The 43,164-nt window shown below is 69.2% G+C and carries 44 protein-coding genes and 1 tRNA gene (1 of these 45 running past the window's edge); 22 read left to right on the top strand and 23 right to left on the bottom strand.

Annotated features, from left to right (window positions below; translation table 11 throughout):
* Window positions 1-366 precede the first annotated feature (366 nt).
* The gene (locus B378_RS0114695) at window positions 367-1,251 is read right to left on the bottom strand and encodes a hypothetical protein (protein ID WP_017344525.1); all 885 of its coding nucleotides are present in this window, start codon (window positions 1,249-1,251) and stop codon (window positions 367-369) included.
* A 171-nt stretch (window positions 1,252-1,422) separates the two neighbouring features.
* Here B378_RS0114695 and B378_RS0114690 point away from each other — a divergent pair, with 171 nt between their 5' ends.
* The 3 genes from B378_RS0114690 to B378_RS0114680 all read left to right on the top strand — a co-directional run bounded on the left by B378_RS0114690 (window position 1,423) and on the right by B378_RS0114680 (window position 4,076).
* Complete coding sequence (locus tag B378_RS0114690) at window positions 1,423-2,406, top strand: nucleoside recognition protein (protein WP_017344524.1); 984 nt, start codon at window positions 1,423-1,425, stop codon at window positions 2,404-2,406.
* Window positions 2,407-2,485: 79 nt separating this feature from the next.
* Window positions 2,486-2,650 carry a hypothetical protein gene (locus B378_RS17160; RefSeq protein ID WP_017344523.1) on the top strand — a complete coding sequence of 55 codons (165 nt, stop codon included), beginning with the start codon at window positions 2,486-2,488 and terminating at the stop codon, window positions 2,648-2,650.
* 118 nt (window positions 2,651-2,768) lie between these two features.
* Entirely contained in the window at window positions 2,769-4,076 is a 1,308-nt protein-coding gene (locus tag B378_RS0114680) for a CaiB/BaiF CoA-transferase family protein (protein WP_017344522.1), read from the top strand.
* Between the two features lie 105 nt (window positions 4,077-4,181).
* On the opposite strand, the gene B378_RS0114675 is transcribed toward B378_RS0114680, so the two are convergent.
* Genes B378_RS0114675 through B378_RS0114660 form a run of 4 tightly spaced genes read right to left on the bottom strand, consistent with a single transcriptional unit; the run spans window position 4,182 to window position 6,754 of the window.
* Window positions 4,182-5,102: a CoA ester lyase gene (locus B378_RS0114675; RefSeq protein WP_017344521.1), complete on the bottom strand. Its 921-nt coding sequence runs from the start codon at window positions 5,100-5,102 to the stop codon at window positions 4,182-4,184.
* A complete protein-coding gene (aceA, locus tag B378_RS0114670; RefSeq protein ID WP_017344520.1) occupies window positions 5,102-6,142 on the bottom strand; it encodes an isocitrate lyase in 1,041 nt (346 codons plus the stop codon). Before aceA ends, B378_RS0114675 begins: the two co-directional genes overlap by 1 nt.
* Window positions 6,143-6,146: 4 nt before the next feature.
* Complete coding sequence (locus B378_RS16890; RefSeq protein ID WP_026046311.1) at window positions 6,147-6,356, bottom strand: hypothetical protein; 210 nt, start codon at window positions 6,354-6,356, stop codon at window positions 6,147-6,149.
* Window positions 6,353-6,754: a hypothetical protein gene (locus B378_RS0114660; RefSeq protein WP_017344518.1), complete on the bottom strand. Its 402-nt coding sequence runs from the start codon at window positions 6,752-6,754 to the stop codon at window positions 6,353-6,355. Before B378_RS0114660 ends, B378_RS16890 begins: the two co-directional genes overlap by 4 nt.
* A 289-nt stretch (window positions 6,755-7,043) precedes the next feature.
* Here B378_RS0114660 and thiL point away from each other — a divergent pair, with 289 nt between their 5' ends.
* Window positions 7,044-7,955 (top strand): thiamine-phosphate kinase, encoded by a 912-nt coding sequence (thiL, locus tag B378_RS0114655; RefSeq protein ID WP_017344517.1) that lies wholly within the window; start codon window positions 7,044-7,046, stop codon window positions 7,953-7,955.
* A gap of 338 nt (window positions 7,956-8,293) precedes the next feature.
* Here thiL and B378_RS0114650 read toward each other — a convergent pair whose 3' ends face one another.
* The 3 genes from B378_RS0114650 to B378_RS0114640 form a co-directional block, all read right to left on the bottom strand.
* Window positions 8,294-9,436, bottom strand: coding sequence for a thiolase family protein (locus tag B378_RS0114650; protein ID WP_017344516.1), 1,143 nt, complete (start codon window positions 9,434-9,436; stop codon window positions 8,294-8,296).
* 63 nt (window positions 9,437-9,499) lie between these two features.
* Window positions 9,500-11,068: a 2,3-bisphosphoglycerate-independent phosphoglycerate mutase gene (gene gpmI / locus B378_RS0114645; RefSeq protein WP_017344515.1), complete on the bottom strand. Its 1,569-nt coding sequence runs from the start codon at window positions 11,066-11,068 to the stop codon at window positions 9,500-9,502.
* Between the two features lie 51 nt (window positions 11,069-11,119).
* On the bottom strand, window positions 11,120-12,481 hold the full coding sequence (locus tag B378_RS0114640) for an NAD-dependent succinate-semialdehyde dehydrogenase (protein ID WP_017344514.1): 1,362 nt from the start codon (window positions 12,479-12,481) through the stop codon (window positions 11,120-11,122).
* Window positions 12,482-12,676: 195 nt separating this feature from the next.
* Here B378_RS0114640 and B378_RS0114635 point away from each other — a divergent pair, with 195 nt between their 5' ends.
* From B378_RS0114635 to B378_RS0114605, 7 genes are read left to right on the top strand one after another with little or no spacing between them, the layout of a single operon-like run.
* Window positions 12,677-14,005 (top strand): ABC transporter substrate-binding protein, encoded by a 1,329-nt coding sequence (locus tag B378_RS0114635; protein ID WP_017344513.1) that lies wholly within the window; start codon window positions 12,677-12,679, stop codon window positions 14,003-14,005.
* Window positions 14,006-14,021: 16 nt separating this feature from the next.
* Entirely contained in the window at window positions 14,022-14,915 is an 894-nt protein-coding gene (locus tag B378_RS0114630; protein WP_017344512.1) for a branched-chain amino acid ABC transporter permease, read from the top strand.
* The gene (locus tag B378_RS0114625; protein WP_017344511.1) at window positions 14,912-16,090 is read left to right on the top strand and encodes a branched-chain amino acid ABC transporter permease; all 1,179 of its coding nucleotides are present in this window, start codon (window positions 14,912-14,914) and stop codon (window positions 16,088-16,090) included. Before B378_RS0114630 ends, B378_RS0114625 begins: the two co-directional genes overlap by 4 nt.
* Complete coding sequence (locus tag B378_RS0114620; RefSeq protein WP_017344510.1) at window positions 16,087-16,860, top strand: ABC transporter ATP-binding protein; 774 nt, start codon at window positions 16,087-16,089, stop codon at window positions 16,858-16,860. The genes B378_RS0114625 and B378_RS0114620 overlap by 4 nt, the downstream gene beginning before the upstream one ends.
* The gene (locus B378_RS0114615) at window positions 16,857-17,570 is read left to right on the top strand and encodes an ABC transporter ATP-binding protein (RefSeq protein WP_017344509.1); all 714 of its coding nucleotides are present in this window, start codon (window positions 16,857-16,859) and stop codon (window positions 17,568-17,570) included. Before B378_RS0114620 ends, B378_RS0114615 begins: the two co-directional genes overlap by 4 nt.
* On the top strand, window positions 17,563-19,212 hold the full coding sequence (locus B378_RS0114610) for a long-chain fatty acid--CoA ligase (RefSeq protein ID WP_017344508.1): 1,650 nt from the start codon (window positions 17,563-17,565) through the stop codon (window positions 19,210-19,212). Before B378_RS0114615 ends, B378_RS0114610 begins: the two co-directional genes overlap by 8 nt.
* A complete protein-coding gene (locus B378_RS0114605) occupies window positions 19,209-20,036 on the top strand; it encodes an SDR family NAD(P)-dependent oxidoreductase (protein WP_017344507.1) in 828 nt (275 codons plus the stop codon). Before B378_RS0114610 ends, B378_RS0114605 begins: the two co-directional genes overlap by 4 nt.
* Before the next feature lie 27 nt (window positions 20,037-20,063).
* Here B378_RS0114605 and B378_RS0114600 read toward each other — a convergent pair whose 3' ends face one another.
* Window positions 20,064-21,131: a phosphotransferase family protein gene (locus tag B378_RS0114600; protein WP_017344506.1), complete on the bottom strand. Its 1,068-nt coding sequence runs from the start codon at window positions 21,129-21,131 to the stop codon at window positions 20,064-20,066.
* A 199-nt stretch (window positions 21,132-21,330) separates the two neighbouring features.
* On the opposite strand from B378_RS0114600, the gene B378_RS0114595 reads away from it, so the two are divergent.
* On the top strand, window positions 21,331-22,551 hold the full coding sequence (locus tag B378_RS0114595; RefSeq protein ID WP_017344505.1) for an acyl-CoA dehydrogenase family protein: 1,221 nt from the start codon (window positions 21,331-21,333) through the stop codon (window positions 22,549-22,551).
* Window positions 22,552-22,572: 21 nt separating this feature from the next.
* Here the strand turns inward: B378_RS0114595 and B378_RS0114590 are convergent, their stop codons facing one another.
* Complete coding sequence (locus tag B378_RS0114590) at window positions 22,573-23,103, bottom strand: Lrp/AsnC family transcriptional regulator (RefSeq protein ID WP_017344504.1); 531 nt, start codon at window positions 23,101-23,103, stop codon at window positions 22,573-22,575.
* Window positions 23,104-23,346: 243 nt separating this feature from the next.
* On the opposite strand from B378_RS0114590, the gene B378_RS0114585 reads away from it, so the two are divergent.
* The 5 genes from B378_RS0114585 (at window position 23,347) to B378_RS0114565 (ending at window position 27,999) form a co-directional block, all read left to right on the top strand.
* A complete protein-coding gene (locus B378_RS0114585; RefSeq protein ID WP_017344503.1) occupies window positions 23,347-24,006 on the top strand; it encodes an ArsR family transcriptional regulator in 660 nt (219 codons plus the stop codon).
* Window positions 24,007-24,095: 89 nt separating this feature from the next.
* Window positions 24,096-25,016, top strand: coding sequence for a DMT family transporter (locus tag B378_RS0114580; RefSeq protein WP_017344502.1), 921 nt, complete (start codon window positions 24,096-24,098; stop codon window positions 25,014-25,016).
* A gap of 73 nt (window positions 25,017-25,089) precedes the next feature.
* Window positions 25,090-26,022, top strand: a complete 933-nt coding sequence (locus tag B378_RS0114575; protein WP_017344501.1) for an alpha/beta hydrolase — start codon at window positions 25,090-25,092, stop codon at window positions 26,020-26,022.
* Window positions 26,023-26,693: 671 nt separating this feature from the next.
* Entirely contained in the window at window positions 26,694-27,287 is a 594-nt protein-coding gene (locus B378_RS0114570) for a GNAT family N-acetyltransferase (protein WP_017344500.1), read from the top strand.
* A gap of 109 nt (window positions 27,288-27,396) precedes the next feature.
* Complete coding sequence (locus tag B378_RS0114565; protein ID WP_017344499.1) at window positions 27,397-27,999, top strand: hypothetical protein; 603 nt, start codon at window positions 27,397-27,399, stop codon at window positions 27,997-27,999.
* 35 nt (window positions 28,000-28,034) lie between these two features.
* Here the strand turns inward: B378_RS0114565 and B378_RS0114560 are convergent, their stop codons facing one another.
* Window positions 28,035-28,487, bottom strand: a complete 453-nt coding sequence (locus tag B378_RS0114560; protein ID WP_017344498.1) for an RNA-binding domain-containing protein — start codon at window positions 28,485-28,487, stop codon at window positions 28,035-28,037.
* Window positions 28,484-29,137: an AAA family ATPase gene (locus B378_RS0114555; protein WP_017344497.1), complete on the bottom strand. Its 654-nt coding sequence runs from the start codon at window positions 29,135-29,137 to the stop codon at window positions 28,484-28,486. The genes B378_RS0114560 and B378_RS0114555 overlap by 4 nt, the downstream gene beginning before the upstream one ends.
* A gap of 100 nt (window positions 29,138-29,237) precedes the next feature.
* Here B378_RS0114555 and B378_RS0114550 point away from each other — a divergent pair.
* Window positions 29,238-29,312: transfer RNA gene (locus B378_RS0114550), tRNA-Arg, on the top strand.
* A gap of 194 nt (window positions 29,313-29,506) precedes the next feature.
* The gene (locus B378_RS0114545) at window positions 29,507-29,830 is read left to right on the top strand and encodes a hypothetical protein (protein WP_017344496.1); all 324 of its coding nucleotides are present in this window, start codon (window positions 29,507-29,509) and stop codon (window positions 29,828-29,830) included.
* Here the strand turns inward: B378_RS0114545 and B378_RS16885 are convergent.
* The 8 genes from B378_RS16885 to B378_RS0114510 all read right to left on the bottom strand — a co-directional run bounded on the left by B378_RS16885 (window position 29,820) and on the right by B378_RS0114510 (window position 37,084).
* Window positions 29,820-30,233, bottom strand: coding sequence for a hypothetical protein (locus B378_RS16885; RefSeq protein WP_155118225.1), 414 nt, complete (start codon window positions 30,231-30,233; stop codon window positions 29,820-29,822). The two genes, B378_RS0114545 and B378_RS16885, sit on opposite strands and share 11 nt — an antisense overlap.
* Window positions 30,234-30,554: 321 nt before the next feature.
* Window positions 30,555-31,559 carry a GTP 3',8-cyclase MoaA gene (gene moaA / locus B378_RS0114540; RefSeq protein ID WP_017344495.1) on the bottom strand — a complete coding sequence of 335 codons (1,005 nt, stop codon included), beginning with the start codon at window positions 31,557-31,559 and terminating at the stop codon, window positions 30,555-30,557.
* 127 nt (window positions 31,560-31,686) lie between these two features.
* Complete coding sequence (locus tag B378_RS0114535; RefSeq protein WP_017344494.1) at window positions 31,687-32,454, bottom strand: MBL fold metallo-hydrolase; 768 nt, start codon at window positions 32,452-32,454, stop codon at window positions 31,687-31,689.
* 57 nt (window positions 32,455-32,511) lie between these two features.
* Complete coding sequence (locus tag B378_RS0114530; protein WP_017344493.1) at window positions 32,512-32,937, bottom strand: universal stress protein; 426 nt, start codon at window positions 32,935-32,937, stop codon at window positions 32,512-32,514.
* A gap of 102 nt (window positions 32,938-33,039) precedes the next feature.
* The gene (locus tag B378_RS0114525; protein ID WP_017344492.1) at window positions 33,040-33,597 is read right to left on the bottom strand and encodes a diadenylate cyclase; all 558 of its coding nucleotides are present in this window, start codon (window positions 33,595-33,597) and stop codon (window positions 33,040-33,042) included.
* A 102-nt stretch (window positions 33,598-33,699) separates the two neighbouring features.
* On the bottom strand, window positions 33,700-34,641 hold the full coding sequence (cruF, locus tag B378_RS0114520) for a bisanhydrobacterioruberin hydratase (RefSeq protein ID WP_017344491.1): 942 nt from the start codon (window positions 34,639-34,641) through the stop codon (window positions 33,700-33,702).
* Window positions 34,638-35,585 (bottom strand): prenyltransferase, encoded by a 948-nt coding sequence (locus B378_RS0114515; RefSeq protein WP_026046310.1) that lies wholly within the window; start codon window positions 35,583-35,585, stop codon window positions 34,638-34,640. Before B378_RS0114515 ends, cruF begins: the two co-directional genes overlap by 4 nt.
* Window positions 35,582-37,084 carry an NAD(P)/FAD-dependent oxidoreductase gene (locus tag B378_RS0114510; RefSeq protein WP_017344489.1) on the bottom strand — a complete coding sequence of 501 codons (1,503 nt, stop codon included), beginning with the start codon at window positions 37,082-37,084 and terminating at the stop codon, window positions 35,582-35,584. The genes B378_RS0114515 and B378_RS0114510 overlap by 4 nt, the downstream gene beginning before the upstream one ends.
* A gap of 157 nt (window positions 37,085-37,241) precedes the next feature.
* Between B378_RS0114510 and B378_RS0114505 the strand changes: the two genes are divergently transcribed.
* On the top strand, window positions 37,242-38,030 hold the full coding sequence (locus B378_RS0114505; protein WP_017344488.1) for an SDR family oxidoreductase: 789 nt from the start codon (window positions 37,242-37,244) through the stop codon (window positions 38,028-38,030).
* A gap of 603 nt (window positions 38,031-38,633) precedes the next feature.
* Window positions 38,634-39,485 carry an SDR family oxidoreductase gene (locus B378_RS0114500; RefSeq protein WP_017344487.1) on the top strand — a complete coding sequence of 284 codons (852 nt, stop codon included), beginning with the start codon at window positions 38,634-38,636 and terminating at the stop codon, window positions 39,483-39,485.
* Window positions 39,486-39,519: 34 nt separating this feature from the next.
* Here B378_RS0114500 and thiE read toward each other — a convergent pair whose 3' ends face one another.
* Window positions 39,520-40,152, bottom strand: coding sequence for a thiamine phosphate synthase (gene thiE / locus B378_RS0114495; RefSeq protein WP_017344486.1), 633 nt, complete (start codon window positions 40,150-40,152; stop codon window positions 39,520-39,522).
* Window positions 40,153-40,265: 113 nt separating this feature from the next.
* Between thiE and B378_RS0114490 the strand changes: the two genes are divergently transcribed.
* Window positions 40,266-41,717 carry an MATE family efflux transporter gene (locus B378_RS0114490; protein WP_017344485.1) on the top strand — a complete coding sequence of 484 codons (1,452 nt, stop codon included), beginning with the start codon at window positions 40,266-40,268 and terminating at the stop codon, window positions 41,715-41,717.
* A gap of 18 nt (window positions 41,718-41,735) precedes the next feature.
* Here B378_RS0114490 and B378_RS0114485 read toward each other — a convergent pair whose 3' ends face one another.
* Both B378_RS0114485 and cofG read right to left on the bottom strand, forming a co-directional pair.
* Complete coding sequence (locus B378_RS0114485) at window positions 41,736-42,596, bottom strand: mechanosensitive ion channel family protein (RefSeq protein ID WP_017344484.1); 861 nt, start codon at window positions 42,594-42,596, stop codon at window positions 41,736-41,738.
* Between the two features lie 98 nt (window positions 42,597-42,694).
* Window positions 42,695-43,164: the 3' end of a 7,8-didemethyl-8-hydroxy-5-deazariboflavin synthase subunit CofG gene (gene cofG / locus B378_RS0114480; RefSeq protein ID WP_017344483.1), read on the bottom strand. The gene runs 694 nt beyond the window's last position; 470 of the gene's 1,164 nt are visible here — the last part of the coding sequence; its start codon lies off the right edge, out of view — the gene reads right to left on this strand; its stop codon occupies window positions 42,695-42,697.

Below are 43,164 nucleotides of genomic sequence, written 5' to 3'. Positions count from 1 at the left end.
CCCGCGCAGCGAACGGAGTGAGCGAGCAGGACCGTCTTCCGGTGGTGCGGGGCGGGACTCAAAGGGGCGGCCGTGCGGCGGGCGCAGGCGACGCAAGCACCGCAGGGAGCGAACGGAGTGAGCGACTGAGGAGCGCAGCGAGCGTGCGCCCGCCTCACGGCCGGGGCTTTGGAGTTAGTCGCCGTCGATCCGCAGCCGACTACTTATAAACTATCAGCCGGGCTCCGGTGGTGTTCACCGCAGATCTGCTATCCGCGATTTATAAACCAGCAGCCGAGACATCAGAGGCGGTCGCCGCCGATCCGCTATCGATGATTTATAAGCGAACGATCGAGATTTCGGGGCGCTCCACACAGTATCTCCAACTCATTCCACGACCACGAGCGCCACGCCCGCCACGTCGCGGACGCCGACCACTTGGTGGCGCCAGCCGTCGCCGGCGTCGACGCAGAGCGTACCGGCGTCCGTGACTGCGACGGAGACGCCGGGCCCGTAACCGAGCGCCACCGCCGTCTCGTCCACGGGCAAATCAGCAACCGCCCACGTCTCATCATCCCACTCGCCCGCACCCGAGTGAACAAACAGATCACCGCCGACGACCGCCATCGCGTGGCCGTCGCCGTCGGCCGCGACCGCGTCCGCGGCGCCCTCGCGGGCCGTCATCCAGCCGTTCCCGAGCCAGTAGAGCCCCGCACCGGTCGCGGCGAGGGGCATCCCGGACCCGGCTACGTCGCGCGCATCGTCGAGGCCGACGTCGGTGAGTCTCCCCGCATCGACCCGAAAGACCCCGTCCGCACCCGCGACGAGCGCGCCGTCGACCGCGCGCGGGTCCGCGACCGAGCCGAGCCGCGCCGTCGACGCGACCGCTGTCCCGCTTTCTTCGAACTCGACGTGCTCGACCGCGCCGTCCTCTCGCGCGACGATCACGCCGTCGCGACCGCCCGCGACGCCGACCGCGACCGCCGGCTCGTCGTCGACCGGCTCGAAGTCGGGGTCGTCGCCGACCGCGGCGACCGAGAGCCCGTCTGGGGTCGCGGCGGCGACGAGATCAGCCGTCCCCTCGCCGCACGCGAGGACCGCGACGTCGCGGGCCGCGTCGCGCGCAACCATGTCGAACGCGCCGATCTTGTCGGCCGACAGCGAGACGCGGACGATCCCGGCCCCGGTCGCGACGTAGGCGTCGGTGCGGCCGGTGCTGCCCGCGTACACGCGCTTTTCGTCGATCGAGATGTCGTCCTCGGCGGGAGCCATCGGGAGGGCGTTCTCCGCGGCGGGACATAAGCCCCGCGCGCCGGCGCTCCCGCCCCGGGTTCGGGCACCGTCGCGTGTTCCGACCCCTCGGGCACCGTCGCGCGTTCCGACGCCCCGGGAACGCCCGCGCATTCCGACGGCCATTTGAGCGCCCCTCGCGTACGTCGATTCGTGCAATCGGTCGCCGCCGACCTCGCGACGGTGCTCGCGGACGTGGTCCCCCGGCTGGCCCGGATCACGGCGTTCATCGCGGGGGGTGTCTTCGCCGCCAACGTCGCCGTCGCGTTCGGCTTAGTCCGGTACGTCGCCGGGGTCGCGGGGTGGCTCACGCGGCCGGCGAACCTCCCGGACGAGGTCGGCACGGCGATCCTCACGACCGCGGCGTCGACGACCGCGGGCTACGCGACGCTGGCGGAGTACCGCGAGGCGGGCCTGCTCGACGACCGCGCGACGCTCGTCGCCGTGACGATGAACACGTTCTTCGGCTTCGTCCAGCACGTGTTCACCTACTACGTCCCGGTGTTGATCCCGATCCTCGGGGTCACGACGGGCGCAGTCTACGTCGGCGCACGCGCCGGCATCGCGCTTTTGATCACGGTCACGGGCGTCGTCGCTGGCGGACTCCTCCTCTCCGACGCGAACGTCGACCGCTCAGCGCTCGCCGACGTCGACGCGACCGGCCCCGAGGCCGACGACCGCACCGACCGCGAGCGCGTCCGCGACGCCGCCGAGAAGTCGTGGGGCACGCTCCGGCGGATCGTTCCGCGGCTCGCGGTCGTCTACACCCTGGTCATCTGGCTGGTCTCGACGTACGACGTGCGTGCTTTGACGAGCGTCGCCGAACCGATCACGAGCGTGCTGGGGCTGCCGGGCGCCGCGGTACCCGTCATCGCAGTGTTCACGCTCGACACGACCGCGGGCGCGGCGACGCTCGCCGGGACCGAAGCCGGCACCTTCACCACCCGGACCGCGGTCGCGTCGCTGCTCATCGGAAGTATCCTCTCCTTTGCCGTCTCGACGTTCCGGCGCTCGATCCCGTTCCAGTACGGGATCTGGGGCGCGTCGTTCGGCACGAAGGTGATCGTCGTCAACACCTCCCTGAAACTCGTCTTCATCTCCGCGACGGTCGCGCTGCTGCTCGCGCCGGTGTGGTGAGGCGCCCCCAGCGGCGACCGACCGCGCCGGCCACGCCCGAATCAGTAGGTTCAACACCGCCCCGGACCGATCGGCGCGCATGGCGCTCGAAAAGGACGCGGACTGTCCCGCGTGCGGCGAGACCCGCTCGTTCTACCGGACCGCGGCGATGACGCTCCACCTCGGCGAGAAGACGAAGTGGCGCTGCCCCGACTGCGGCTACGGCTACGTCGAGATCAACGGGATCGACACCCTCCCCGCCTGATCCGACCGCCCTGCCGCTGTTCTTCAGTCCCACCACCGCGCCGCAACACTCACTACCCCGGCGGCTGTGCCGGATCGCATGAACCGGATACGGCGACGGTCCGCGGAGGCGAGACCGCGTGGTCGGTGAGGCGCGAAATCCCGAGGGCGACGCGGGTCCGCTCGACGGACTCACCGTCTTGGACCTCTCGCGCGTGCTCGTCGGGCCGTTCTGTACGATGCAGCTCGGCGACCTCGGCGCGGAGGTGATCAAGGTCGAGCGGCCCGGCCCGGGCGACCAGACGCGGACGTGGGTACCTCCGGCGTTCAGCAAGGGCGACAGCGGTGAGGATGGTGAGAGGGACGGCGAAGATGGTGAGAGGGACAGCGAGGATGGTGAGACCGACAGCGGCGCCGAGAGCGCCTACTACGTCAGCGTCAACCGCAATAAGCGCTCGATCCAGCTGGATCTCACGACCGAGGCGGGCCGCGCGGTCGTCCGCGACATCGCGCGCGAGGCGGACGTCCTCGTCGAGAACTTCCGGGTCGGCAAGACGGAGGAGTGGGGGCTCGGCTACGGCGACCTCGTCGAGGAGAACCCCGGGCTCGTCTACTGCGGCATCTCCGGCTACGGCGAGTGGGGGCCCGACCGCGACAAGCCCGCGTACGACATCATGATGCAGGCCCGCGGGGGCTTCATGTCGTTCACGGGCGTCGAGGGCGGCCCGCCAGTCCGGATCGGGGTCGCGCTCGCCGACGTCGGCGCCGGGATGTACGCGACGCAGGCGATCCTCGCGGCGCTGCTCGAACGCGAACTCGGCGACGGGCGCGGACAGAAGATCGACGTGAGCCTGCTCGACGGCCAGGCCGCCTGGACCAGCTACATGGCGACGAACTACTTCGCCAGCGGCGAGCCGCCGGGTCGGATGGGGAGCAAACACCCGAACATCGTCCCCTACCGGGCGTACGAGACGGCGGACGACTACATCGTCGTCGCCTGCTCGTCCGACCGCTTCTGGCCGCCGCTGTGCGAGGCGATCGACCGCCCGGACCTGCTCGCCGACGAGCGGTACGAGACGAACGAGGGGCGCGTCCGGAACCGCGAGGAGCTCGACCGCGAGTTAGCGGAGACGTTCGCGGCGATGACGACCGACGAGGCGGTCGAGCGGCTGGACGACCACGACGTCCCCGCGAGCCGCGTCCGCGACGTGGGCGAGGTGTTCGCCGACCCCCAGATCGAGGCGCGCGGGATGCTCGAAGAGGCCGAGCACCCGACCGCGGGCACGGTGCGGTTCCCCGGCTCGCCGATGCACTTCTCGCGGACGCCCACGACGGTCCGCCGTCACCCGCCCGCGCTCGGCGAACACACGGAGTCGGTCCTCCGCGAGTACGGCTACGGCGACGGCGACATCGACGAGCTGCGGGACCGCGGCGCGATCTCGGAGTAGCGATTCCGGAGTGACGATTTCGGAGTGACGATACCGGCGGGCGACCGGCGAGCGCGCGTCGAAAAAAGATGCCCGAGTGCCGCGACGACCTCGGAGCGTCCCGGCTTACAGAATTCCCGCCTGCTCGGCGCGCGCGACGATCCCGCGGGCCATCTTGTCGGTCGCCTCGTCGACCATCTCGCCGTCGACGCTCACGGCGCCTTTGCCCTGCTCTTTCGCCTCCGCGTAGGCGTCGACGATCCGACGCGCCTTCTCGGCCTCCTCGGGCGAGGGGGCGAACGTCTCGTTGGCGGGCTCGATCTGGCTCGGGTGGATCGCCCACTTGCCGTCACAGCCCAGCTGGCTCGCCCAGCGACAGGAGTCGCGGAACCCCTCCGCGTCCTCGATCTCGGCGTACGGGCCGTCGATCACCTGGAGGCCCTGCGCCTTCGCCGCGTGGGCGATGCGCGCGAGCTGGTAGTGCCAGTAGTGGCCGGGGTAGCCGCCGCCGGAGCCGATCGTGAGGCCGGCGGCGCCGACGTTGGCGGTGTAGTCGCCGGGGCCGAACACGAGCGACTCCAGGCGGTCGCTGGCGCGGGCGATGTCGGCGACCTTCGTCATCGCCTCCGGCGACTCGATCTGCGCCTGGAGGCCGATGTCGCCGACCGGCAGGTCGTTGTTCTCCTCGACCTGCGTCAGGAGGTTGTCGACGGTGGCGACCGTCTCCGGGTTGTTCGCCATCGGCACCATGATCGTGTCGAGGTACTCGCCGGCGCGCCCGACGACCTCGATCACGTCGTCGTAGAACCACCTGGTGTCGACGCCGTTCATCCGGTAGCAGGGCCGGGTGTCCGACCAGTCGTACTCGATCAGCCCCTCGATGACGTTCTCGCGGGCGTCGACCTTCGCCGAGGGCGCGACGGAGTCCTCGAGGTCGAGGAACGCCTCGTCGGCGCCGGAGTCGGGCGCGCGCTCGATCATCTCCGGGTCGGAGCCCGGCGTGGCGAGCTGACTCCGCCGGAGCGTGACGTCTTCCGGCCCGGCCATCAGTCGTCGCCCTCCGAGGCCGTGATCGGGTCGTTCTCGTCTTCGGTGAAGCCGGCCGACTCCTCCTGGCGCTGTCGCGCCTCGGGGTCGAACTCGGCCTCAATGTCCTGGTACCGCGGGACGAAGGAGAGCTCGTGGTGGCTCTCGGTCTCGTGGCCGATGTAGCGCTCTTCGAGGTCGAACTGCGCCTCCTCGTCGTTCTCGGCGATGTTCGCGAAGTCCTCGTAGGCGGCGTGGGCGCCGGAGTGGAGCCCGTACAGCGTGATGAAGATGTACTGGTAGCCGAGGTCGCCGAGTTCCTCGAAGGTGAGCGGGTCCTCCTCGGCGCCCCACTCGAACGAGGAGGAGTAGTTGAACGCGAGGTCGAGGTCGGGGTGGGTCTCGTGGATCGTCTCGGCGTACTCGACCGCGTCCTCGCGCGAGGGGTCGGGCATCTCGGGCCAGACGAGGTCGACACCGGCGTCGGCGTAGATGCGGCCGCGTTCGAGGTGTTCCTCCCAGTCGCCATTCGCGGAGCCGTACGCGTCGGTGCGGGCGATGATGACCGTGTCCTCGCTCTGCTTCGCGTCGACGGCGGCCTCGAACCGCGAGCGGGCCTGCTCGCGGGAGACGATCTGCTTGCCCGCGATGTGGCCGCAGCGCTTCGGCGAGGTCTGGTCCTCGATGTGGATCGCCGCGACGCCGGCCTTCTCGTACTCGCGGACCGCGCGCCGGACGTTGTGGACGCCGCCGTAACCGGTGTCGCAGTCGGCGATGACGGGGAGGTTCGTTGCCTCGACCATGCGCTTGGCGTTCTCGACCATCTCGGACATGGTGACCATCTCTAGGTCGGGGAAGCCGAACTGGCCGAGGACGGTCGAGTAGCCGCTCATGTAGGCCGCGTCGAGCCCGGCCATCTCCGCGAGGCGGGCATCGAGCGCGTGGTAGATCCCGGGCGCGAACGTGTACTCCTGCTCGTCGAACAGCTGGCGGAGCTTTCGGCCGGCCGGGTTGTCGATATCTCTGTCGAAGACGTCGTCGTCGAGTTCGTTGGGATTCATCGGATTACAGCGTGGAGTCGTCGGCTGCGGTGCGGTTCGACGCGGCGCGGCGCTCGTCGGTGGAGCGTCGGTCGGGACGGCTGTCGGCGCGGCGCTCGTCGGCGCGGCGTCCGCCGTCCGTGCGCGCGGTGGGCGCGAACGACGTGGAGTCCGGTCGCGGGCCGTCGCCGGTCCCCGCCATGGGAACGGGGCGGCGCGTCGTGTTCGCCGTCATCGGGACCCCCCGTCCGTCCGCGTCCGCGAGGCGGGACGCAGGTCGGGGACGAGCGGCGCGTCACGCTCGCCGTCCGTCGGCGGGCGGGTCGGTCGGCGGGTGTCGGTCGCCGTCGGCTGCGGGGTGTCGGTCGGCTGCGGGGTGTCGGTTGGCTGCCGGGTGTCGGTCTGCGGCGGCGAGCCGGCCGTTCGCGTCCCCGTCGCTCGCCGGGTCGTGATCGTCGGGACCAGCGGCGCGCCGGCCTCCTCGGTGAGCGGGGTACGGCCGGGGATCGTCCGCGGAGAAGTAGTCGTTGAGCTCGAACCGGTCCGGCGGTCGGAGCGGGTCGTCGAGTCCGTGTCGGTCGTGCCGTCTGTGCGTCGGGTCGTGTCGTCGGGCGTGTCGTTAGGTGTCGTCATCGGGTCGTGTGGGCGGTTGCGGCGGTCGTCTGGTGATCGAGTCCGTGCGTCGGGTCGCTGCGTGTCCGTGTACGGGTACTGCCATTGCGAACGGAGGAAATCGGAGGAGGATAATAAACATAATGATTGATAATGATAATATTCGTTAATGTGTATTACCCGTTTAAATGTTTCATGGCAACATGGGACATGGACGGGGCGGCCGCCCCGGGTTCGTGGGCCACCGATGTCGACGTCATCCGTCGCCCGGACCGATCGCTTATTGGGTCCACGTGCGGAGTTTCGGGTAGTGAACGAGCGCGACGCCCTCCGAGCCATCGCCGCCGACCTCCCAGCCGCGGGCGACGACGCCGCCGTCGTCGACGGGACGGTCATCACAACGGACATGCTCCACGAGCGGACCGACTTCCCGCCCGGGACGACCCGGTACACTGCCGGCTGGCGCGCGGTGGGCGCGTCGCTCTCGGACGTGGCCGCGATGGGCGCGGCTGCCCGGGCCGCGGTCGCCGTCTACGCCGACGAGGTGTTCGACCCGGACGAGCTCGACGCGTTCGTCGCGGGCGCGGTCGACGTCTGCGAGGCCGTCGACGCCGAGTACGTCGGCGGCGACCTCGACGAGCACGTCGAGTTCACGACGGCGACCACCGCGATCGGGGACGTGACCGACGCAGGTCCCGTCACCAGAGGCGGGGCGCGGCCGGGCGACGCGCTCTGCGTCACCGGCGAGTGGGGGCGTTCGGCGGCGGCGCTCCGGCTATTTAAAAAGAACTCGGACGAGGCGGTCGAGCGCGCCAACGAGCTGTTCCGGTTCACGCCGCGGGTGGCCGACGGGCTGGCGCTCGTGGGCGCGGCGACCGCGATGATGGACTCCTCGGACGGGCTGGCGCGCTCGTGTCACCAGCTCGCGGAGGCGAGCGAGGTCGGGATCGAGGTGGAGCGGGACGCGGTTCCGGTCCATCCCGCGGTCGAGGAGCTCGCGGAGGGGTCGGCGGAGCGGTTCGAGCTCGCGGCGCACTTCGGCGAGGACTTCGAGCTGCTGTGTGCGGTGCCGGAAGCGGAGGTTGATGCGGTCGAAGCGGCGTGTCCGTCTGGCCTGACTCGGATCGGGACGGTAACCGAGGCGCCCGAAGAGGGAGCCCCGCGCGTCCTCGCCGACGGCGACCCCCTGCCCGACCGCGGATTCACGCACGGAGACAAGTAAGACGCTGAAGATCCGATTGCTCGCTTACTGATTGGTACTGACAGGACGACGACGAACACCGGCGAAGCCCCGGCCACGAGGCCCCCGTACGCTCGCTGCGCTCCTCGTCACTCGCTTCGCTCGTTCCTGTGGTGCTTACGTCGCCTACGGGGGCCTCGTGGCCGCCCCTTCGAGTCCCGCCCCCGCCCCCGCGCCGCAACCGCAGCCTCACGCCTCCCCAACCTCGTCAGTCGCCGTCGCTTCGCTCCGGCGACTGACTCCCTCGCGCGTGCTGCTCGGCCGCAGAGCGGCCTCGCAGGCACGCGCCACCGAAGGAAAAATCCCGGGTCCTACGTCGTCTACCGAAGGAACTCGATCGCGGCGCCCTGCCCGAAGCCGACGCAGAGCGTCGCGAGGCCGCGCTCGGCGTCCTGTTTCTGCATCTCGTGGAGCAGCGTGACGGGGAGCCGCGCGCCCGAGGCGCCGAGCGGGTGGCCGAGCGCGATGGCGCCGCCGTTGACGTTGTAGCTGTCCTCGTCGATACCGAGCTCGCGCCGCGAGTACTCGCACTGGGAGGCGAACGCCTCGTTGAGCTCGACGAGGTCGTAGTCGTCGATGTCGGTTCCGGCGCGCTCCAAGAGCCCGCGGGTGGCGGGTACCGGGCCGATCCCCATCACGGTCGGGTCGACGCCGGCGACGTTGTTCGTGCCGACCTCGGCGAGCACGTCGAGGCCGTGCTCCTCGGCGAACGCCTTACTGGTGACGACCGTGAGCGACGCGCCGTCGGAGATCTGCGAGGAGTTCCCCGCAGTGACGGTGCCGTCGCCCGTGAACGCGGGCGGGAGGTCGGCGAGCTTCTCGGCGGTCGTATCCGGGCGGATCCCCTCGTCTTCCTCGACCAGTCCCTCGTCGGTCTCGACGGGGACGATCTCGTCGTCGAATCGGCCGGACTCCGTCGCCTCCGCGGCGCGCTGGTGGCTGCGGGCCGCGTACTCGTCTTGCGCCTCGCGGCTCACGTCGTACTCCTCGGCCACCTTCTCGGCGGTCATCCCCATCTGCAGCTGGAAGATGTTGTACTGCTCGGAGAGCTCGGGGTGGAGGTGCTCGTAGGAGTCGCCGTCCATCGGGACGCGGCTCATGTTCTCGACGCCGCCCGCGATGATGCAGTCGCGGTTCCCCGCGGCGATCGCGTCGGACGCCGAGATGACCGCCTGCATCGAGGAGGCGCACCACCGGTTGATCGAGGTGGCGGGCACCGACTCGCCCAGGTCCGAGAGCAGCGCGATGACGCGCGCGACGTTGTTGTCCTGCTCGGTGCGCTGCTGGGCGACGCCCCACATCAGGTCGTCGACGTGGTCGCTAGTCAGCCCCGTCTCCGCGAGCGCGTGGTCGATGAGCGTCGTCGAGAGGTCCTCGCTGCGGACGTCTGCGTAGACGCCGCCCTCTTTCCCCTGCGGCGTTCGGTAGGCGGCCGCGATCACCGGCGTGGTCTCGTCTGTCATGAAAGATAACAGGTGAGTCGGTGTATTAAAACGCCGTGGAACGAGCGAGAATCGATCCGAAGTTTATCGTTTATTTTCGAGCAGGCTCTCGCCGGTCATCTCCGCCGGCCGGTCGCGGTCCATCAGGTCGAGCAGGGTCGGGGCGATGTCGCACAGCGACCCGCCCTCGCGGACCCTGCGTCCGCCGTCGTCGCCGTCGGGCGTCAGGTAGACAAACGGGACCGGGTTGTACGTGTGGGCGGTGTGGGGATCCTCGACGGTGCCCATGTCGTCGGCGTTGCCGTGGTCGGCGGTGACGACCGCGTGCGCGCCGGCGTCGGCGATCGCGTCGAGCAGGCGGTCCAGTTGGGCGTCGACGGCCTCGACGGCCTCGACGGCCGCGTCGAAGTCACCGGTGTGGCCCACCATGTCCGGGTTCGCGTAGTTCAACACGAGCAGGTCGGGGTCGTCCGAGGCGATCGTCTCGACGGCCTCGTCGGTCACCTCGGGCGCGGACATCTCCGGCTGGAGGTCGTAGGTCGGCACGTCCGGGCTCTCCACGATGGTCCGGATCTCGCCCGGGAACTCCACCTCGCGGCCGCCGTTGAGGAAGTAGGTGACGTGCGGGTACTTCTCGGACTCCGCGATCCGGAGCTGCGTGCCGCCGGCGTCCGCGACGACCTCGCCGATCGTGTTCGCGGGGATCTCCGGCGGGAACGCGACCGGGAACTCGAACGTCTCGTCGTACTCGGTCATCGTCGTCATGCGGATCTCGGGCTGATCGAGGTCGAACCCCCACTCCGGTCGGGTCCCGGTGAGCATCCGGACCAGCTGCCGGGCGCGGTCCGCGCGGAAATTGAAGAAGATCACGGCGTCGCCGTCATCGAGCTTGCCTCGGTGGCTCGATGAGCTCTGCTCATCGGCGTCATCGATCGCGGGCTCGTCCGCGACGAGCGTCGGCTCGACGAACTCGTCCGTCTCGCCGCGGGCGTGGGCCTCGCGGGCGGCCGCGACCGCGCTCTCGGCCTCGTGCGGGGCCTCGCGCTCGACGATCGCGTCGTACGCCTTCCGCGTCCGCTCCCAGTTCTCGTCCCGGTCCATCGCGTGGTAGCGGCCGGTCACGGTCGCGACGTGGCCGGTCCCGCGCTCGTCGGCCTTCGCGGTCACGTCGGCCAGGAACTCGTCGGCGATCTCCGGGGCCGTGTCGCGCCCGTCGGTGAACGCGTGACTCGTCGCGGGCACGCCCGCGTCGGCCGCGGCGTCGATCAGCGCGAGCAGGTGCTCGACGTCGGAGTGGACGCCGCCGTCCGAGACGAGCCCCATGAAGTGGACCCGGCCGCCGGTCGATTTCGCGTGGTCGAGCGCGTCCGCGATCGCGTCGTTGTCCGAGAGCGACCCCTCGGCGAGCGCGTCCGTGATCCGCGTGTACGCCTGCTTCACCACCCGCCCCGCGCCGATGTTGAGGTGGCCGACCTCGGAGTTGCCCATCTGTCCCTCGGGGAGCCCCACGCGCCGCCCGTGGACGACGAGGCGGCCGTCGGCCCCGCGCTCCGTCGCCGCGTCGAACGTCGGCGTGTCGGCCGCCTTCACGGCGTCGCGGCGGTCGTGGTCGCCGAGCCCCCAGCCGTCGAGGATGACGAGTGCCGTCTCCATACCCCAGCGTGCCGCCCGGAGGGTAACTACCCTTCGATGGGGTCACTCCCGTCACTCGACCCAGACGGTCTTGCGGTTGACGAACTCCTTGATCCCGGCCTCGGAGAGCTCCCGACCGTAGCCCGAGTCCCTGACGCCGCCGAACGGGACTCGCGGGTCGGACTTCACGAGCTGGTTCACGTACACGCAGCCCGCGTCGATGCGGCTCGCCACGCGCTCGCCGCGGTCGCGGTCCTCGGTCCAGACGCTCGCGCCGAGCCCGAACTCGGTGTCGTTGGCCGTCTCGATCGCCGCCTCCTCGTCGTCGACCTCGTACACCGTGGCCACCGGCCCGAACGTCTCCTCGGTGTCGACGGGGCAGCCCTCGGGGACGTCGGTCAGGACGGTCGGCGGGTAGAACGCCCCCTCCCTATCGAGGGGCTCGCCGCCGGTCACGAGCGTCGCGCCCGCGTCGACGCTCGCCGTCACCTGCTCGTGGAGCGACTCCATGAGGTCCGCCCGCGCCTGCGGCCCGACGTCGGTCGCCTCGTCGGTCGGGTCGCCGACGACGAGCCCGTCGATCTCGTCGACCAGCGCGCCGAGGAACGCGTCGTACACGTCCGTGTGAACGACGAAGCGCTTCGCGGCGATGCACGACTGCCCCCCGTTCAGGTTCCGCGCCCACGCGCCCGTCTCGGCCGCGGCCGCGACGTCGGCGTCGTCGAGGACGACGAACGGGTCGCTCCCGCCGAGTTCGAGGACCGTCTTCTTGAGCTGGTCGCCGGCGCTCGCAGCGACCGCGCGCCCGGCCGGTCCGCTCCCGGTCAGCGTCGCGGCCCGGACGCGGTCGTCCGTCAGGAGGTCGTCGACGAGGTCCGAGGGGATCAGAAGCGTCTGGAAGACGTCCTCGGGGTAGCCGGCCTCGCGGAACACCTCCTCGATCGCGAGCGCGCAGCCGGGCACGTTCGACGCGTGCTTGAGGAGCCCGACGTTCCCGGCCGTGAGGTACGGCGCGGCGAAGCGGAACACCTGCCAGAACGGGAAGTTCCACGGCATCACCGCGAGGACGGGGCCGAGCGGCTCGTGTTCGGTCTTGACCGTCGAGCCCGGCGGGCTCGGGTGGTGGTCGGCTTCGAGGTACGCGCCCGCGTGTTCCGCGTAGTGGTCGCAGACCCACGCGCACTTCTCGACCTCGCCGACCGCCTGCGAGATCGGCTTCCCCATCTCCCGCGTCATCGTCTCGGCGTACCGCCGCTTGTTCTCTCTGAGCACGTCCGCCGCGTTCGCGAGCAGCCGCTCGCGGTCCCGGAGCGGGCGCGTCCGCCAGTCCTCGAACGCTCGAACCGACCGGCCTAACGCCGCCTCGACGTCGTCCGCGTCGTGTTCGTTGTACGTTTCGATCTGCGCTCCGGTCGCCGGGTTTACCACGTTCATGAGAGGTGTGTGAACGTTGTACAGTCGTTGTAATAGTAGTCACGCCGGAAGACCGGCTGCCGACTCCCGCGTTCGACCCGGTCGATCCGGGTCCAGGCCGGGGATCTCGGGAGAATCATAAATTTCCCAATACGTCTGTATGTCATAGACCCGCATATTTATGTGGAGAGCGACACTCACGGACGATTGTTAACAATGGTAACCGAAGACAGCGATACCGAAAACAAGTATAAACAGGCCGACGCCGCTGAGACGAGTCCGGGAGGCCGGTCACCGGTCGGACGGCGGCGGTTCCTTCAGGCCGCCGGCGCGGGGGCGGCCGTCGGGCTCGCCGGCTGTTCCGGCGGGGGCGGCGGCGACGGCGGGCCCGTAACGCTCGGCGCCGCGAACATCCTCTCCGGGTTCGCGTCGCTGTACGGCGAGGAGGCCGAACGCGGAATCGACTTCGCGGTGTCAGAGATCAACGACAACGGCGGTATCGACGGGCGGGACGTCGAGGTGCTCGTCCGCGACACCGAGGCGAGTGCCGACACGGCGATCCAGCAGATCCGCAGCCTCGTCCAGGAGGACAACGTCGACGGGCTGTTCGGGCTCGACTCCAGCGGCGTCGCCCAGGCCGTCGCGCCGCAGATCTCGCAGCTCCAGATGCCGTTCATGATCACGCACGCGGCGACCCCGTTCGTCACCTCGCCGCAGGGCGAACACGAGGACTCCGTCGGGAACGAGTACGTGTTCCGCGACTCCAACAGCCTCGCACAGGACATCTACGGGGCCGCGCGGGTCGCCGAGAATCTCGACGCGACCGAGTGGGCCACCATCGGCCCGGACTACGCGTTCGGGTACGAGACGTGGGACTACTTCCAGGCGTACTGCGACGGGCTCGGCGTCGAGGCCGAGTTCACGGCCGAGCAGTTCCCGGCACTGGCGACCAGCGACTACACGCCCTTTATCAGCTCCATCCTCGACGCCGACCCGGACGCGGTGCTCACGCCGCTGTGGGGCGCCGACCTCACGACGTTCATCGGACAGGCCGAGAGCGCGGGCTGGTTCGACCAGATCGACCACACGCTGTTCAGCGTCGGGATGGGGACGGACCTCCCGAGCGACGGCAGCCCGCTTCCGGAGGGGGAGTACGCCTCCACGCGGTACGATCCGTTCGTCCCCGACACCGAGGCGAACAACTCGTTCCGCGAGGCGTACTACGAGGAGTACGAGTCGCTCCCGACGTACAACGCAGAGGGCGCGTATCGGGCGGTCCACCTGTACAAGGAGGCGATCGAGTCCGCCGGAGGGACGGACCCCAGTGCACTCGTCGACGAGTTCACCGGTATGGAGCACTCGGGCCCCGTCGGCGACTACCAGTTCAGCGAGACGAACCAGGCGACGGTCGCGTCCATCTGGGGCACCGTCACGTACGACGACGAGTGGGAGAGCAACGTGCTCGACCCCGTGAATCGGTACGAGGCGGGTCCCGACGTGCTGTCGGAGGCGCTCGGCGACTCTGACCTCCCGGCGGGTATCTAAGCCCGTCGCCGTTCTCATGAGTCTCACATCACTCGTTCCACTGATCGGTATCGCCGACGTCGTCATCGGGCTGAGCCTCGGGAGTCGGCTCTTCCTGATCGCCGTCGGTCTGAGCCTCATCTTCGGCGTGCTCGGCGTGCTCAACTTCGCGCACGGCGGGTTCTACATGCTCGGCGCGTACGTCACGCTCGCCGTCGTCTCGAACGTCGTCGACAACTTCTGGATCGCCGTCGTGGTCGGCGCGCTCGCCGTCGGCGTCGTCGGCGCCGCGATCGAGTTCTCGGCGATCCGCCGGCTGTACAACCGAGTCGACTCGGACCTCGACCAGCTCATCGTCACGTTCGGGTTCGTGCTCGTGATCCACGAGGCGGTCCGGTTCATCTGGGGGTCGGGGTCGTACTCGATCGACCCGCCGGACGTGTTCAACTTCTCCGTGACGCTCGGCGGGAGCACGTTCAACGCGTACCGGCTGGTCGTCATCGGTCTGGCCGTCGGGGTGCTCGTCGCGCTGTGGCTGTTCATCACGCGGACGTACTTCGGCTCGCTGGTCCGGGGGACCTCCTCTGACCGCGAGATGGCGGCCATGCTCGGCGTCGACGTGCCCCGGCTCTACACCGGGGTCTTCTTCCTCGGGAGCGTGTTGGCCGGGCTCGGCGGCGCGCTGTCGGCGCCGCTCCAGGCGACCAGCCCGGCGCTCGGCGACCAGGTGATCATCGACGCGTTCATCGTCGTGGTTATCGGCGGACTCGGCTCCATGAGCGGCGCCTTCGTCGGCGCGATGCTCATCGGCATGATGCAGAGCCTCGGCCCGCAGTTCATCAGCGCCGGCAGCATCGCGATCCCCTTCCTCGCGATGGTGATCGTGTTGCTGATCCGTCCCGAGGGCCTGTTCGGGGGGATCGGCGAATGAGCGCGACCGACACGGGCGGCCGGGTCAGCCGGTTCGGCTCGGCGGTCGCCGAGGGGTGGACCCGCGAGCGGTTCGGCCTTCTCGGGGCCGTCGCGCTGGTGCTTATCGCCCTCGCGCCGCCGTTCCAGGTGTACCTGTTCACCGACTTCCTCGTCGTCGCGCTGTTCGCGCTCGGCTTCAACCTGCTGTACGGCTACACGGGCCTGCTCTCGTTCGGTCACGGCCTGTTCTACGCGGGCGGCGCGTACGGGATCGCGATCGTGTTGCGAGACCTCGGCCCGGTGATCGCCGACATCGTCGGCGCCGGGATCTCGCCGCTCGTCACGTTCGTCCTCGGCGGCGTCGTCGGCCTCGTGCTCGTCGTTCTCGTGGCCGTGCCCGTCGGGTGGCTCAGCGTCCGGTTAGAGGAGATCTACTTCGCGCTGATCACCCTCGCGTTCGGGATGTTGGGCTACTCGCTCATCATTCAGGACCCGGCGGGGCTGACGAACGGGACCGACGGGGTAATCGTCCTGCTCGGGACCGTCGACCTCGGCGGCTTCAGCCTCCGGATCGGCGGCCGTCGGATCTACTACGCCATTTCGGCCGTCACCGTGGTCGCGGCGACGTACGGGGTGTGGCGCGTCGTCAATTCGCCGTTCGGGACTGTCTGTAAGGCGATCCGCGAGAGTCCCGACCGCGCGGCCGCGCTCGGGATCGACGTCGGCCACCACCGCTGGATGACGTTCATCGTCTCGGCGGCGGTCGTCGGAATCGCCGGCGTGTTGCGCGCGGGGCTCGCGAGCGTCGCGTCGCCCGGGCTCACGCACTGGTCGACGAGCGCGATCGCCGTCATCGCGACCGTGATCGGCGGCGCGACCTACTTCTACGGTCCGATCGTCGGAGCGTTCATCTTCCTGTACATCCGGTGGGCGATCAGCCGCTTCCCGGCGCTCGAAGCGTACTGGGAGCTGTTCTTCGGCGCGCTGCTCATCGCCGTCGTGCTGTTCTTCAAGCAGGGCGCCGTCGGCGGCCTCCTGCTGCTCCGCGACCGACTGTTCGGAGACGGCGACGGCGACGGCGGCGGCGGCGGGGGTGGCGGCGCCCTCAACGGCGGGCAGGCGTCGACTGCGGCGGACGACGGAGCCGAATCGGGCGACGACAACGCGCGCGCTGACAGAGGTGATAACTCGTGACGACCGTCCTCAAGACCGAAGACCTCCGCAAACAGTTCGGCCAACTGACCGCCGTCGACGACGTCTCCATCGAGATCGACGACGACAAGATCACCAGCATCATCGGCCCGAACGGGGCCGGAAAAACGACGTTCTACAACCTGCTGACGGGCGTGCTCGAACCCACGTCGGGGTCGATCTGGCTCCGGAGCGGGGACGGGGACGACCTCGCCGACGTCACCGACGCGGAGCCGCACGAGGTGGCGCAGGCTGGGCTCTCGCGCTCGTACCAGATAACGAATATCTTCGAGGGGCTCACCGTCCGCGAGAACGTGCGGGTCGCCCGGATCAGCCACGATGGCTCCCGGCTCGACTTCCGCTCGCGGGCGACCGGCGACGAGTCGGTTGAGGCCGACGTCGAAGAGCTGTTGGAGCTCACCGGGCTCACCGACATCGCGGACACGCCCTGCGACACGCTGAGCCACGGCGAGAAGCGGACCGTCGAGATCGCCTTAGCTCTCGCCATCGAGCCGAACGTGTTCCTGATGGACGAGCCGACCGCGGGGATGAACCCGACGGAGGTCACGGAGATCGTCTCGCTGATCCGCGAGCTCGACGAGGACTTAGACGCCACGTTCGTCGTGACGGAACACAACATGGACGTCGTCACCGATATCTCCGACCGGATCGTCGTGCTCGCCGAGGGGTCGATCCTCGCGGACGGGGCGCCGGAGGACGTACTCACGGACGAACGGGTGACCGAGGCGTACTTGGGGAGTGATAGCGTATGACGATACTCACGGTCGACGACATCGACACATACTACGGGAACAGCCACGTGCTCCACGGGGTCTCACTGGAGATCGACGAGGGCGAAGTGGTGACGCTGCTCGGGCGCAACGGCGCCGGGAAGACGACGACGATGCGCTCGATCGTCGGCGCGTCGCCGCCGCGCTCGGGGTCGATCACGTACCGCGGCGAGGAGATAGCGGGGTTGTCGTCGGACGAGATCAACGAGCGCGGGATCTCGCTCGTGCCGGAGGACCGCCGGGTGTTCCCCACGCTGACCGTTCAGGAGAACCTCCGGCTGGCGCACAACTTGGCGAGCGACCCGCGGCCGGTCGAGGAGATGTACGAGCTGTTCCCGGCGCTCGACGACCTCCGCGGCAGCAACGGGCGGAACCTCAGCGGCGGCGAACAGCAGATGGTGTCGGTCGCCCGCGCGCTCGTCCAAGCGCCAGACGTGCTGCTGCTCGACGAGCCGACCGAGGGGCTCGCGCCGGTGATCGTCGACGACCTGCGAGAGATCGTCCAGACGGTCGTCGACCAGAACGTCACCGTCCTGCTGACCGAACAGAACGTCGAGTTCGCGTTCGACCTCGCCGAGCGGGGGTACATCATGGACACCGGCGAGATCGTCTTCGACGGCACCGTCGCGGAGATCCGGGACCGCGAGGACCTCCTCGAGACGTACCTCTCCGTGGGCACCGCAGATGCCTGAGGAGCTCACCCTCCGGCCGTTCTTCTGGCGGGCGACGCGGCTGTTCCCGGAGACGGAGGTCGTCTCGCGCACCCACGACGGGGTCGACCGCTACACCTACGCCGACTTCGGCGACCGCGTCCGGCGGCTCGCGGCCGCGCTCGCCGACCTCGGCGTCGAGCCCGGCGACCGCGTCGGGACGCTCGGGTGGAACACGCACCGCCACTTGGAGGCATACTACGCCGTACCCCTCTCCGGCGCGCAGCTCCACACCGTGAACCTCCTGTTACAGGACGACAACGTCGAGTATATCATCAACGACGCCGCGGACGACGTGCTGATCGTCGACCGCGACGCCGTGGCGGTCCTCGACCGCCTGTGGGACCGGATCGACGGCGTCCGCGAGGTCGTCGTCATGGACGACACGGTCCCCGAGACGGAGGCGGACCTGCCGCTGTCGTCGTTCGAGGAGCTGATCGCGGACGCCGACCCGATGGAATCGTGGCCCTCGCTCTCCGAGGACGACCCCGCCGGAATGTGTTACACCTCCGGGACGACGGGGAAGCCGAAGGGGGTCGAGTACACCCACAAGATGATCTACGCCCACGCGATGATGGTGATGACGCCCGCCGCGCTCGACATCGCCGAGGACGACGTGGTGATGCCGGTCGTGCCGATGTTCCACGTGAACTCGTGGGAGTTCCCGTACGCCGTGACGATGGCGGGCGCGAAGCAGGTGTACCCGGGGCCGTCCCCGGACCCCGCCGACCTTGTCGAGCTGATCGAGGAGGAGGGCGTCACGCTCACCGCCGGCGTCCCGACGGTGTGGATCGACGTGCTCGACCACTTAGACGAGCACGGCGGCGACCTCTCCTCGCTCGAACGCATCGTCGTCGGCGGCAGTGCCGCGCCGCGGGAGGTGATGCGGCGGTACGAGGACGAACACGACGTGACGATCGAACACGCGTGGGGAATGACCGAGACGATGAGCATCGGGTCGGTCTCGCGGCCGACCTCGGGGACCGCCGACGGCGACCGCGAGGCGGAACTCGACAAGCGGGCGAAGCAGGGGCTGCTCTCGCCCGGGCTGGAGATGCGGGTCGTCGGAGACGACGGCGAGCCGATCGCCTGGGACGGCGAGGCGTTCGGCGAGCTGCTCGTCCGCGGCCCCAGCGTCGTCAGCGAGTACTACAACCGCCCGGAGGCCAACGAGACGGACTTCGTCGCGGCCGAGGACGGCGGGGCGCGCTGGCTCCGCACCGGCGACATCGCCACCGTCGACGAGGACGGATACATTGAGGTCGTCGACCGAGCCAAGGACGTGATCAAGTCGGGCGGCGAGTGGATCTCCAGCATCGAGCTGGAGAACGCCCTGATGGCGCACGGCGACGTCGCCGAGGCGGTCGTGATCGCGGCGCCGCACGAGCGTTGGCAGGAGCGGCCGCTGGCGTTCGTCGTGCCGAAGGCGGGCCGCGAGCTCGACGTGGAGGCGATCCGGTCGTTCCTCGAGGAGGAGTTCCCGCGCTGGTGGCTCCCGGACGACGTCCGGTTCCGCGAGGAGATCCCGAAGACCGCGACCGGGAAGTTCGACAAGAAGACGCTCCGGGAGACCGTCGAGGAGCCGGAGCTGCCGTACGCGCCGGGCGACGGAGGTGGCGAATGAGAGACGAGGAGGCGCCGTCGGCCGACGGAGACGGTGCGGACGCCGCCGCCCCGACGCCGACCGACGCCCTCCCGGACCTCTCCGGGAAGGTCGCCGTCGTCACCGGCGGCGGGCGCGGGATCGGCCGCGCGATAACCCTCGGGCTGGCCGCGGCGGGGGCGACGGTCGTCCCATCTGCGCGGACGGCCGCGGAGGTCGAGGCCGTCGCCGAGGAGGCCCGCGACCTCGGCGTCGAGGCGCGCGGGATCACCGCGGACGTGACCGACGACGCCGACGTGGCGGCGCTGGTCGAGGAGACCGTCGACGCGTTCGGCTCGCTCGACGTCTTGGTCAACAACGCCGGGTTCAACCCCGACGACGCGCTCGGCGACCCGACCGAGATCGAGTCGGACGCGGTCGACGGCGTGCTCGACGTGAACCTGCGGGGCTCGTTCCGGACCCTCCGGGCCGCCGGCCCGCACCTGCGTGAGGCGGAGGGGAGCGTCGTCAACGTCGCCAGCGTGGCGGGCGAGGTCGGGCTGCCGAAACAGCACCCGTACGTCGCGTCGAAACACGGGCTCGTCGGGCTGACGAAGAGCGCGGCGATGGACTGGGCGCCGGAGGTGCGGGTGAACGCGGTCGCGCCCGGGTACGTCGCGACCGAACTCACGGAGACCCTCCAAGAGAACGAGCGGCTCCGGCAGTCGATCCTCGACCGGACGCCGCTCGACCGCTTCGCCGAGCCGACGGAGATAGCCGGCCCGGTCGTCTTCCTCGCGAGCGACGCGGCGAGCTTCGTTACCGGCGAGACGCTCGCCGCGGACGGCGGCTGGACGGCGCGGTAAGTCGCGGCCCACGGTCCGACGGCGGGCCTACAGCCGCTCGGTCTCGCCCTCGACGTACGCGAGCGTCCGCGCCGCGAGCTCGGGGACCTGCGTCTCCATCTTCGGATACAGCGGGTCGTCGCTGTCGTCGTTCAGGTGCCGCGCGAGGAACATCTCGCCGAGCGCGGCCATCTTGTACGCCGCGAGCGCGCGGTAGAACCGCTCGTGGGCGAACTCGCGGCCCGTCGACGCCTCGTACCGGTCGATCAGTTCCGCGCGTGTCGGGTACCCCTCGCGGGCGGTGAACGTCGACATCAGGTCGGGCATCGCCGGGTCCGGGTCGCCCTCGTCGTACCAGAACAACAGCAGCCAGCCGAGGTCGGCGAGGGGGTCGCCGAGCGTCGACAGCTCCCAGTCGAAGACGGCGACGACCGCCGGCGGCGTCCCGGGGCCGTACATCACGTTGTCGAGCTTGAAGTCGCCGTGGACGAGGGTCTCCGGGTGGTCCTCAGGGACGTTGTCGGCGAGCCACTCGCCGACGGCGACCAGGTCCGGCACCTCCCTGACCGACTCCGTCGTCCCGAAGGCCCAGTCGAGCTGGTTCGTCCAGCGCTCGACCTGCCGGGCCGTGTACCCCTCCGGGCGACCGAACTCGCCGAGCCCGACCGCCTCGTAGTCCACCGCGTGGATCGCCGCCAGCGTGTCGACGAGTTCGGCCCCGACGCGTTCACGCGCGGCCGGGTCGGCGAACCGCGTCGGCTCGGCGTCGCGCAGCACGTCGCCGTCGGTGCGCTCCATGACGTAGAAGTCGCTCCCGAGCACCGCGGCGTCGTCGCAGGCGCGCAGCGTCGATGGAACCGGGACGCCGGTGTCGGAGAGTGCGTCGACGACGCGGTACTCGCGCAGCACGTCGTGGGCCGTGTCGGCCGTCTCGCCGGGCGGCGGCCGCCGGATGACTAACTCGCGGTCGCCCCACGTGACGAACAGCGTCTCGTTCGAGTGCCCCTCCGCGTGTCGCTCGACGGCGAACGTGTCGGCCGGCCCGAACTCGCCCGCGAGATACGTCCCGAGCGCGTCGTCGTCGACCAGCCTGTCGAGGTAATCGGCGTCAGTCACGGCCGGTCTCCCCCCGTTCGATGCGGGCCGGAGGCGACGGCAGCCGGCCGATCTATGCCCGAACGGCTTTCATCGGTTGTCGCATATTCAACTAACATTGTAAATCTATTTTTCGGTACATTGGGGATCAGTTTCGCGTAATATAGAATTTTGGGAGAATAGCCGGAACCACTATTTACATTGCTAAATAAGGGCCGGTATGGAGTACGACGACATCGGACGCGGACCGGAGGTCGCCGAGGCCGTCAGGGAGTTCGTCGACGAGACGGTGCTCCCGGTCGAGCGTGAGTGGCTCGGTCGGGGGCCGATCCCGCCGGCGGAGATCGAGGCGCTGCGCGACGCCGCGCGCGACGAGGGGATCTACGCCCCGCAGGTCGACGAGGAGTACGGCGGGCTCGGGCTCGGCTTCCGCGAGATGCTCCCCGTGTTCGAGGAGGCGGGACGGAGCCTGCTCGGCCCGACCGCGCTCCGGTGTGCGGCGCCGGACGAGGGGAACATGCACACCCTCGAGATCGCGGCCACCGAGGAGCAGAAGGAGCGCTGGCTCCGCCCGCTCGCGGCCGGCGAGATCGACTCCGGGTTCGCGATGACAGAGCCGATGGGGGGCGGCGGGTCGGACCCGAAGATGCTGGGGACGACCGCCGAGAAGGACGGCGACGAGTGGGTCATCGACGGCCACAAGTGGTGGACGACGGGCGGCCTCGACGCCGACGTGTTCCTGACGTTCGCGCGCACCGACCAGGAGGCGCACCCGTACGCGGGCTGTTCGGTCATCCTCGTGCCCGCCGACGCCGACGGCGTCGAGATCGTCCGGAACATCCCGCACCTCGGCGAGGGGCTGGTGGGGACGACGCACGCCGAGATCCGGTTCGACAACGTCCGGGTGCCCGTGGAGAACACGCTGGGCGAGGAGAACGAGGGGTTCACGCTCGTCCAACAGCGGCTCGGGCCGGCCCGGCTCACCCACTGTATGCGGTACGCCGGGATGGCCGACCGCGCGCTCGACATCGCGACCGCCTACCTCTCCGAGCGGGAGGGGTTCGGCGAGCCGCTCTCGGAGAAGCAGGGCCCGCGGTTCCGGATCGCCGACCGCCGGACCGAGCTCCACGCCGCCCGCACGATGGTGCGGCACGCGGCCGGCCGGATCGCCGACGGCCACGAGGCGCGGATCGAGGTGGCGATGGCGAAGACGTTCGCGGCGAACGTGACGCAGGAGGCGATCGACGACGCCCTCCAGTTCTGCGGCGGCAACGGGATCGCCTACGACCTGCCGATCGCGCGCTTCCACGAGAACGTCCGGCAGTTCCGCATCGTCGACGGCGCCGACGAGGTCCACCGGCGGTCGATCGCGCGCGACGCGTTCGAGGACCCGCCGACGGAGGAGTTAGAGGCCGTCACTCGGTTCGGCGAGTTCGACTAAGTCGGTGACCGACGCCGGCGGTCACTCCTCGTCGCCGTCCTCCTGAAACACCTCGAACAGCTCGGGGTCGGTCCCGAACTTGAGGACGTTCGTCACGACGGAGTTGCGGAGGTTAGTGATGAGCTCGCCGTACTCCTTGTAGAACTCGTGGATCCACTTCGACTCCTGTTCGCGGTCTTTGAACATCATGATGGTCTTCCACTGGTAGTCGCCGTCGGAGAGGAAGTACATGAACGTGTGGCGGCTCGACCGGATGTGTTCGAGCGCGTCCCGCCAGTTCTCTTCGAACCCCTCGGGGTTGAACTGGAACTCGAACAGCGAGAAGAAGAGCTGCTCTTCGTTGGGGACCAGCGCCTCGCGGAACACTCCGTCCTCGCGCATCCGCCGGATCGACTCGTTGACGGTGACGTGAGAGACGTCGATGTCGTGCTCCTCGTCGAGGAGGTCCCGGAGCCTGCGGGAGGTGAGCTGCGGGTCGCGCGCGAGTTCCTGTAAGATGATCGTGTCCCGCTCGGAGAGGTTCCATTCGGGACGCGGCTGTTTCTCGGGCATTCCCTCCGTAAGGGTGCGCCGTCACGGTAATCAGTATTTGGGCTGCCGCGGCGGTATCGAGATACGTCATAGCGTGAGGCGGTCGAACGAACGAGCCGCACCTGCTCGGGGACGGCGCCTCAGCGGCGGGCGAAAGCGAGCACGAACGAATCGCTCCACCCGCCGTCCCGTCCTTCGATCTCCGCTCGACGCGTCTGTCGCCGGAAGCCAACCTTTTATCCGCTGAACGCTAACCACACGTTAATGGACTCCGCGGTACTGCTCGATCTCCTCGGCAACGAGAACCGGCGGCGAATCCTCCGGCTTCTCGCGACCAAACCCTGCTACGTCACGGAGATCTCGGAGTACCTCGACGTGAGCCCGAAGGCGGTGATCGACCACCTGCGGAAGCTGGAGGAGGCCGGTCTCGTCGAGTCGACGACGGACGACCAGCGCCGGAAGTACTTCCGGATCGCGCGCAGCCTCCGCTTAGAGGTGAGCGTCTCGCCGTACGGCTTCGGCGCGAAGAGCGCCTACCCGGCGAAGAACAGCCTCGACATGTCCGGGCGCTGTCCGCACCTCTCGATCGAGGCCCCCGACGGCTCAGGCGCGACGGGTGACCTCGCGGAGCTCGCCCAGGAGTTCGCGCGGCTTCAGGACCTCGACCGCGAGCTCTCGCTCGCCCAGCGGTGGGTTCAGGGTCGCGTCGAGGACGCGCTGGGGGAGATCGACGAGCGGCTCGGCGGGCAGGCCGACAGCCGCTTCTTCGCGGCCGTCATCGCCGCAGTGGTCGAGACGGACGGCACCCCCGCGGCGGTCGCCGACGAGGTCGGCGCGCGGGAGTCGACGGTCGAGAGCGCGCTCAGCCGGCTCTCCGACGTGGGCGTCGTCGCCCGCGACGCCGACGGGTACCGAGTCCGGTAGCGGACGCCACCCGCCTCTCCCTCCCGGGCGAATCCAGCGAACGCGACCGTTTCCGGAACCTTTTGGCGCGCCGCGGGGAGAGGGCGGACGTGAGCCGTCTCAGAAACCTCTCGCTGTTCCTGATCCTCGCCTCCGTCTGGGGTTCGGCGTTCGTCGCGATCAAGGCGGGGTTGGCGTATTTCCCGCCGGTGCTGTTCGCGGCGCTCCGGTACGACGTGGCCGGGGTCGTCATGCTCGCGTACGCCGCGTACGCGGTCGACGACCCGATCCCCCGCGGCCGCGACGCGTGGTTGGAAGTCCTCTCCGGCGCCGTGTTCATCATCGCCGCCTACCACTCGTTCCTGTTCGTCGGCGAGACCGACCCTGCGGTGACGAGCGCCGTCGCGGCCGTCATCGTCAGCCTCTCTCCGCTCCTGACCACGGTGTTCGCGCGCGCCTTCCTCCCCGCGGAGCGACTGACCGCGGTCGGGGCGCTCGGGCTGGCGATCGGGCTCGTCGGCGCGGTCGTGCTCGCGAACCCTGACCCCGCGAACCTGACCGGCGGCGGCACGGTCGCGAAGCTGCTCGTCCTGCTCGCGGCCGCCTCCTTCGCGCTCGGCTCCGTCCTCTCCCGGGCCTCCGAGGCCGACATCGCGGTCGAGACGATGGAGGCGTGGGCGATGCTGCTCGGTGCCGGACTCACCCACTTGGTCTCGCTCGCGCTCGGCGAGTCGGTCGCCGACGTCGCGTGGACGACGGAGTCGCTGCTCGCCTTGGGCTACCTCTCGGTTGTCGCCAGCGGGCTCGGCTTCCTCATCTACTTCGACCTGCTCGACCGGCTCGGCCCGATCGAGATCAACCTCGTCTCCTACGTCGCGCCCGTGTTCGCCGCCGTCGTCGGGTGGCTCCTCCTCGATGAGGGGATCACCGCAACGACGGTCGCCGGCTTCCTGATCATCTGCGTCGGTTTCGCCTTAGTGAAACGCGACGCGATCCGCGAGGAGCTACGCGCGGCCGGCGTGACCGGGTGAGCGACTCGGCACCGCCCGCGCCCGGGCGACTCCGCCGCAACCGTCTTGTCGACGGCCCGACGACTCTCGCGGCGTGAGCGCCGACCAGATCGACCCCCAGGCGAAGCGCGCCGCGGCCCGCCAGTCGCGGATTCCCCTCCCGCACGGCGGCTACAAGCTAAAACTGCTCCGGCTCCTGACCGGGCCCCTGACGCGGCTCCAGAACCGGAATCCGCCGAGCGTCGGCGCGACGGAGTCGGTGAGGGTTCCGGGCCCGGAAGGAGACAGCGAGGCGCGGCTGTACCTCCCGGACAGCGACCCACCGCACCCGACCGTCGTCCTCTTCCACGGCGGCGGGTTCGTTCTCGGGAGCGTCGAGACCCACGACTGGCTCTGTCGCCACCTGACGCGGGAGAGCGGCTGTGCCGTCCTCTCCGTCGAGTACCGCCTCGCGCCCGAACACCCGTTCCCGGCCGCCGTCGAGGATGCCTACGCAGCCGTCGAGTGGGCGGCGGACTCGACGGAGCGGCTCCGCGGCACCGGCGACGTCGCGGTCGCGGGCGACTCTGCGGGGGGCAACCTCGCTGCCGTGACGGCGCTGATGGCCGCCGAGCGGGACGGTCCCGAGATCGCACATCAGGCGCTGCTGTATCCCGGGATCGGAATCGACCCCGAGCAGGAGTCGGTGCGCGAACACGCCGGGGTCGTCCTCTCGCGGGAAGACATCGAGTGGTTTTCCGAGGCCTACTACCGGAGCGAGATCCACCGCCGGAACCCGTACGCCGATCCGATCAACGCCGGGGACCTCTCCGGCGTCGCGCCCGCGACGGTCGTCACCGCAGGCTTCGACCCGCTCCGAGACGGCGGGAAGGCGTACGCGGAGAAGCTCGTCGCGGACGGCGTCGCGACCCGCTACGAGAACTACCCGTCGATGGTTCACGGGTTCATGACGATGCAGGACGTCGATCGGGCGCGAGAGGCGATCGCGGACGTCGCCGCCGACCTCGCCGACGCGCTCCACGAATGACGACGATCGGCCCGTGATAACGCCCTGTCGAAATCCTCAGAATATTCTGACTTGATTTGTTCAATACAGGGGTAGCGGCGAGCGATTTCGGGAGTGGGTATCGCAGATCGGTAGCAGCGATTTGGTATTTAAATAGTCGCCAGCGGCGGCGACGGCCGCTTATAAATAGTCGGCGATGGCGCGCCTGCGAGCGGCCGGAGCGAAGCGGAGGCCGCGAGCCAGCCCGCGAGGGAGTCAGTCGCCGGAGCGAAGCGGAGGCGACTGACGAGGTTGGGGAGGCGTGAGGTGCTGTGCGGAGCGGTGCGGGGCGGGACTCAAAGGGGCAGCCGCGAGGGCGAAGCACGCCGCAGCAAGCACCGCAGCGAGGGAGCGCGAGCGACTGAGCGAGGAGCACAGCAAGGCGCGCGAGCCGTCGCGGCTGGGGCTTTGGAGGTCGTCAGCGCAACGCGGTCGACCGTTTATAAATAGCCGACAGCAACTCCCCGGTTTCCCGTATAAATGGCCTCACTCACGACGTACTACACTCACTCCCGCTATCGATCAAGAAGCAGCTCTCATCGATCGGCTGTTTCAGGCGAGAATGTATCTGAAGAATGGTATCTCAACAAAGCCGTGATAAAGGGTCGCAGGCCGCCGGTGGAGTTTATTCGGTCGGCGACGACCCGACCGGCGTGTTCCCCGAAACGATCGAAACGGACCGACTGCGGTTGGAGGCGAGAAGTCCGGAGACCGTCGACCTCGACGAGTGTTACCGTATCTGCTCGTCGGATCCCGACATCGACGAGGTGACCGAGCATCTCGCGTGGGACCCCCACGAGACAAAAAAGGAGACGCTGGAGTTCCTCAAACGCGGCCGAGAGCGCTTCGAGGAGGGAGAGGCCGCGAGCTACGTCATCCGACCGCGCGAGGGCGAGGACGGCGCCGGCGAGCTCGCCGGCTTCGGCGGCTTCCACGTCGACTGGGAGAAGCGCACCGCGCTCCTCGGCACGTGGCTCCGCAAGCGGTTCTGGGGCCGAGGCTACTCCGGCGAGCGCGCCGCCGCGCTCGTCGAGGTCGCGTTTGACGACCTCGACCTGGAGGTCGTCGCCGTGAGCCACCACCCCGACAACGAGAACTCGCGGCGCGCGATCGAGCGGTACGTCGACCGGCTCGGGGGCCGCCGCGAGGGGCTGCTCCGAAACCACATGACCTTCCCGGACGGCACCGTCCACGACGAGGTCCGGTACACGATCACGCAGGCGGAATGGCGCGAGGCGACCGCCTGACCGGCGAAAATTCCGGCGAGAGCGGGTGTTTCAACCGACGATTCTGTTGAATTACGGTGACGATCCCGACCCAACAAACACTTACGGCGTCCGAAACGACACCGAGCGCATGTCCTCGTCACCACCCGGTGGAACGACCGCGACGACCGGTTCGGATCCGAGCATCGCCAGAGAGGCGGTCGGCGGCGCGGTCGCCGGCGCCGCCGCGTACCTCGTCGGCTACCTGTCCGTCTACCTCACGCAGAGCGGCCGAATCGAGGAGGGGCTGTCGGGGCTCAACTTCCTCGCCGAGCTGTTCGGGAGCGACCCCATCTCGACGTGGCAGGTGTCCGGCTGGATGTTCTACAACGCCCACTTCGTCGAGACCGTGTTCCCCGCGCTGTTCGGCGGCACGTCGTCACGGAACCTCCTCATGGAGGCCGAGGGCGCGGGATTCCTCCTCCTCGTCCCGCCGGTCCTCCTGCTCGTCGCGGGCCTCGTCGCGGGTCGGGTCGCCGGCGCGGACGCGCCACTCGACGGCGCCCGCTCGGGAGCGCTCGTCGCGGCCGGCTACCTCCCGCTCGCGGTCGTCGGGGCGTTCCTGTTCCGGTACGCGGTCGGCGACGGGAGCGTGGCTCCGGACATCGTCACCGCCGTCCTGCTCGCCGGCGCCGTCTACCCGGCCGTCTTCGGCGCGATCGGCGGCGCGGGCTCGTCGGCGTTGAGTAACTGAGTCGGAGAACTTTCTCGGCTGACCGCCTCCCGCCCTCAGTACGCCTCGTCCTCGGGGTCGAACCGGTCGCCGTACTCGCGGACGGGGTCGACGGGCTGGCCCTCGTCGGTCTCGGGCGCGACGTAGTCGATGAACGACTCGACGTCGGGTTCGCGGACGCGCACCTCGACGTCGATCTCGCCGAGCTCGTCGGACTCGCCGACCGCGAAGTTGACGACGCCCTCGAACGCTGCCTGCTTTTTTAAGGAGAACGTGAACCCCTCGTCGGTGCTGTTCTGCAGGAAGACGCGCCGCGCGGTGTCGAGGATCTCCTGTTCGTGGAGCACGTCGGAGAAGGCGTCGAGGCTGTGCGTCTCGGAGACGAGCCGCCCGTCCTCGTGGACCGGCTCGGCGTCGGGGAAGACGTTCTCGACCGCGTCGGTGACCCGGTCGGTCACCTCCGTGTCGTTGACCGGCGTCTCGATCCGGACGTCGACGCTGTAGATCACGCGCCGTCACCTCCGGCCTCGGGCGCCTCTGGGTCGTCGGTCGCCTCGGCGTCGTCGGGCTTCTCGCCGGCCTTGCCGTCGGAGCGGTCCGACTCCGCGTCGTCGACGCCCAGCTCCTCGCGGACGCGCTCGCGGAACGCAGCGAGGCTGTCGGTGTTGTCGATCTCGACGTCGGCCCGTTCGAGGGTCTCGCCGAGGCCGAGGTCGATCTCGCGCTCGTCGCGCTCGCGGAGCGCCGACAGGTCGGAGTCGGAGTCGTCGCGGCCGCGCTCGCCTAACCGCTCGGCGCGCAGCTCGAACGGCGCGCGGATCGCGACGAGCGTGAAGTCGTCGCCGAACGCCTCGCGGAAGCGTTCCAGCTCGACGGTCGAGCGGAGGCCGTCGACGAGGACGGTCTCGTCGCGGTCGCTCTCGGCCGCGGCCTCCCGAATCCGCGGGAGCGTCCGGGCGGCGATGGCGTCGTCGCCCTCTTCCTCGCGGAGCGTGCCGGCCATCCGCCCGTGGTGTTCGGCCGGGTCGAGCCCGCGGCGGCGGCACTCGGCGCGGATCACGTCGCCCATGACGACGACGGGGATGCCGGCGGCCTCGGCCACGTTCGCCGCCTCCCCTTTCCCGCTGCCGGGGAGGCCGACGGTTCCGATAACGTTCATTACCGGCGGATACTCCGCTCGCGGACTTAGGTCTGCTGTTGGCCCGCGGGCGGCGCGAACCGCGGGCGTTTTTTAGACTCGGGGGATCAGAAGCGAGTGAGGGCACATAGCTCAGCCAGGATAGAGCGTCGGACTTCTAATCCGACGGTCGTGGGTTCGAATCCCACTGTGCCCGTACAGCAAGGAGCGAAGCGACGAGCGAACCGGCACGCAGGTGATTCGAACCCTATCAGTCGCGCGCAGCGAACGGTGTGAGGTCCGAGCGAAGCGAGTACCTAGACAAGCGAGCGGCGAAATCGAGACAACTCTTAAAAAGCGAGAATGTGAGGGCTGAATAGGTTTATACAGTTGTGCCACAGAATTGTGGATATGAGTGTTCAGATCGAGGGGTTCGAAGAATTAGCCGACTCTCTGGATAGCCTCCAGCAGGATCTCGAAGGTGTAAGCGGCAAAAATGAGATCCCAATGGAGGAACTATTCTCGGCTAGTTTCATGAAAACACATACCGAATTTGATTCGATTGGTGAGCTTTTCGATAGTAGTCCTTGGGAGATCGAAACGGAGAACGATTTTAAACAGATCCCTGAATCAGAGTTTGACGATTACATCGATACACACACTGGCTTCAGTTCATGGGAGGCAATGCTCACCGCTGCCGCTCGTGAGTGGCTCTCACGTCAAATCAATCTCTGATTTCACTTTCTTCGCCCTCTCCTTCAGTTACTTCATCTTCTGTTGACTCCGTATCTTCAGATTCTCTACTTGATTCGGGTGTGTCATCAACATGAAGATGGAAATCGATGTTATGGTTCTGTCCTTGAATAGTGAATCCAGTCGCAGGGCCGTCTGAATCGTCTGTCTCTGTCTGATAGTTGTAGGCGGCAAGAATAAAGGATCCAATGGTTGTTAGCCCAAGAATTGTTTTCCATATAGTTGATATGATGGAGGTGATGTCACCATAGCTCGGACTTTCAATAATGATCCGTAGCTCAATAAAGAAACTCAGAGTGAAGAGAGCTAGAGCTACTCCGCCGACGAAAGCAAACAAATACGGATTATATTGATGGCCCGTTATCAATCGGCGCAGCCCCATCATGTGATTCTGATATGAGCCTTCGTATAAATATCCAGCCAAGCTAGACGGGTCGCGTTAAGTTAGTATCCACATAGCTGCTGCCATGCGATTTTCTGTAGTGTTCTAGAATATTGTAGCGGATCGTGATCTGCGCATCACCGAGAAGGAGAACTGAAAAGAGAGATCCTGTTTCTCCCGGAGTTACTCCCTATCTTAAGAATATAAATGGCATCAAAACTCGCGGGATACTCTTGCCGTCTTGCGCTTCTGCGTAACTTAACGCGACACTATAATTATCACCCAAATAAATAGTCTTCGCGAGAATTTTCGATTCTGGACCACTCAGTCCGCCGCGCTCGGCGCCCCGAGATACTTCTCGTTCAGTTCGTACTCCCCGTCCTCACCCTCGATCAGGTACTCGCCGTAGTAGGGGACGCGGTTCGCCACCACTTCCTCGAAGGTGTCCGCGATCTCCTCGCGGGTCATCTCGCCCATCGAGCGGAGGTCGTCGTTGCGGTTGAGACACCCCTTCAGGTACCCCTCGTGGGTGACGCGGACGCGGCCGCAGTTGGCGCAGAACTCCTCGTTCTCGACGGGGTCGACGATCTCGACCATGCCGCCCGTGTCGTCGTCGCTGTCCTCGCCGACGAAGTACCGCTTCCGGTCGTGCATCTCGCGGTGTTCGACGCGGTCCGCCTTCTCCGCGAGCCAGTCGTGGACGCGCCCGATGTCGACGTTCCACTCGGGCTTGCCCGTCAGCTCCGGCATGTACTGGATGAGCTGGAGCTGGAGCCCGTCGTTGTCGGCGACGTACTCGACCATCTCCTCGACGTAGCCCGCGGTGTGCGTGAACACGACCATGTTGAGCTTCACGGGGTCGAGCCCGGCGTCGACGGCGGCCCTGACGCCTTCGAGGACCTTCTCGTAGGCGCCCGACTTCGTCACCTCCGCGAAGTCGTCCGGGTCGAGCGCGTCCTGCGAGACGTTGACGCGGTCGAGCCCGGCGGCCTTCAGGTCTTCCGCGCGCCCGGGGAGGAAGGTGCCGTTCGTCGTCATCGACACCTCCATCGAGTCGGGCGTGCGCTCGATGATCTCCTCGAGGTCCTGGCGGAGCATCGGCTCGCCGCCCGTGAACTTCACGGCGTCGACGCCGTACCCCTCGACGACCTCTAAGAAGCGGACCACGTCGTCCGCGCTCATCTCCTCGTCGCTCGGCTCCATCGGCCCGCGCGTGTCGCCTAACCCCTCGTTGTGACAGTAGACGCAGTCGAAGTTACACCGGTCGGTGAGCGAGATCCGTACCCCCGTCACCTCCCGTCCGAAGTCGTCCGCGAGTGGGCCGGCCATGGCGGAGAGAAGCGACTACGCGCGCTTAAATATCCGGGTCGAACGTGTGGGTGCGTAACACTCAGCGGTTACATTGCGGCCGCGACGCCGCCGACCGACGGTTACGATTCCGGACTCACCGCCCCCCTCACAGCGACACGCGGAGCCCGTCGGTCGCGACCCGCACCTCGCCGTCGAAGCCCGCGTCGCGGACGCTCTCTTCCATCTCGCGCTCGCGACCACCGGTGTGCGGGTAGAGGTGCGAGAGGAGGAGGGTCCCGATCTCCGCGCCCGCGAGCGACTCGCCGAGGCTCGCCGGCGTCGGGTGGTTCGACACGTCGACGTCGTCCGGGAACGAGCAGTCGTGAACCAGAAGCTCCGCGCCGTCCGCGAACCGCCCCATCCCCGCGAACGCCTCCGTGTCGCCCGAGAGCGCGAGCGGCCCGCCGCTGGCCTCGGCGTCCGAGCTCGGCGGCGAGAAGCGGTAGGCGAACCCCTCCATCGAGTGCCGCGTCTCGCGCGCGGTCACGTCGAATCCGCCGGCGGCGAACGAGCGCGACGCCGACACCTCGCGGATCGCCAGGTCGATCCGCCCGTCGAGGTAGTCGTGAACGTCGAGCAGGCCGTCGACGAGCGACTTCGTTCCCGCGGGGCCGACCACTTCGAGGTGTTCCTCGCCGGCGAGCCAGCGGGCCTTGATGAGGGGAAGAAGGTCCGCGACGTGGTCGAGGTGGTGGTGCGTGAGGAGGACCGTCGAGACGCCCTCGTAGCTGGTGTCCGTCCCGGCGAGCCGCTGGAGGACGCCGCTGCCGCAGTCGACGAGCAGCGACCGGTCGCCGTCGTCGAGGAGGTAGCCGGCCTGCGCGCGGTCGGGGACCGGCATCGCGCTGCCGGACCCGAGCACGGTGAGTTCCATGCGGACGGGTCGCGTCCGGATCCACCTGAACCCCGCGGCTTCAGTCGCGGACGGGCGTCACTTGATGAGGAACACCGGCACCGACGAGTCGTCGGCGACGCGGTCGGAGACGCTGCCGAGCGACCGAATCCGCTCGCGCGGCGACTTCCCCTCCGGGCTCATCACGATCACGTCGATGCCGAACTCGTCGGCGTACTCGACGATCTCCGTGTCCGGCGTCCCGTGCGCGACGTGGGTCTCGACGTCGAGGCCGGCCTCGCTCGCCGCGTCGGCGACCGCGTCGACCGCGGCATCGCCCTGCGATTCGAGGTCCTCGACGACCTCGTCGTGGAGGTCGCCCGAGTTGGCGGTCGTCACCCGCTGGTCGACGACGTACAGCGCGTGGAGCGTCGCGTCGTGGTCCGTCGCGAGCCGGATCGCGTGGTCGAGCGCGCGGTCGACGGCCTCGCTCCCGTCGGTCGGCACCAGGATCTCGTCGTACATGTCTCGGCGTTCGCGCGGCCGAGGCTTAACGGTGGGGCCTCGGTGTCGGGAGGCGGGAGCGCTTCCCGCCGCGCGCGGAGTCGGTGCCGGAGGCGGGGAGCGCTACTCGCCGCGCCAGCGGCCGCCAATCTCCTCGCGGCGCATGCTGTTCGCCTCGCCGTCGCGGAAGACGCTGACGCGCCCGGTCTCCTCGCTCAGCGTCACCGTCGCGACGACCTCGGGGCGGACGGAGGTCTCGATCGCGCTCATGTGTCGCGACCCCATCCACGGCTCGTAGCTCACGTCGTCCACGAGGTCGGCCTCCTCGTCGCGGGTGCCGAGGTCGCGGAACCTGACCATCTGCTCTTCGATCTCGCCGTCGACGGCGACGACGATCCCGCCGTCCTGCTCGACGCTCACCGACTCGGCGGCGTCAATGAAGGCGTCCTCGTCGAAGACCGACGCGCAGTCAGCTCGGGGCCAGCGCTTGTCGCCCATCGGGTCAGCGTACGCGCCGTAGTCGCGGTCGGCGACGACCGCGAAGTACAGCCCCGGCCCCTTGACGTGCGGTTCCTCCCACCCACCGAAGGAGACGCCGACGTGCTCGGCGCAGTAGGTCAGTCGGTCGACGACCTCGCGCACCCGCTCGTGGTCGCCGTAGTCGATGGCGAGGTCGCTCATCGCTGTCTGTCCTCCGGGGGTCGTCCGCTGCGATTGCCGCCGTCGGTCACGAGCGAGCAAACGCGATCCCGGTATATAAGCGCAGCCGAGTCGGGCGGGAGCCTACGACCGCCGCCACTCGGTGAACAGCCGCGTATCGAACCGGTCGGCGCGGACGAGCCCGACGCCGAACGCGGCCGCGACCGCCGCGGGCAGGAGGTTCCCGAACCAGACGTTAATCGAACCCCAGAGGATCACGAAGCTCACCATGTCGTCGAGCATGAACTCGCAGTCCCGGAGCCGCTCGCGGATCCCCGCCGCCGCGAAGGCGCGGTCGAGCGTGACCACCGCGACGATCGCGGACAGCACCCAGCCGGCGTAGTTCGAGAGCGGCACCCCGTAGAACGCGCCGCCGCCGAAGTCCCAGAAGCCGAGCGAGACGGCGCCGGGGTCCAAGACGACGTCCATCGCGACGACGACCGGGATCACCGTCGCCAGCCGGACCCACACGCTGTCGGCGCGCGGGCCGAGCAGGAGCAGGCAGAGCAGGTAGGCGTTCATCACGAGCGGGATGAAGAAGACCGGCAGCGCGACAGGTACGCCCCCGAGCATCGGCCCGAGGTCGACGGTGTACGCGAACTCCCCGTACGGCCACCCGGTCGCGACCCCGACCCCCTCGATGAGGTACGTGTACGCGGTCAACACGCCGATCCAGCCGAGCGCACGGCGGTCTATCGTCGGCAGCACCCCGACGACGAGCGGCGAGCGCATCACGATAACGCCGAACAGCACGAACCACGGGTGGAACGCGAACGGCTCCGGCACCCACCCCTCGGCGCTGCCGACGAGCGCTATCGCTCCGACGAGCGGGAAGACGACCGCGATGGTGAAGCGGTTCTCGCGGACGAGTCGGTCGAGCAGCGCCTCCGCTTCGCGGCGCGTGTCGGGCGCGCGCTCGCGGAGCGCGTCGAGCCCGGAGGCGGTCGTCGCGGTGGAGGCGCTTCCGGTCGCCCCGTCCCCTGCCGAGCCGCCCTCGGCCGACCCCCCGCCGTCGCCGTCGGTCACGGCAGCGCCTCCCAGAGCGGGTACACCCGCCAGAGGCCGCCCATCGACAGCAGCGTGCCGACGACGGTGTTTAACGCCGGGAACCACCAGTACGCGCGGTCGACCGAGACCGACGAGCGCGCGACCCACGCGACGAAGACGGGATACACGCCGAGCAGGAGTCCGAGCCGCGGGTCGACGAGCCAGAACCCGGCGGCCGCGGCGGTCCACGCCGCGAAGCAGTAGGCGTAGGTACGCCCCTCGCCGAGGACGGTCGCGGTCGTGTCGATCCCCGCGGCCCGGTCCGGCTCGATGTCCGGGATCGCGGAGAACGTGTGCATTCCCATCGTCCAGAGCCACGCGCCGGCGAGCGCCGCGAGCGGCGGGTGCGTCCCCGCGACGGTCGCGTACGCCGCCGCGCCGGGGAGCGCGTACAGCCCGTTCGACAGCGAGTCGAGGAACGGCGTCGTCTTGAACCGGGCGGGCGGCGCGCTGTAGCCGACCGCGAGGACGAGGAAGCCGAGCAGGTACGGCCACGCGACCCGCGGCGTGATCGCGAGCGTCGCGAGCCCGAGGAGGCCCGACGCGACGACCGCGGCGACGACGGGACGGCTCCCCCGCCAGCGCGCCTCGCGGCCCTCCTTCTTGGGGTTCAGCTCGTCGATGTCGGCGTCGAACACGTCGTTGACGCCGTAGAGGAACACGTTCGCGGGGACGAGGAAGTAGAGCGCGAGCGCGACGGTGACGGGCGTGAACAGTCCGCTCACGGCGTCGATTCCGTAGGTGACGCCGACGGCGACCGGGCCGGCGAGGTAGAGCCAGAAGCGCGGCCGCGACAACACCAGCAGGTACCGGAGCCCCTCGCTCCCGCTCCCGGCGGAGCGGGGCTGCTCGTCCTCGGTGGGTCGGGAGCGCTCGTCGCCGTCGGTCGCGGATCGGTTCTGGTCGCTCACGGCTGGACTCACACGTCGTCGTCGGCCATCGCTTCCGCAGTCAGCCCCCCGCTGATGAGACACATCGGGACGCCGATGCCGGGCGTCGTCGTCGAGCCCGTGAAGTAGAGCCCGTCGACCGCGTCAGAGACGTGCGGCGGGCGGAGCAGCGAGGTCTGGGTGAGCGTGTGCGCCAACCCGAGCGCGCTGCCCGCGTAGCTGTTGTACCGGTCCGCGAAGTCGTCGACCGAGAACGTCTCCTCGACGACGATCCGGCCGCGGAGGTCGGTGCCGGTGTTCTCGGCGATGTCGTCGATGACGAGGTCGCGGTAGCGGTTGCGGATCTCCGGGGTGTCCGCAAGGCCGGGCGCGATCGGAACGAGCGCGAAGAGGTTGCTGTGCCCCTCGGGCGCCACGCTGTCGTCGGTCTTCGAGGGTACGCAGAGGTAGTACGCGGGGTCGTCGGGCCACTCTGGGTCGTCGAAGATCTGCGCGAAGTGCCCGTCCCAGTCCGTCGGGAGGACGAGCGTGTGGTGTTCGAGGTTCGGCACGTCGCCCTCGACGCCCAAGTACAGCAGGAACGCGGAGGGGGCGTACGTCCGCGACTCCCAGTACTCCTCCGTGTACTGGCGCTTGTGCTCGGGCAGCAGCTCCTGTTCGGTGTGCGCGTAGTCGGCGTCGGAGACGACGCGGTCCGCGAGGTAGCGCTCGCCGTTCTCGGTGTCGACCGCGAAGGCGCCGTACCGCCCCTCGATGCCCGTCACCTCCGCGTCGGTGACGAACTCCACGCCGAGCTCCTCGGCGAGCTCGACGATCCCGTCGACGACGGCGCCGATCCCGCCGTCGGGGTAGTAGACGCCCATGTTGTAGTCGACGTGGCTCATCAGGTTGTACAGCGCCGGCGTGTTCGTGGGCGAGCCGCCGAGGAACACGAGCGTGTACTGCATCAGCTGCTGGAGCTTCGGGTGGTCGAAGTACTCCTCGACGTGCCCCTGCATCTTGCCTAAAAGCGAGAGCCCCCACGAGTAGCGGAGCACGTCTTTGTCCACGTAGTCGCGCAGCCGCGGGCGGTCCTCGTACACGAAGTGTTCCATCCCGATCTCGTAGGTGCGCTTCGACTCCTCCAAGTACGCGTCGAACGCCTCGCCGGCCCCGGGCTCGTACGACTCGAATATCTCCTTGTTCTTCTCGCGGTCCGGCAGCACGTCGACCTGATCGCCGTCCTTCCAGAACACGCGGTAGTGCGGGTCGAGCCGCTCAAGATCGTAGAACTCCGACGGCTCGCGGCCGAAGTGGCCGAAGAACCGCTCGAAGACGTCCGGCATCAGGTACCACGACGGCCCCATGTCGAAGCTGAAGCCGTCGACTTCGAGCCGGCTGGCGCGGCCGCCGAGCTGCTCGTTCTTCTCTAATAGGGTGACGTCCGCGCCGGCGTCCGCGAGGTAACAGGCCGTCGAGAGGCCGCCGAATCCGCCGCCGATCACGACGACGGACTCGCCGGCGACGCCGTCGATGTCCGGGACCACGTCCATACGCGATCGTAGGAGCGGCGACGGTATAAATCCGGTCAGACGCGCCGCGGAAACGTCCCGAACGTGTCCGGGACGCCGGGCGAGGCGGGAGACCCGCTCCGCCGGTCCCGGCGCGAGTGGATACCTCTAAGTCGCCGACGCGCGTACCCGGTTTCACATGGACCTGACGGTCGCGATCACCGGCGCAACGAGCGGGATCGGGAGAGCCGTCGCCGAGGCGTTCGTCGACGAGGGGGCGTTCGTCGCCGTCTCCGGACGCGACGGCGCGGCCGTCGATCGCACCGTCGCGGCGCTGAACGGCGAGGGCGAGGACTCGGGCGGCGAGGGCGAGGACTCGGGCGGCGACGGCGAGGACGGAGACGGGGGCGACGGCGACCCGGCGGGCGACGCGGGCGCCGAGCGCGGCACCGCCTGGGGCGACCGCGTCGACGTGCGCGACGAGTTCGACCTCGAACGCTTCTTCGAGCGCGTCGCCCGCGAGGCCGGCCCGGTCGACGTCGTCTTCGCGAACGCCGGCGTGTTCCACGGCGCGCCGGGCGAGAGTCCGGCGGACGAGCTCTCGTACGCCGACTACGACGACACGATGCGGACGAACGCGCGCGGCGTGTTCGCGACGATCACCGAGGCTGTCCCCCACCTCGCCGACGACGCGCGGGTCATCGTCCCGTCGGGCGCGGTCGCGGCCGAGTCGAAGCCCGGGATGGGCGCGTACGCGGTGTCGAAGGCGGCCGCCGAGGCGGTCGCGCGCGGCTTCGCCGCGGACCTCGACGCGACGGTCGGCGTCGTCGACCCCGGTCTCGTCGCGACGGACCTCACTGGGAAGGAACGCGCCCGCGACCCCGAGAGCGTCGCGCCGCTTTTCGTCTGGGCCGCCACCGAGGCGCCCGCCGAGGACCTGAACGGCGAGCGGTTGGGCCTGCGGGAGTGGAAGTCCGCGACGCGATAAGAGTGGATTGAGTTCGGGTCGGCGACGACGGTCGCGAAGGCCTCAGCCGTTTGTTTATAACTGATTGCTGACGGAGCGACGGGAGACACCTCCAAAGCCCCAGCCGCTCATTTATAAACATCTGTCCGCAGATCGGCGGCGAACACCTCCAAAGCCCCAGCCGCTCGTTTATAAATAGTTGCTGACGGATCGACGACGAACACCTCCAAAGCCCCAGCCGCTCATTTATAAATAGTTGCTGGCGGATCGACGACGAACACCTCCAAAGCCCCAGCCGCGAGGCGGGCGCACGCTCGCTGCGCTCCTCGTCACTCGCTGCGCTCGTTCCTGTGGTGCTTGCGTCGCCTGCGCCCGCCTCGCGACTGCCCCTTTGAGTCCCGCCCCGCACCGCAGCCTCACACCTCCCCAGCCTCGTCGGCCTCCCTTCGGTCGGCCGACTCCCTCGCGCGTGCGACTCGCGCCCTCCGGGCGCTCGTCGGCACGCGCCACCGCATCGTCCATTTATATGCGATCGTCGCAGCCGCTCGTCGATATTTAAATACCGTCTCGTCGATTCCGCGCTCAACCACCGAGAATTATCCCGCGGTCGGTCGAAGGTGGGGTATGCCACTCGCGGACCCCGACCTCTCGGGCTCGACGGCGTTCATCACCGGAACGACTCGCGGCATCGGCAAGCAGATCGCGCTCGCACTCGCGGACCACGGGTGTAATATCGTCTCGACGGGCAAGACGACCGACGACGACGACTCCGAGCTGGCGGGATCGATCGAACAGACGGCCCGCGAGGTGCGCGAGCGCGGGCCGGAGGCGCTCGCGCTCGAACTGAATCTCCGCGACGAGGAGCGCGTCGAGGCGGTCGTCGAGGAGGCCATCGATCACTTCGGCGAGGTGGACATCGTGATCAACAACGCCAGCGCGATCCAGCTGGCGAACGTCGCGGACCTGCCGGCCGACCGCTTCGACCTCCTCACGGACGTGAACGTCCGCGGGACCCACCTCGTCGCGCACGCCTTCGCCGACCACCTCGCGGACCTCGACGAGTCGTGGTTACTGACGAACGCCCCACCGGTTACGACCGATCGCTCGCCGGGCAAGGCGCCGTACGCGTGGTCGAAACTCGGGATGTCGTTCGTCACGCTCTCGCTCGCCGAGGAACTGGCGGGCGACGACGTCGGCTGTAACACGTTCTGGCCGGTGACGACCATCGACACCCGCGCGACGCGCTACTTCGGGCTCGGCACCGAGGACGACTGGCGAAGCCCGGAAATCGTCTCCGACGCGGTCCTCGAGATCCTCGCGCGCGACCCGGCGGAGTGTACGGGGAACAGCTTCTACGACGAGGCCCTGCTCCGCGAGGCGGGCGTCACCGACTTCTCGGAGTACAACCTCACCGAGGGCGACCCGGCGCCCATGTCTGCCCGGCTGTTCGACCCCGAGTACGAGCGCGACTGGTGACCGGGTCGGAGGCGTCGGCCCGGCCGCGTTCGCCTCACTCCGTCACCGCCTTCCGCAACGCTGCGGTCGCCACCTCCGGGTCCTCGGCGGCCGTGATCGCCGACAGCGCGGCCACGCCGGTCGCGCCCGCTTCGACCACCGGCGCCGCGTTGCTCGCGTCGATCCCGCCGATACCGATCACCGGGAGGTCAACCGCGTCGGCGACCGCGGCGATCCGCTCGACGCCGATCCCGTCGCGGTCGCCGGAGACGTCCTTCGAGTCGGTGCCGTAGACGGCGCCGACGCCGAGGTAGTCCGCGCCGGCGGCCTCGGCCGACTCGGCCTGCTCGACCGTCGAGGCCGAGACGCCGACGACGGCGTCCTCGCCCAGCTGTTCGCGGGCGACCGCGACCGGGAGGTCCGACTGGCCGAGGTGGACGCCGTCGGCGTCGACCGCGCTCGCGAGGTCGATCCGATCGTTGACGATCAGCGGCACCCCGGCCTCGGTGGTCAGCTCGCGGACGCGGAGCCCGGTTTCGTAGCGCTCCCGCGCGCTCGTCGCCTTGTCGCGGAGCTGGACGACGTCGACGCCGCCGTCGAGCGCGGCCGCGACCACCTCGGGAGTCGTGCGCCCCGCGGAGCGGCTCGTCGCCGTGACGAGATACGTCTGCCACCCGCTGATATTCATGCGTGGTACAAGCGGATAGTCAGGTGAAAACGGTTGCGCTCCGCGGACGGGCGAGCTCGGGGACGCGGGTGGGACGGACAGACACAAGCCCGCCCGGTCCGTACCGCGGTCCAATGCTATCCCGGCTCCGGAACGGCGCCGCGCGCGTCGGCGAGGCGGTCGCGGGCGCGCTCGACCGGGCCGGCGTCATCGACCGGTCGCGGCTCGACGAGACGATGGGGCTCGCGTGGCCGCGGATCGTGACGGGGTTCGCGATCATGTCGAAGAACACCGTCGACCTCGCGGTGATCGGGTACGCGCTCGGCGTCTCCGCGGTCGCTGGGCTCGGCTACGCCTTCGCGTTCTGGCAGCTCGCGAAGTTCGTCTCCATCGGGCTCGCCGGCGGCACCGTCTCGCTGGTCTCGCAGAACTACGGCGGCGACGAGCGCGGGCGGGCGGGGCTCGTCGTCAAGCAGTCGCTGATCGTGGCCGCGCTGCTCGTCGTGCCGATCGTCGCCGGCTATGTCCTCGGCGCGGAGCGGCTGGTCGCCCTCGTCGGCGGCGACGGCGCGGCGCTGTCCGCGGGGACCACCTACCTCGCCGTCACGGCGCCCGCGCTCGCCTTCGAATTCTTCAACATGATCGCCAGCCGGACGTACGCCGGCGTCGGGGACACCCGCACCCCGATGGTCGCGCGCGCCGGCGGCGCGCTGTTGAACGTCGTTCTCACGGTCTGGCTCGTCCTCGGCGCCGGGCTGGGCGTGTTCGGCGCCGGCCTCGGCACCGCCGTCTCCATCGCCGCGGTCGGGCTCGTCCTCGCGTGGGGGATGTCCGGCCGGTCGTACTTCGGCCGCGGCGCCTCGCCCGTCCCGGTCGAGGTCTCCGGGCCGTGGTTCGACGCCGGGCTGACCCGACAGCTGCTCCGGGTCTCCGCGCCGCTGATCGCGCGGCGAGTGGCCGAGGGGGTCGTGGTGTTCCCGCTCCTGTGGGCCGCGTCGTCGTTCGGCTCCGCGACGGTCGCCGCCCTCGAGGTCGGCCGCCGGGTGCGGGCCCTGCTCGGCAGCTTCAGCTGGGGCTTCTCTATCGCCGCGAGCACGCTCGTCGGCCAGCGGCTCGGCGCGGGCGAGGAGTCGCTCGCGACCGCGTACGGCCGCGACGTGATCGCCTTGTCGGCGGTCGTCTACGTCCTCGCGTCGGCCGCGGTGATCGCCGCCGCCACGCCGATCGCGGGCGTCTTCGTCGACGACCCGGCCGCGGTGAGCGCCACCGCGGCGTTCGTCGTCGCGGCCGCGATCTCGGCGGTGCCGCTCGGGATCGACGGCTCGGTCACGGGGTCGCTGCGCGGCGCGGGCGACACGCGGTGGCCCTTCGTGGCGTCGATGATCGGGCTGTACGCGTTCGCGCTCCCGGTCGCGCTCGTCGGCCTCGTCACGCCGCTCGGCGTCGGCGGCCTCTACGCGGCGCTGGTGGCGGAGAAACTCGTGCCGGCCGGACTCAACGGCTACCGGTTCCGCTCGAACCGGTGGCAGGCGGTCAGCCGGCAGTATCGGCCCGACGCGGGCGACGCGGAAGAAGAGGTCGGGTGAAGGGGAGCGGCGAGCGCGTTACTCGTCGGCGGCGACCTCTTCGATCACTTCGACGCTGCCGGTGAGCTGCCGGTGGACGTACGGCATGTCGATGCCGGCGGCGTCGAACGCCTCCTTCACCGCGGTGACGTACTCGGAGCGCACGCGGACGAAGTCGCCGCGGTCGGGGTCCGCGATCCACCAGCGCGACTGGAGCCCGACGGCGGAGTCGCCGAGCTCGACGAGCCGGACCGAGACGCCCGGGTCGTCGAGGATCTCCTCGTGGGCCTCGGCCCTCTCGACGATGATGTCGGTCGCCGTCTCGATGTCGTCGTCGTAGCCGATCCCGAAGACGAACTTCTGTCGGAGCGTGTCGTAGGCGACGGGGTTGGTGACCGCGTTGTTCGCGAGGTCCCCGTTCGGCACCGTCACCAGCTCGTTGTCGAACGTCCGGACCCGCGAGACGCGGAGGTCGATCTCCTCGACGCGGCCGGCGTTGCCGTTCCACTCGATCCAGTCGCCGACCTCGAACGGCTTGTCCTTGAGGATGAACACGCCGGCGACGAAGTTCCCGAGGAGGTCCTGCGCGGCGAAGCCGACCGCGAGCGCGATGGCGCCGCCGAACACCGCGAACGCCGAGAGGAAGCTCCCGTAGCCGGCCACGGCGAAGCCGATCGCGATCGCGGCCACCCAGACGACGGCGTTGAGGACGTTCGTCCCGAGGCTCACCACCGCCTCGTCGAACCCGCGCGATCTGGCGACCCGTCTGAAACCCGGAACCAAGGCGAGCTTTCCGAGGAGCAACACGGCGAGGAAGCCGGCGACGAACCGGAGCGCCGTCGTCGCGATCGCCGCCACGTCGACCGCGTTCGTGATCGCGTCGAGCTGTAATGGGTACATCGTCCACTCATTGACGCGACTATATAAAGAAGCTACTGGCAGCGCGGTTGTTTACGTCCGGTGTGACGGGCGGCTACGACGCGATGGACCGCGAGGCCTCAGTCGCTCCGAACCGCGAGCGGCCCGTCGCCGCGCGCGACCGCGCGCAGCCGCCGGCCGTGGACGTCGTCCGCTGCGATCCGTTCCCGGACTGCCGGGGGGATCCACGCCTCGCGACCGTCGGGTTCGGGGGCGGGCTCGACGCCCGCGGGCCGGATCTCGTCCGAGAGGAACCGCGCGTACGTCGGGAGGCGTTCGCGCAGCGGGACGCCCCCCGCGTCCGCCACCGCCTCGAGTTCGCGGAGGTCCGGCCACTCGTAGGCGGGGTTGATGTAGTCGTCCGTCACCGGCGAGACGCCCCCGAGGTCGTCGATCCCGCAGTCGACGAGATCCGCCGCCGGCGAGAGGTTCGGCGGGACCTGGACCGACACCTCGGGTGGGAGCGCCGCGCGGGCCATCGAGACGGCCCGGCGCATCGTCGCGAGGTCCGGCTTCGGGAAGTCGGAGCGCTCGTTGGGGACGACGTTCT

Origin of the sequence: Halorubrum sp. T3, assembly GCF_000296615.1 — an archaeon.
Lineage (GTDB): Archaea > Halobacteriota > Halobacteria > Halobacteriales > Haloferacaceae > Halorubrum > Halorubrum ruber.
Note: the sequence above shows the minus strand (reverse complement) of the source record. Positions and strands in the feature narration are given on the sequence as shown.

Excerpts from the sequence above, each read along its gene's own strand:
- moaA (WP_017344495.1), bottom strand. The coding sequence starts at position 31,559 with ATGGCCGGCCCACTCGCGGACGACTTCGGACGGGAGGTGACGGGGGTA.
- B378_RS0114605 (WP_017344507.1), top strand. The coding sequence starts at position 19,209 with ATGAGAGACGAGGAGGCGCCGTCGGCCGACGGAGACGGTGCGGACGCC.
- B378_RS0114615 (WP_017344509.1), top strand. The coding sequence starts at position 16,857 with ATGACGATACTCACGGTCGACGACATCGACACATACTACGGGAACAGC.
- B378_RS0114500 (WP_017344487.1), top strand. The coding sequence starts at position 38,634 with ATGCCACTCGCGGACCCCGACCTCTCGGGCTCGACGGCGTTCATCACC.
- B378_RS17160 (WP_017344523.1), top strand. The coding sequence starts at position 2,486 with ATGGCGCTCGAAAAGGACGCGGACTGTCCCGCGTGCGGCGAGACCCGC.
- B378_RS0114610 (WP_017344508.1), top strand. The coding sequence starts at position 17,563 with ATGCCTGAGGAGCTCACCCTCCGGCCGTTCTTCTGGCGGGCGACGCGG.
- gpmI (WP_017344515.1), bottom strand. The coding sequence starts at position 11,068 with ATGGAGACGGCACTCGTCATCCTCGACGGCTGGGGGCTCGGCGACCAC.
- B378_RS0114640 (WP_017344514.1), bottom strand. The coding sequence starts at position 12,481 with ATGAACGTGGTAAACCCGGCGACCGGAGCGCAGATCGAAACGTACAAC.
- B378_RS0114595 (WP_017344505.1), top strand. The coding sequence starts at position 21,331 with ATGGAGTACGACGACATCGGACGCGGACCGGAGGTCGCCGAGGCCGTC.
- B378_RS16890 (WP_026046311.1), bottom strand. The coding sequence starts at position 6,356 with ATGACGGCGAACACGACGCGCCGCCCCGTTCCCATGGCGGGGACCGGC.
- B378_RS0114565 (WP_017344499.1), top strand. The coding sequence starts at position 27,397 with ATGTCCTCGTCACCACCCGGTGGAACGACCGCGACGACCGGTTCGGAT.
- aceA (WP_017344520.1), bottom strand. The coding sequence starts at position 6,142 with ATGAATCCCAACGAACTCGACGACGACGTCTTCGACAGAGATATCGAC.
- B378_RS0114530 (WP_017344493.1), bottom strand. The coding sequence starts at position 32,937 with ATGTACGACGAGATCCTGGTGCCGACCGACGGGAGCGAGGCCGTCGAC.
- B378_RS0114660 (WP_017344518.1), bottom strand. The coding sequence starts at position 6,754 with ATGACGACACCTAACGACACGCCCGACGACACGACCCGACGCACAGAC.
- B378_RS0114650 (WP_017344516.1), bottom strand. The coding sequence starts at position 9,436 with ATGACAGACGAGACCACGCCGGTGATCGCGGCCGCCTACCGAACGCCG.
- B378_RS16885 (WP_155118225.1), bottom strand. The coding sequence starts at position 30,233 with ATGATGGGGCTGCGCCGATTGATAACGGGCCATCAATATAATCCGTAT.
- B378_RS0114630 (WP_017344512.1), top strand. The coding sequence starts at position 14,022 with ATGAGTCTCACATCACTCGTTCCACTGATCGGTATCGCCGACGTCGTC.
- thiE (WP_017344486.1), bottom strand. The coding sequence starts at position 40,152 with ATGAATATCAGCGGGTGGCAGACGTATCTCGTCACGGCGACGAGCCGC.
- B378_RS0114510 (WP_017344489.1), bottom strand. The coding sequence starts at position 37,084 with ATGGACGTGGTCCCGGACATCGACGGCGTCGCCGGCGAGTCCGTCGTC.
- B378_RS0114555 (WP_017344497.1), bottom strand. The coding sequence starts at position 29,137 with ATGAACGTTATCGGAACCGTCGGCCTCCCCGGCAGCGGGAAAGGGGAG.
- B378_RS0114525 (WP_017344492.1), bottom strand. The coding sequence starts at position 33,597 with ATGAGCGACCTCGCCATCGACTACGGCGACCACGAGCGGGTGCGCGAG.
- B378_RS0114675 (WP_017344521.1), bottom strand. The coding sequence starts at position 5,102 with ATGGCCGGGCCGGAAGACGTCACGCTCCGGCGGAGTCAGCTCGCCACG.
- B378_RS0114635 (WP_017344513.1), top strand. The coding sequence starts at position 12,677 with ATGGTAACCGAAGACAGCGATACCGAAAACAAGTATAAACAGGCCGAC.
- B378_RS0114625 (WP_017344511.1), top strand. The coding sequence starts at position 14,912 with ATGAGCGCGACCGACACGGGCGGCCGGGTCAGCCGGTTCGGCTCGGCG.
- B378_RS0114545 (WP_017344496.1), top strand. The coding sequence starts at position 29,507 with ATGAGTGTTCAGATCGAGGGGTTCGAAGAATTAGCCGACTCTCTGGAT.
- B378_RS0114535 (WP_017344494.1), bottom strand. The coding sequence starts at position 32,454 with ATGGAACTCACCGTGCTCGGGTCCGGCAGCGCGATGCCGGTCCCCGAC.
- B378_RS0114505 (WP_017344488.1), top strand. The coding sequence starts at position 37,242 with ATGGACCTGACGGTCGCGATCACCGGCGCAACGAGCGGGATCGGGAGA.
- B378_RS0114695 (WP_017344525.1), bottom strand. The coding sequence starts at position 1,251 with ATGGCTCCCGCCGAGGACGACATCTCGATCGACGAAAAGCGCGTGTAC.
- B378_RS0114585 (WP_017344503.1), top strand. The coding sequence starts at position 23,347 with ATGGACTCCGCGGTACTGCTCGATCTCCTCGGCAACGAGAACCGGCGG.
- B378_RS0114485 (WP_017344484.1), bottom strand. The coding sequence starts at position 42,596 with ATGTACCCATTACAGCTCGACGCGATCACGAACGCGGTCGACGTGGCG.
- B378_RS0114490 (WP_017344485.1), top strand. The coding sequence starts at position 40,266 with ATGCTATCCCGGCTCCGGAACGGCGCCGCGCGCGTCGGCGAGGCGGTC.
- B378_RS0114590 (WP_017344504.1), bottom strand. The coding sequence starts at position 23,103 with ATGCCCGAGAAACAGCCGCGTCCCGAATGGAACCTCTCCGAGCGGGAC.